Raw genomic sequence first — 56,892 nt, forward strand, 5'->3', positions numbered from 1 at the left:
AAATTAGCTTTGCTGAAAGCCAAGAATGGACTGAGTTCTATCTTGAAATTCTAGCCGCACCAGCCCAACGCACAAAACGTGATGCGACTGATGAGCAAGATGAAGATCTAGAAAACCTAGAAACCGACGAAGAGCTCTAAGCTCAGCAACTAGGTTACAGGTATTAAAAAAACGCCAGATCAAGCTCGCTTGATCTGGCGTTTTTGTTTGTTGTTCTTTAGATAATCCAATTAAGTAAAAATCTCAACCTTCATCCAAGCCTTGTTTCCTTTTTCCTGACTCTTTAATCACTTGTTCGCGCATTCCCTAGCCTTATCATTAAGGGATCGCAGGCCCCTTTTTTTTCATTTGCCTGCTGACTATTTTTAGAGATCTTTGTGCAAAGGTAATATTTAGGTTGGAGATAAAGTAATGAGTAACGACGCGAGCGGTTTAATTGATAGTTTGTTTGAGCGTATTAATACTGCAGAGAAAAACACTGGTGAGCGGGATAAAGAAGCAGAAGTACAGATTAATAAACATCTCGTGGCGAATCCTGCTGCACCTTACTACATGGCACAAACGATTATCATGCAAGAAGCTGCGTTAAAGCAGTTAAATGCTCGTGTTGAAGAACTAGAGCGTAACGTATCTACAAAGCCTAGTTCTGGCGGTTTCTTATCTGGGTTATTTGGTGGCGAGCAGACTTCTTCCCAAGAGTACGTTCAGCAAGGTTCAGGTTGGGGGAGAGGTAATGGCTCTCAGCAAGGCTTTGGTCAATCAAGCAACCAACAGGCAAGGAATAAAACTGACAATCAATTGCAAAGTGTTGGTCGAGGTCGTTCTGGTGCTGGTAGCTTTTTAGGTGGTGCCTTGCAAACCGCCGCTAGTGTGGCTGGTGGTATGGTTGTTGGGAATATGTTGATGAACATGTTTAGCCATCACTCCGAAGCAGACATGGCCAATGTTATTAACGAGCCCCCTGCGGCTTCTGATATTGGACCTGCATCAGATTCTGGGCAGGACAGCTTTGCCGATAGCGGTAGCGCTGACCAAAGTGGATTCGGTCAGGCAGGTTTTGATCAATCAGATGATGGTTTAGATCCTAACCGAGGCTTTGGACAGGCCGGGTTCGACCAAGCCAATATGGATCAAAGCGATATTGATTCTGGGGGTGTTGATCAAGGCGGCTTTGACGACATGGGCGGTTTTGATGACTTTGGTGACGATGATTTTATTTAGTTATGACGGCTAATTAATAAAAACCAGATCAATTTTTGTTTAATTGATTTGGTTTTTATTGTCTTTTTTACGTCACTTCAACAAAGCTCATAAAGCCTGTTTTCAAGTGTTCGATGATATGGCAGTGATACATCCAACGCCCTGGATTATCGGCTACTAGGGCAGCAAGTACGGTTTCATTCTGTCCCAGTAAGACGGTATCCGAATGGAATGGTGTAATGGTTTTTTTGTTCGATTTTAAAACCGTGAAAGTATGACCGTGGATATGAATCGGATGGTGATACTGGGTCAAATTCGATAGCTCGAAAATATAGGTTTTACCACGCTCTAATGTGGCAAGAGGGTCTGGAATGTGGCCTTTTGACATGCCTTCCCAAGAGCGGCGATTCATTGTCCAGAAGTTGTAGCTCACCTTGCCATCTTTTTCTATCGGCGTGATGTTGGCGTTCCATTCAAATGCAAACTTAATGGTTTGTGCGTTCTCTAAATCTAGCGCAGGGATGGGATTGAGCGGCAGCTTAGGTAAACGGCGGTCTTTAAGTTGGCTCGCCACGGCTTTGATGGTCACCATGGGTTTCCCCTTGTGTTTAAAGGTGACAGTTTCTCCGACCTTACTCGGTGCTATCACACCAAGATCAAGGCGCATTCCTGGTGCGGCCATGTGATTGGTTAACGCAACAGGTTCTGCAATTGGATTGCCATCAATAGCAAGAATCTGAGCAGCTGGATCGGTTGAGTTTATCTGGTACATCACTGTGTTATCCACATTCAACAAACGTACTCGAATCGCTCCGCCAGCGGGCACATCATAGGTTGGGTGGATTTCACCATTGATCGTCATGACGCGGCCGGGCGTGCCCATACGAAAAGCATTCTGTGGCGTCGTCAAAGCGGTAAAAGAACCATCGTCTTTGATGTGCCAGCTCTTCATGCACAGAACGAGATCTTCATCAAAGTCTGGCTTTTCAGCTTCCTCTACAATCAGTGCGCCGACCAAGCCTTTGCCAAGTTGCTCGACGCTGTTCATGTGTGGGTGATACCAGAAAGAGCCCGCATCGGGTGGCGTAAATTCGTAGTCGAAGGTTTCGCCGGGCATGATGGGCGGTTGGCTTAAAAACGGCACGCCGTCCATGGCAATCGGGATTCTCATGCCATGCCAATGAATGGTCGTCGGCTCGTTTAACTTGTTGATCACACGAATACGAACGGGCTGATGCTGCTTAGCGCGAATTACAGGTGCCGGGTAACCGCCATTAAAGCAAAGTGCTGGTGTGCTGCCGCCAGATACAATGTTCACATCGGCCGCTTCGACGATTAATTCATAGTCGAAACCAGCAGTCGGGGTAGCGGCAAGAACGACTCTCGGCAGTGAGCTGGTCATGGCGACTAAAAGGCTAGATTTTATAAAATCACGTCGGTTCAAAACGGTTTTTCCTGTGAGTTATTCTCGTAAGCTTCGCCAAAGAGCGAGTTTGATGAGGCAAAGCATAACAAAAAAGCCGACTTCATAGGTTGGCCTTGATCAGACTTTTAGCGATATCCCTGCGCCTGCAAGGTAAATAAATGGGCGTATTGACCTTGTTGCGCTAATAATGAATCGTGGGTGCCGCGTTCTTTAATTTGCCCATGTTCCATGACAATGATCTCGTGCGCGAGACGCACAGTGGAGAAACGATGTGAAATCAGAATCGCCATTTTGTCCTTAGTGTGTTCTTGGAAATGCTGGAAAATATTGGCTTCGGCTTGGGCGTCCATGGCTGCTGTCGGCTCGTCTAACACCAAGATATCGGCGTCTTCGCGCATAAAAGCGCGGGCCAAGGCGATTTTTTGCCATTGCCCACCAGACAGCTCTTGTCCGCCACGGAACCAGCGGCCAAGTTGGGTTTGGTAGCCTTGTTCCAACTCATCAATAAAGTCGGTGGCTTTGCCAAGTTCGGCGGCTTTTTTCCAACCTGTTTGATCGTTAAATCTGTCGTTATCGCCAGCGCCGATGTTTTCACCCACAATAAATTGATAGCGCACAAAGTCTTGGAATATCACGCCAACGCGTTTTAGTAGTGCGCTTTCTTCCCATTCCAGCAAATCCAAGCCGTCTAGCAAAATGCGCCCTTGTGTTGGGTTATAAAGACGAGTCAGCAGTTTGATGAGCGTGGTTTTGCCAGAACCGTTTTCACCAACAATCGCGAGACTGTGGCCGGGGCGAATGTGTAAGTTGATGTTGGCAAGCGCGGGACGTTCGCTGCCTGGATATTGGAAAGAGACGTTTTCGAAACGAATGCCATCATTGGGTGTTGGTCCAACCAAGAGTCCAGATGTAGAAAGCGGCGTTTCTTGTTCTAAATATTCGTATAGGTTGGATAGGTATAAATTATCTTCGTACATGCCACTAATAGAAGTGAGTGAAGCAGAAACCGAACTTTGGCCTTGTTTGAATAACAGCAAATACATGGTCATTTGCCCCAAAGTAATCGCACCAATAATGGTGTCGCTGACGATCCAACCATAGGCGCCATAAAATACCAAAGTACTTATCACGCCAAGGGCGAAGCCCCAGCTTTCGCGACGTAAAATCAGTCGCTTACTTTCTTTGAATAGTTTGATGAATATTTCTGTGTAGCGTTGCAAAAAACGGTCGCCCAGCTGGTACAGACGAACTTCTTTGATGTTGTCTTCTCGAGCCAGCAAGGTTTCTAAATAGTTTTGCTGGCGCACTTCGGGGGAGCGCCAGCGAAACATCAAAAAAGCATCTCCTGAAAATTTAGCCTCGGCGATAAAGGAAGGTAAAGCGCCGCAAATTAATAACGCCAGAGCCCACGGTGAAAAATGCCACAGCAAGACTGCAAAGCTGGATAACGTGATGGCATTTTGCAGTAGTGCAAAGGTTTTATTCACCAGAGCAAGCGGGCGGCTAGATGCTTCGCGGCGAGCGCGAACTAATTTGTCGTAAAATTCAGAATCTTCAAAATGCGAGAGGGTTAAGCTTTGGGCTTTTTCTAATATTAGCAGGTTGACTTTTTGACCTAATAAACCTTGTAAAATGGCCTGCTGAGCGCTTAATGCGCGTTGCGCGGCGGCAATCACTAACACCAAAATTCCCTCTAACACCACATAGTTGAGCGCGGTTTGATAGTGCAGAACTTGGTCTTGTTTATAGCTTTCCATGGCGGCAACAACCGCATCCACGATCAACTGTCCCACATATGCCATGGCGGCTGGCGTGACGCCGGCAACTAAAGTTGCCAACGCCAAACCTATAGTTAACGTTGGGGAAGTTTTCCACACCAAATCAATGGCGCGGCGACTATAACGAAAGACGCCAAGCATGTTTTTATCGACAGTATTTTTGGGTGAAGCCGTAGGTTTCATTAAAGGCCTTAAAACGTTAGGAAATACATGCAGAGGAACGAATAGTATAAGTGATTCTGCCGATGTTTTATCTATTTAAAAAACGATCCTTAGTGCTTGATAAGATGATTTCTCGTGTAGGAGTTTGATTTGGCTGTTTAGTTGTTGAACGTGAAATATGCGTAATGAGTAATAAATTGGCGAAGCCTACCTTTGATAAGGCAGGAAGTGAAACACGTTCGGTATGGCGCTGCTATGGTGTTCTTCGATTACTGTTAAGGGAAGCTCATTTTACTAAAAATAGTTGATCCGTTGAATTCATCCTTTCGTATAACTCTCGTCATGGTTGCTACTTAAGGAATAATTTTGAATCCAGATACGTCACGAATTATCGAAATGGCTTGGGAAGATCGTACACCATTTGAAGCTATTCAATTGCTTTATGGGCTTTCTGAACCTGGTGTGATTTTATTAATGCGAAGTAATCTTAAATCTAAAGCCTTTAGAAACTGGCGTGCTAGGGTTTCTGGGCGTACGAGTAAGCATTTGGCGTTCCGCAATCCTGAAATTTCTCGCGGCTACTGTAAAACACAGTATAAAATGCGTGCTAACAAAGGGCGCTAATAACGACTGGAAGGCTTGTCGCTCCCAATCGTTATAGCTATATGTGATTTGGTGTAAGAAGGGGGGAGCCTATTTCACTTCATTCTCATCTATAAAACCAACCAAGAGATGAATTGAATAAAGCCAACTAAAACGCCTATTAGCACTAAAAGCAGTAAGCTATTGACCGTATATTTTAGGCGTTTATAGGCTTTTCTATTTGTCTGTTTCAATTCTTTACTTTGCTGTAGTAATGGTGTGACATTTTTGAAGATCCTATTCGCCAAACCACCTTTATCCTCATCTGTGTTGGGAACGACAGATGCTCTCATTAATATTTTGTAGCAGAAGTTGATAGCTTTACCGAAAATATTGACGGGTCGATTAAAGTCACACATTAAAATCAGGCGACTCTCATCTGTGTTGTTTTTCACAAAGTGTAGGTATGTTTCATCAAATAGTAAGTCTTTACCGTCTTGCCAAGCGTATGCTTCACCATCGACATTAATAAAGCAATCTTTAGAGTTAGGGGTTTCTAATCCTAAATGATAGCGCAATGAGCATGCTACTGGATCAAGATGGCGGGTAAGTTCTGAATTCCCCGGCATATAAGCAAACATGGCACCATTAATGTTTTTAATTTTGCTGAGAATTTCGGTTGTCTTTGGGCACTGTTGCTGGGCTGATGTATGGGTGTACCCATACCATTTCAAATAATATTTTCTCCAGCCATATTTATGAAATGTTCTAAACCCTAAATCATAAGAAGCATCAGAGCCGGGTTTATTGATATTTTCTAATTCACCGCCATGCTGTAGAGCAAGTGCTTCATCTCTGATCACTTCCCAGTTTTTTCTGAGTTCGTCTAATTCTTTATATTGAAGGGTGTCAATAATTGGTTGACGGACTTTTTTGCAGGAGAACAAATAGAGTAGGCAGTTTAGTGGCGCAAAAATCGGCCAACCTTTACGGAAATACTCAGACCAACTGCTGTATCGAGTGTTTCCTCTATACGTATAAATGTAGTACATGGAGCACATACTAAAAGTAGCAATGACGAGTATGATTGCGGCAGCCTGCATTTTTATTTCCTATTTCTTGACGATTGGTCTTTTTAATTGCTAATTATTTACCAATCGTCATGAAATGTGAATACCTCAAATGAGGTATGCATTTATCTGCTCCTTAATTTCGTATTGATGCATTTATTTGAGCGTTTATGGTGTAAAAGGTGAATTTTATGAAGCTTTATGCCGCATTACTTTCGGGAAAATCGCTGTTTTCATCAAGATCAAATGTTAGCGAGCTATCGTCTTCGCTATAAATTATCTCTTCATCGGTTTCTATAACAAGATCTTCAAGAGTCTTTTTTGCAGAGGTCGCTGCCGAGAGCTGTGTTTTCTCATTAGATTCTTTGGTTGGTGATTTTTTGTTTTTCGGGGGAGTTTTCTTTTTATTGCCTAATATATCTAATAAAGAGTCTTTGTTCTCTGCTAGGTACATAGATAAGGCTTCTTTTTGATTATGATCTCCAGCTAAATTGCTTTGATCTAATACTTCATAAAGCGCTTCAGCGGTATCTAGAAGTTTGTCGTATGCATCGGCTTCGGCTTTTGAAGTAAACGTCATTTTTTCGATTCCATCGCGTTCTACAACATATTTGATAATTACAGGCATGATCCACCTCATGAAAAATAATACTGTATAAATGTACAGTATTATTTTCCCTTTTGTCTAGTTCTTTTATTTGTTGATATGAGCAATGGTTGTTAAAGTTACGCCCTTGCTAAAGGAAACACTTTTTATGTCGATCGATTTCTCTCAGTTAGACTTTTCTATTGTAATGGATCATGTTGAGATCGCTTTAACACTCGCTTGGGTTTTGTTGTCTTACATAGTGCGACGTTATACGAAGCGTGTCATCCGTCTGCACCAAAACATTGAGCACGATAAAAAACGTCAGAGAATCAACACTGTTGATAACATCTTTAACCTTTTTTTAGTGGTTGGCCTGGTGTTGATTTGGTCGTCTGAGCTACAAAACATAGCTATTTCAATCGCCGCATTTATGGTGGCTTTGGTTATTGCTACTAAGGAGTTTATTGCTTGTATTATTGGTGCATTTTACCGAGCGAGTACCCGCCCTTACCAGGTTGGTGATTGGATTCGAATCGCAAACTATGAGGGTGAGGTAACGGATAGTGACTGGCTATCAACTACTTTATTTGAAGTGGATCTGAAAGGCGGAACTTACTCTTACACTGGCCGAACTACAGTGGTGCCCAACAGTGTGCTGTTATTACAAACCGTTCAAAACTTAAACTATATGCGTCGTTATGTTACTCATACATTTTCTATTTCACGAGCCACTGACGATGTAAATTTATTTACCATAAAAGAGCAAATACTGGAAAAAATTCGTGGATACAGCGAGCATTTTCATGAAGTTGCTATTCGTTATAACAGCCTGATTGAAAAGCGTTTGGATATTAAAATTTCCGGTCCTGAGCCGCGAGTGCGTATTACGACCACGGTAGAAGGCTTTAATATTTTTAGTATTTCACTTTTTTGTCCGACAGAAGAAGCTGTTGAAATTGAACAAAAAGTAACCGAAGACTTTATGGCATTTTGGTATGAAAGTCGTGATGCTAGATTAGATGCTGTGGGGAAAGAGCAATGATTCAAGCTCGTACACTAACGCTATGTTTTATACTTTGTGTCACCTTATTAACAACAGGATGTAATAGTTTTCGTGTCACTGAAAGTAAGGTTAACGAAGAAGTAGCAAAGGAACTTGCTAAACCACAACAGAACCAAATTGCGCTGACATTAGATGGCAATACTCTAAACTTAGATTTCCTGGTTAGCTCCGCAAAAATTGATTTTACTGAGCGTGATGGTGGTTTAGTGTTAGTTGATCTTGTTGGCAAAATGACAGGGACATTAACAGCATTCGGTCAGAACTTTTCGCTTACGACAAGAGTAAACCCTTCTTTTGAGTCTGGTGTTCGGATTGAAGAGGACCGACTGTATTTGGTGGCGCCAAAAATTACTAAGATTGAAGTCGAAGGTTCAAGCTTTAACGATAAAATGCTGCGCTCTACTTTAGGGTCACTGCACGATGATTTCGAAAAGGCACTGGTACAGTATTTTGACAAGCATCCAGTGTATGTCTTGAACCACTCGCCGTTTGAAAAAGCAGCTGCGGCTATGGTGAAAGACATTATTATCAAAGAAGACTCGTTAGAGTTGTCTATCTTTTAGATAAGACTTTGGTTAAGGGTCTAGGTAAGTTACTACATAGCCACTATAATGCCCGAATATTATATAACCAGATATTAAGGAAACATCATGTCGATTGCAGACAACCAAGTTGTTCAATTTCATTACACTTTGCGCCATGGCGAAGAACTTATTGAAACCTCTGCAGGTAAAGATCCTGCTGCGTATTTACATGGCCACGGTAATGTTATTCCAGGGCTTGAAAAAGCTATGGAAGGCAAAGAGGTTGGCGAAGAATTTGAAGTAACCGTTGCATGTGCTGATGCCTATGGTGAACGCCATGAAGACCGCCAGCAACAAGTGCCTGTAAAACATTTACAAGGTGCGAAACGCTGGAAAGCTGGCATGGTTGCTATGGTGCAAACTGATAAGGGTATGCGTCAGGTGACTGTGGTTAAAGTTGGCCTGAAGCATGCAACTGTTGATTTGAACCACCCACTGTCTGGTAAAGATCTGACTTTCAACATTCAGATCGTAGATTCTCGTGAAGCGACGAACGATGAGATTGCTCATGGTCATGCTCACGGCGTTGGCGGTCACCACCACTAAGAGTAAAGTGCTTTAACTACAAATAAAGCAATTTTCTATAAAGCCCCTGTTGCGGATGACGCAGCGGGGGCTTTTGCATTTATAAGTTTGTGTTTTTTAGATGAGTAGAGAAAGACTGATTTTAATCAAGTGATTGCAGCAAATATTAAAATTTAATAAGAATCGTTATCAACTGCTTGACAGATCTCGTCGAGGTGCACATTATTGATAATAGTTATCATTTATATTTTGTGTGTTCTATATCTAGAGGACGAAGCGATGAGTCATTATTTAGTGCCATTTTCAGTGCTCGAGCAGACTATTCAGGGAGGGCAGTGTGCAGACTCCCCAGAAGTGCTCTATCATTATCTGAAACTAACGGAAGAGTATGCTGAACGCTTGAATATTACTGATGCGACGTTATTGCATCAAAGAGTGTTTAATGTGTTGCTGGATACAGTGTGCGATACCAATGTTGTGCCTCATTGGCGACAAACGTGTTTGGACAAGGTGTATTTGCCCTTGTCACATCTAAAGCATTTAATTGTGACCTATCAAGATGCTAAGAATTACTTCAAGATGGAGCACAGTTTACGAATTCTAAGCCATTACTTTATTTCTTCTTTCGAGCAATAAGGACATCATTTACCAATGAAAATGCGTATTGAAAAAGACAGTATGGGCGAATTAGAAGTCCCTGAAAACGCCCTTTATGGTGCTCAAACACAAAGAGCGATTAATAACTTTCCAATTAGCGATGAGCCATTACCAGAAGCCTTCATTCGTTCACTTATCTTGATCAAAGCCGCAGCAGCACGCGCCAATGAATCTCTTGAATGTCTAACGTCAGAAATGTCGACAGCGATTCAAAGCGCCTGTGACGAGCTGTTAGACAGCGATAATCTTATGCAGCACTTTCCTGTGGATGTTTTTCAAACAGGCTCAGGTACTAGCTCGAACATGAACGCCAATGAAGTAATTGCTTCATTAGCGAGTGCACATCTCGGTTCAGCAGTGAATCCCAATGACCATGTGAATTATGGTCAGAGCAGTAATGATGTCATTCCTAGTGCGATTCATGTGAGCGCAACCTTAGAATTAACAGGTCACCTGTTACCCGTCTTGACTCATTTGAAAGAAACGATTCTTGAGAAAGGTACTGCGCTGGCTGAGTACACTAAAACAGGCCGTACGCATTTGATGGACGCTATGCCAGTGCGCTTGGATCAAACCTTTCATGCGTGGGCCTCACAGCTACAAGACAATATTGATAATTTAACCTATCTTGAAGCTAAGACAACCAAACTTGCCCAAGGCGGAACGGCTGTAGGGACGGGGATTAATGCCCATCCAGAATTTGCAGAACTGTTTGCTAAAGAGTTGTCTTATTTAACAAATGTGACTTTTAGTAAAGGCGATAACTTTTTTGCTTTGATTGGCTCACAAGATACAGCAGTTGCCTTATCGGGTCAGTTAAAGGCGGTGGCTGTGACTTACATGAAAATTGCTAATGACCTGCGCTGGATGAATTCTGGCCCATTAGCAGGGTTAGGTGAAATTTCCCTACAAGCCTTGCAACCAGGTTCGTCTATTATGCCAGGTAAAGTGAATCCAGTGATTCCAGAAGCAACGGCGATGGTGGCGGCACAAGTTATTGGTAATGACGCTGCGATTACCATTGGTGGTCAGTCGGGTAATTTTGAATTGAACGTTATGTTGCCAATGATTGCTAAGAACTTGCTAAACAGCATTAAGTTATTGGCGAACAGTGGACAGCTTTTGGCAGACAATGCCATTGCAACGCTAACGGTCAACGAAGATAAATTGAATGAAGCATTGCATCGTAATCCTATTTTGGTGACGGCGCTAAACCCAATTATAGGTTATGGTAAAGCTGCAGAAATCGCGAAGAAAGCCTATAAAGAGGGGCGGCCAGTGGTGGATGTTGCAGAAGAAGAAACAGAGTTAAACCGAGACGAATTGCTCTCCTTACTCGACCCTGCTAAGTTAACTCATGGTGGGTTATAGTTTCTTTATTTGGTTGTTCCCTTTCCAAATATAGAAAACCCGAGCCAGCGTTCGCGCTGGCTTTTTTTATGCTTAATTATTCATGCTAATGCCTTCTCCACAGCGGCTTTAGCATGAATATATGTGGTGTCAAACAAAGGCACGGCGACGTGTTCTTGCTTTAGTAATAAGGTGATTTCCGTGCACCCTTCGATGACGGCTTCTGCCCCGCTGGCTTGGAGTCGATTGACTATATCTATATAAATTTCCCTAGATTCTGGACGAATGTTTCCAAGACATAATTCATCGTAAATAATTCTATGTATCTCGTCCCTGTCTTGCTTCGATGGTGTAATAACCTCTAAGCCATATTGATCCTCTAGACGCTTAATATAGAAGTCTTCTTCCATCGAATAGCGTGTACCAATAAAGCCTACTTTTTGATGCTTCTGCTTCAAAAGCTCCTTGGCTGTGGCATCGGCAATATGTAACAACGGAATGTGCATCGCACTTTGAACAACGTCCGCTACCTTGTGCATGGTGTTGGTTGCGATAAGGATAAAATCAGCTTTAGCTTGTTCTAAACGTTTGGCTTCTGCAGCGAGGATTTCCCCTAATTGAGTCCAATCGCCTTGATGTTGCAACCGCTCAATTTCCGCAAAATCGACACTGGATAAAATAATCTTGGCGGAATGCAATCCGCCAAGGCGCTGTTTGGTTAACTCGTTGATGGTTTTGTAATATAAGGCGGAAGATTCCCAACTCATGCCACCAATAATGCCGATCGTTTTCATGCTTGCGTCCTTTGGAATTTATAACAAGTCTATGAAGTCTAACGCGCCAATGAATAAGCAGTAATGCACAGTTTGAAAAAATAAATGGCGGAACTGTGATGGCTTATTGGTTTAAATCTTTCTAGTCATAAATACGCTGTGAGGATCTAGTTTGTAATCAGAAAAAGGTCCACATTCAATAAATCCATGCTTCGCGTAGAGTTTTCTAGCTGGCTTGAAAAAGTCTTGTGATCCAGTTTCTAGGCTGATTATATTTAGGCCTTTTTGTTTGGCTGTATCGAGAATATGGTGAAGTAGGGTAGAGGCAACACCCTTGTTGCGAGCAGCAAGGGTGGTGCGCATAGATTTAATTTCACCATGGGTATCGTCATGAGATTTAAGTGCCCCACAGCCGAGTAATTGGCTATCTTCCCACACTGTCCAGAAGGTAATGTTTGGTTTTTTTAAGCCATCTAAATCTAATGCAAAAACACATTCTGGTGGTGAGGTTGCAAACATGTCCTCGAGGTGTTCAGTGAGTATTTGTTTGACTTCTGGGCCAGATAAATCGTCGATTCTGATGTCCATTTAGTGTTCTTTCCTTACTGAAAATGATGGGCTATTTAATACGCCAAAGTAAGCAATTTTTGTACCTTAATTTAGTATCTTTTAGTCGTTAAACAAAAGTGTATACTGTTTTTCAAAGCAGGTTTTAGATTAGGGAAAGGCATAAGGTGCGATATGACAGATCGAGTGAGTTTACGACCTGCCGAAATGAAAGACGCAGAAACACTTTTTATCTGGCGCAATGATCTAGAGACGCGCAAAGCGTCTCATAATAGCGATGAAGTTATTTTCGAATCGCATCTCATATGGCTTGATGCATCATTAAGTAATCCGTCAAAAAGACTTTTATGGATAGCGGAAGTAGGTGGTGAAGCGATTGGGACTTGTCGAGCGGACCTAGCGGAAAACGTATGGGAATTATCTTGGACCATTGCACCAGAAGCTCGCGGAAAAGGCTTTGCTCATCAAATGCTGTCCAAACTGGTGCATAGTTTTGATGAACCATTAGTGGCGCAGGTTAAGGGTGATAATATTGTGTCTATGAAAGTGGCTGAGCGAGCTGGTTTTGTCTTAGATAAACAAGAAAACGGTGTGCTGTTTTATGTTTATCCTGACACCCCTTCTATTGCCGATTAATCATCAAAGCGAATGCGAACCTTAGGTTCGTCTGGCTTTTTCTCGGTCGGTTTACGCAATGGATCGACCAACTTTTCAAGGCCATTGATTTTTATTTCCAGCGCCAGCTGCAACCACTGCCCTAAATTGCCATTCGGCCAACCTTCGTGGGCAAACCATAGCAAATAGGCTTCTGGCAGGTCGATCAATACACGGCCTTGGTATTTACCAAATGGCATAGTTTGACGGGCAACTTGGACGAGATCTTCTTGTGAAAACATGGGCTTCGCTTAATGATGCTTAAGAGTGGGTATGTGGAGCGTATTTAATCATACGTGAGTTATTTGGCAAATGGTGGATCTTGTTTAAAACGTTGAATGAGATAATCACATATACTTTGAAGCTTCGGCGACGGCTGACGTACCTTGGGGTAAACCAGCCAAACACCGCTGTAGGGATACTGGTATTGCGTTAACAAAGGGATGAGCTTGCCACTGGCAAGGTCATCGGCGACGTAATAGTCTGGTAGCTGAGCAATTCCCAAGCCTTTTCGAACCGCATCTAGTAAAGCGGGGCCAGAATTACTGCGCCAGTTACTGCTCACTTTTACTTCTTTACGTTGCCCATCTTGCTGAAACAACCAGTGGGTTTTTGAACCAATTAGGCAGCTATGTTTGCTTAATTCCGCCAGCGTGTGCGGCATGCCGTGTTGGTCTATGTATTCCCGCGATGCACAAAGGTATTCCTCACGGTCACATAAACGGCGTGACAAATGGCTTGAGTCCTTCATGGCGCCCATACGAATAGCAAGGTCGTAACCTTCCTCTATCAAATCTACCGAGCGGTTCGTCAGATGAAAATCCAGTTCTATCTTTGGATGATTCAGCAGAAAGTCATTCATTAATGGTGCAATGTAACGTTCGCCAAAGGTCGTGGCACAGGTCATTTTAAATGAGCCTATTGGCGCTTGATTGAGCGTGGAAATGACTTCTTCGGCGCTACTTAAGGCTTCTGGTAAACCGCGACAATGCTGATAGTACAGCTCACCCGCGTCGCTTAAACGAATACGGCGTGTGGTTCGAAACAGCAGGGTAGTTTCAAGCTCTGCCTCTAGTTGGGTGATCAATCGACTAATGTGCGAAGCGGATACGCTCAGTTTTATCGCTGCGGCTGAAAAGCTGCCTTGTCTGACAACTTCGACGAACGCTTCCATGGCTTCCCAGTTTTTCATAATCTTTTTGTACCGATAGATGGACGTTTAGCTTGATGATTTAATTGTTACATTATAACTGAATTTAATGTTTTTAAAATGATTGTTGCTGTATGGCAATAATCATTTTCCAAATTGGGCATTATCCTTGTAATCATTTGCGTCTACACTGATTGCATCGAAAATGAATCAAAACATACTTTGGAGTACGCAATGAAATGTAAAGCAGCTGTTGCTTGGGGCCCAGGCCAACCTCTTAAAATCGAAGAAGTTGACGTTCAAGATCCGCAAAAAGGCGAAGTGCTAGTTCGCATGGTTGCTACGGGTGTTTGTCACACTGATGCATTCACTTTGTCTGGTGAAGATCCAGAAGGTATTTTCCCTGCAATCCTAGGCCATGAAGGCGCGGGTGTTGTTGAAGCTGTAGGCGAAGGTGTTACGACTCTAAAAGTGGGCGATCATGTTATCCCACTTTACACAGCTGAATGTGGCGTGTGTAAATTCTGTAAGTCTGGCAAAACTAACCTTTGCCAAGCGGTTCGTGAAACACAAGGTAAAGGCCTTATGCCAGATGGCACAAGCCGTTTCAGCATCAATGGCGAGCCTATTTTCCATTACATGGGGACGTCTACTTTTTCTGAATACAGCGTTGTACCAGAAATCTCTTTGGCAAAAATCCACGTTGATGCGCCACTAGAGAAAGTCTGCTTGCTAGGTTGTGGTATCACAACAGGTATCGGTGCGGTACTAAACACAGCGAAAGTTGAAAAAGGCGATACTGTTGCTATCTTCGGTCTTGGCGGTATTGGTCTGTCTTGTATCCAAGGTGCTCGCATGGCGGGGGCTTCTCGCATTATCGCGATCGACATTAACGAATCTAAATTCGAGATGGCGAAACAATTCGGCGCAACTGACTGCGTTAACCCGAAAAACTTTGATGCGCCAATTCAACAAGTGATTGTTGATATGACGGATGGCGGTGTGGATTACTCTTTCGAGTGTATCGGTAACGTACAAGTGATGCGTTCTGCACTTGAGTGCTGCCATAAAGGTTGGGGTGAATCCATCATCATCGGTGTTGCTGGTGCTGGCCAAGAAATCTCTACTCGTCCGTTCCAATTGGTAACTGGTCGAGTCTGGAAAGGTTCTGCTTTCGGTGGTGTAAAAGGTCGCAGCCAATTACCAGGTTACGTAGAAGACTACATGAATGGCAAGATCGAAATCGATCCATTCGTAACGCACACTATGCCACTTGAGCAAATCAACGACGCGTTTGATTTGATGCACAAAGGCGAGAGTATTCGTACTGTTATCCTTTTTGACCAAAAGTAATCGCTCAGATCAGTCGAACTAATCCCGTTAGCCATTTTGCTGTCACTCTTTAATCAGAAACAAGCAAATGGCTAGCGTCTAGGAGAAGAGTATGGAACTTTTATCTAGCACCAAAAGCTTCGGCGGTTGGTTGAAGCGTTATAAGCATGAAAGCTTGTCAGTAAAAAGCGAAATGACCTTTGCTATTTACCTGCCACCACAAGCAGAAACGCAAAAAGTGCCTGTTTTGTATTGGTTGTCAGGTCTGACCTGTAACGATGAAAACTTTACGCAAAAAGCAGGTGCCTTTCGTAAAGCGGCAGAGCTAGGTCTAGCCATTGTTTGTCCAGATACCAGCCCTCGCGGCATGGATTATCCAAACGAGCATGAAAGCTACGACTTTGGTTCTGCGGCAGGGTTTTATATCAATGCGACGGTTGAACCTTATTCGAATACTTACCACATGTATGATTACGTGGTTCAAGAATTGCCGCATTTGGTAGAAGCCAACTTCCCTGTGACCGACAAGCGTTCGATCTCTGGTCACTCAATGGGTGGTCACGGCGCTTTGATTTGCGCGTTGAAGAACCCAGGCAAGTATCAATCTGTTTCAGCGTTCGCACCGATCGTTAATCCAACTAACTGTCCTTGGGGCGAAAAAGCCTTTACTGGATACTTGGGTGAAGACATAGCCACTTGGAATGAATGGGATGCGACTTTGCTGATCGAGAACGCAAGTGAACGCTTACCTTTGTTCATTGACCAAGGCGAAGCCGATAACTTCTTGGTAGAACAACTTAAACCAGAAGCCCTAGAAGCAGCCTGTGAAAAAGCCGGACACCCGATTACGCTACGTCGTCAACCGGGCTACGACCACAGCTACTTCTTCATCGCCAGCTTTATCGACGATCATTTAGAGCATCATTCCAGAGCCTTGGGTTAGCATTTAGTTTTCTCTTCTTTGGAATCGAAAAAGCGAGCTGCGGCTCGCTTTTTTATTGCCTGAAAACTTTTTAAAACAACGCTTGGTTTAATCTTGTCCTATATCTATGTGTGAGGGAATATTTTTACCAGAACTATTCTGTATGATAGAAATATAGCGCAAATATTGTTTGGAGCTTTTGAGCTAGCTAGCAGTTAACAAGGAAATTATTCTATGAATCTCACTATCCGAGCAGCAAAAATAGAAGAGCTAGAGTCGATTGAAGCATTAATCAATCGCTCCACGCGTGAGCTTCAGCGTGGGTTTTATGAGGAATCAGAGATTGAAGCGGCGTTGGAGTTGATTAGTGGTTTAGATACTCTCATCCACTCTGGACAGTATTTTGTTGCCGAAATAGATAGGCGAATTGCTGGCTGTGGCGGTGTATCTTTGTCATTGGATGAAGAAACGAGTGCCGAGATTCGAGGCTTCTTTGTTGCACCTGAATATGCCAGAAAAGGTGTCGCTTCAAGCGTGTTTGATTATTGTGAAAAGTATTGCTCTGAAAGAGGTGTTAAGTCGTTGTTTTTAGCTTCCACTTTGTCGGGTGAGTCTTTTTACCGAAAACGAGGTTTTACCGAGATTGGGCGTGTTCAAGAGCCGCTTTCTAATGGCCAATTTTTTCAGTTGGTAAATATGAAAAAGCAGCTTTAATTTTTAATGACTAAAATACGTTTGTCCTATGCTTTCTCTTTGATGTGTACAATTCCCTTATAAGTTTGACAATCTTGATATGTGTGATGACTGGAATGACGGCAACAAAAGTCACTCGTAATATCTTAATTAACAGGCCCAACTATGCAATCTTTTGATGAGTTAATCGCGTTACGTAAAACCCTTCATCAGAACCCTGAGTTGTCTAATCAAGAGCAAGCGACGGCGGCTCGAATTCTCGAAGAGTTTCAGGCTTTCTCTGCGGATGAAGTTATCACCGATCTTGGCGGAACGGGTCTGGCGTTTGTATTCAATGGAGCTGAAAGTGGTCCAACTACTTTAATTCGTAGTGAGTTAGATGCCTTACCGATTGAAGAAACCAATAGCTTTGCACATCGCTCACAGGTTAAAGGCGTTTCTCACAAATGCGGTCACGATGGGCACATGAGTATAGTGACTGCATTGGGTGCAGAATTGGCGAAACATCGCCCGCAAAAAGGCCGTGTTGTGCTGTGTTTTCAACCAGCAGAAGAAACTGGTATGGGTGCGATTCAAGTCGTAAACGATGCGCGTTTTGCGGCTCTTCTTCCGGATTATGCTTTTGCATTGCACAATTATCCTGGCTTAGAGTTGGGCAAGGTAGCGGTACGAGCGGGTACGTTTAATTGTGCGTCTCGGGGGATGATTATCCATTTAAAAGGCAAAACTTCCCACGCAGCGCATCCCGAAAATGGCGTCAGTCCTGCCAATGCCATGTGCCAAATTATCCAAGAGCTAAACTCACTGCCAGCAAAGATTCCGCAACAAGAGACCACAGGGCGAAATTGGGTAACGGTTATTCACGCCAAGCTAGGTGAAATTGCCTTTGGTACAGCGCCGGGCGATGCGGTGGTTATGGTGACGTTGCGCAGTGAAAGTAATGAAGGTATGCAAACCTTGGTAGAGGAAGCTGAACGTTTTTCTCAAACTGTGGCAAAGAGTGAAAACCTAAGTATTTCGTTTGAATACGATGATGTGTTTCAAGCTAGCGTGAACTCTCAACAAGGCTGTGATTTGGTCGTCTGTGCTTGTGATAACACTCAAACGCCTTTTGTATTATTAGATGAACCAATGCGTTGGTCGGAGGACTTTGGACAGTTTACCGCGACAGCCAAGGAAGGTGCTATGTTCGCCTTGGGCGCAGGGCAAGCTAGCCCGCAATTACACAACCCTGATTACGACTTTCCCGATGGGTTACTTCCTGTCGGTCGTGATTTGTTTCTGGATATCATTCGTCAGTTAAATGGTCTGGATGGTGGCCGTTAGTAAAAAATGCCAGCAGACAGAAACGACTATTTGCTGGCATTTATTGAGATACGTTTGTTAACGACTACTTTGAAGAGCGATTTAAGCGAATACGAAGTATTTACGAACGGTTTCTACTACTTCCCAAGTGCCTTTCATACCTGGTTCAATAACGAATACATCACCTGCTTTTAGGTGTTTTGGTTCTTCGCCTTCAGGGGTGATAATGCAGTAGCCTTCTAGGAAGTGACAGAATTCCCATTTATCGTAGTTCACTTCAAATTTGCCTGGAGTGCAAATCCAAGTACCCATGATTTTGCTGCCATCTTCTGAAAGGTAAGCGTTTAGGTTTACTGTATGCGGATCGCCACCAATACGAGTCCATTTTGTTGCGTTTACCACAGGAGTAGGGCAGGTTTCACGCATGACGGTGATAAAGTCAGACATAGTAGCTCCAGATTATAGATTGAGTTAAAGGAGAACCATTGTAGGGTTGTGATGAGTTAGAGATTTGTCTGTTTACGTCATAAATGCCTCTAAACAGTAGTGGATAGCAGTCATGGCTCTTCGTACTGTTTAACGCTAAAATTAAACCGTTTTTAAAATATGATTTTAAATATCATTTAATGCATTTTGAAGGATTCACAATGAAAGGAACGTTTTTTAAATCGGCAGCTGTTGTGGCTTGTCTGTCTTCCGCTGCGGCATTTGGCTTTAACTTGGATGTGTTGGGCTGGTTCCAAAAAGACAATTCGATCGACAGTATGATTGAATATGTCCCTGCTGACACGGCGCTTTTCTTAGGCGGTGTCTCGAATGAAGAACTTGTCACCAGTTCTGATGAGATGATGGCGCAGTTGAAAGGCAACGGCGATGCCGAAGTTGTAATGGAGTTGCTCGAATCTTTGCCTCCCAGTAAGGGCTTGGATTTTGTTAATTGGCTGGTGAAAGACTACTACGACGTAGCGCATAATGGCGGTTTAGAAACATTCCAACATTATGGTCTTGATATTGAAGGCGCGAGTGTTATTTATCTGGATGGGGTTTTTCCTGTTGCGCGCATAGCGTTAGAAAATGAGGACACGTTTTTAACGCTGATAAAACAAGCAGCGCAAGAAACGGATGTCACTCTTGGTTCGGAGACGATTGGTGGTCAGACGTTAACGACGGTTGAGTTAGTAAATAAAGATGACGTCGTGTTGAAACTTGGTTTTATGATCAAGGATCAAGTGCTTACTACAGCGGTTATATCGCAAAAAGAAGATAAAGTAGCGCAAGAGCAGCGCTTTGCCTTAGCGAAACCTGCGCAGCCTATGCCTGCTGATAGTTGGAAGAACGATGGTGAGGCTTATAACTTCTTAGCTGCTTCCCATGGTTATATGAATTTGCAGAACATCGCAAATGCGATCTTAGATAAAGATTCTCGCACTCATAAACAAGTAAGAGCATTGATTGGTGATGACTTACCAGAGTTGAGTGCTGCACAAATGCAATGTAAAGCCGACATCGTCAATATTGTGTCTGGGGCGCCTCGTATTGTCTTTGGTGTTAATCACTATGACGTTCAGGGTGATGACATGGCGTTGGATTTTTCTTATGCATTAGAAATTAAAAATGCCAATATTCTTGGTGAGTTGAATAAATTACGTGGTTTTATCCCAAGCTATTTGAATGGCAGTAGCGACTTGGCTCTTGGGTTAGGTGTGGGTGTGTCATCTGATATGGTTTCGCCTGTGCTAACGAGCTTGTGGCGCCAATTCACAACAGCTGACTTTAGCTGTGAACCATTACTTACGGCGCAAGCAAAGTTTCGTGAACAGAACCCTGCAGCACTTTCTGTATTTACTAGCATGGCGCAGAACTTATCTGGTGTGAGTTTCGGTATTTTTGATGTAGAAAAGAATGAAAGTAGCCAAATTGGTGCCAATTACGATGCCATTGCAACTATTACCAGTGAGAAGCCAGACGTATTGGCAGCACTTGCTGCTCAGTATATTCCTATACTTCGTGGTATTCAGATTCCAACCGACGGAAGCGCGGTGAATTTAGCTGACAGCGGCTTACCGATGGATACATTTGTGGCGATTAAAGGGAAACATTTAGTCGCTTATACTGGAGAGAAAAGTAAGCAAGTAGCTGAGCAGTTAACTACGGAGGAGGTGACCAAGAACGGAATGGTTGCCATTGCCATGGACAGTACCAAGTTAGGTGATTTGACCATGAACCTAGGGCAACTAGGTGCCAATATGGGTCAAGACTGTACCGATCTATATACTGTTTCAGCTGCGCTTACTAGTGTGCCCTTTAATTTAAATATTCGTGAAGGATTTAATGACAAAGGCTACGAAAGTTCTTGGTCTATGTATTTTAAAGACTTGGCAAAATTCAAAAATATTAGTCGTAAAGATCTGCTCAGTAGCTTCAATATTGAGTATCTAAATGAGCAGTGTAAGTGGGTTGCGGCAGGTGTTGAAACATTCAATGAAGATGGTGCCGGTACATTTATTGATACAGATGAAGCGAACAGCTGTAATGTTTACGAAAGTCGTTTCGAATGGCAGTATGCTTTCGGTATGATCGAAGAAACAGGTAGCGAGAGCCAGTACCGTAGTAGCTGCGATAGTGAGTGGGAACAACAGGAAGATGTCGACTTTACTTGTCAGATTCTGGGTGCGAAAGAGGATAGCTTTTATTGCCTACAAGATGATGAGTATAAGACGCTGTATCGCTACACTCGAAAATAATCTCTATAAAACCCTAATGATCGTAGGTGGCACTGAGTGAGTCACCTACGATTTAGTGCGCTTATGGAGTTACTTATTCAGTTTTATTTGAACGCATTCAGTGGGATTTTTAGATAAGACAACCCATTGTTTTCTGGCTTCGGCAAATGTCCTGCTCGCATATTGATTTGCAGCGCAGGTAAGATTAGGCGAGGCATAGCCAATGTTTTATCGCGCGTCTCACGTAATTCAACAAAGGCTTTTTTGCTGATACTTTCTTTGACGTGGATATTTAACTCGCGCTGCTCTTTTACTGTTGTTTGGTATTTCAACTCACGACCATTCGGGCAGTAGTCATGGCACATAAAGATTCTGTGTTCTTCAGGTAAGGCTAGTATCTTTTGTACGGAATCATACAGCACGCCAGCGTCGCCTCCAGGGAAGTCAGCACGTGCAGTACCAGCATCTGGCATGAATAAGGTATCGCCTACAAAGACAGCATCTCCTATAACATGAGTAAAGCACGCGGGCGTATGGCCAGGTGTGTGAATAGCATTGCATTGCATTTCACCAATGTAGAAAGTTTCCCCATCTTGAAACAAGTAATCAAACTGAGAACCATCGTGTAAAAAGTCTGCGCCTTCATTAAATACTTGGGAGAAGGTTTTTTGTACCTTGGTGATCTGGGCGCCAATGCCTATTTTTCCACCTAACTTTTTCTGGATATAAGGTGCAGCAGATAAGTGGTCAGCATGGACATGAGTTTCGATTAGCCATTCCACTTTTAGTTTGTGCGTGGTGACGTACGCAATAATTTCGTCAGCGCCTTTGTGGTATGTACCGCCAGAGGCGTAGTCAAAATCCAATACACTGTCGACAATGGCGCAGCTAGAAGAGGTCGGGTCCTGAACCACATAAGAAAAGGTATTGGAGTCTTTATCGAAAAATGCTTTTACCTTGGTCTTGTCATGAAGATTCGTTGTCATTATTCACCTCAGTATTCGTTATTTACTCATTCCTTGTAATAAGTATATTATATTTATCTAATATAACGTATGTTGCCTATATATGCGTGATTTTTTTGTAAAAACACTATCTCATTATGCGATAAGTATGAATTGAAATAATCCAGTGCCGATTGGAATCAAGATGAAAGCTCTTTGCAGGGCATTTTGGTACCATCGAAAGCACAACGATTATTCTTCTAAGGAATCGCAATGCAATATTCTATTCTTATCACAGGTTGTTCCACAGGGATTGGCCTAGAAGCCGCCAGAATGCTTCAAGAGCGTGATTTTCTTGTGGTAGCAAGTTGTCGTAAACAAGACGATGTGTATGCATTACAAGCTCAAGGCATCAAACACGTCGTTCAGTTGGATTTAGCCGATTCGGCTTCAATAGAAAAGGGCTTGCAAGAAACACTGGCGATTACTAATGGTCAGCTGTTTGCCTTATTTAATAATGGTGCTTACGGACAACCTGGCGCAGTGGAAGATTTGCCAGTGAAAGCCTTGCGAGCACAGTTTGAGTGTAATTTCTTTGGTACTCATGAACTCACAACCAAAGTGCTGAAAATCATGTTAGCTCAAGGCTACGGTCGTATTGTCAATAATAGCTCTGTACTCGGCTTGGTTGCGGCGCCGTTCCGTGGTGCTTATAACGCCAGTAAGTTTGCTTTAGAGGGCTTGACCGATACCTTGCGTTTGGAGTTGTCGGATACGCCGATAAAAGTGAGTTTGATTGAGCCTGGCCCCATTGAAAGTCGATTTCGTGCCAATGCTTTGCTTGCTCTGCAAGACAATATTGATATGGAGAACAGCCGTCACCAAAAAGGTTATGCGGAAGCGATTGCGCGTTTGAGCAAAGAGGGCGTGACCTCATCGCAAACCTTGCCAGCCAGTGCGGTGGTTGAAAAATTGATTCATGCCTTGGAATCGACTCGCCCCAAAGCGCGTTATTACGTAACTTTACCAACGTATGGGGCTGTTATTATGAGGCGTTTGCTGCCAACCTGTTTATTAGACTGGGTGATGCGACGTCAAGGTGCTTAGCCTTCTAGGTGTTATCTTGTGCTTCTAGCCAGCTTGTTATTGCTGATAAATAGGCAGTTCGAGCTGGTGGATGAGACAAATAAAGGTCGTGAAAGCCTTTCGGTATGATGGCTGTCGATAGGTTGTCGAAGGCTTTGTTTGCGGCAGCTTGCATGCTGTCAATGTCTAACACAGCATCACCTTGCTGAGTTTCTTCAATCGTCTTTTTGCCAATTGTACTGTTATCTGAACGACATAGTAAGGTTGGAATCGTTATGCGCTGATTTGCTAAATTACGCTGCGCAATAATAATCTCCCTAAGCCAATGGAAGGATAAATCAAAACCTTGTGCAGGCTTCCAATCTAATCGGTAATCCCATTCACCACCGAATGTACTGTGTATTGTTTTGGCATACAGCGTAAATTTCTTGGCGCGCAAATAAGAAAAGGGCAGCAGTGATACTAAGATTCGAATGGGCCAGCTAATGCGCTTAAGAACGGCTGGTGGGAATGGTAATGCCAAAAATGGACTGTTTAAAATCAAGCCGCTGATAGTGGGAAAGGCTATTTGATAGTAGCTTTCTCGTTCTGGTAAAGCATAGGGCTGGGATAAGTAAGTTGATACGACAAGGCCACCAGTTGAGTGTCCTAAAATGACAATATCGTCAACGCCATCTGCTTTCATCGTAGCCAAGGTAATGTCTAAATCTTGACCGTATTGTTCAAGGGACTCGCACCAGTTTGGCGGTGTCGAAGGGCGAATGGAGCGTCCATAGCCTTGGAGGTCAATTGCATAGAAACGGTAGCCAAGCTGAATAAAATGTTCGGCCAATCCTGTTTGAAAGAAATAATCCGTGTAGCCATGTACGTATAATATGGCTTTGGTTGCCGATGGGTTACCAAGGTGATTAATTAGAGTTGTGTGTACTTGTGTTTTTGGCCCAGCAAAGGCAAAGGTGCGTGCTCTAAAGTCGGCACCTAATAGGTCTTCAAAGTCATTAACCTGTTTCCAGTGTTGTCCTATAGGTGCACTCATAATCGCCTTATTTATCAACTATTTAAAAATACTATCGCCAAGTTGATCAATCGTAAGCTTGGCTTTGCGTAATGTGATCTCGATACATTCGTCACGGCTTGGCATTAAATCCGAGCGAATGAAGTTATGTATTTTTTGCTCTTCGCCTTCACCTTTGGTAATGGTTGCAGCTACTCTGTATTGGCCACCATCTTTCATCGGTGCTGGTACAATTGAAAAGCCTTTGTGTTCTACGACGTCTTCTGTTTTTTCTGGTGCGCTTTCGCCGCCAGCAAATAGCCCTTTAAGGCTAGATAAGATACCCATTAATACATTCTCCTATACTTTTCTCTATTTTTCGGGGATTTATTGTAATAGTCAAATACCGTCGTATTATTTAATTAAACCGATTACAGAATTACCACAGGATAATCCTTCTGTCGAAGTATAATAACTTTTTGGCATTTTCTTTTTCCTAGGATATTAGCTTGAAAAAAACGATGAGTACGATTAACCAAGTTGCAACCCTCGCGGGGGTGTCAAAAGCTACTGTTTCCCGAGTGTTAAGTGGCGTGGTTCCAGTTAAAGAAGAGACGAAATCTCGTGTGTTAGAAGCGATTAAGACACTATCTTATAGCCCTAATCAGGCGGCTAGATCTCTTGCCAGTAATAAAACTTACACCATTGGTTTGGTGGCGTCTCGTATCGATACTGCCTACTACGGACCAGCGGCAAGTGGTGTTGAAAAGGCCCTACGTGGTGGCGATCGTCATGTCATTATCGCTAGTGGCAATGGCTCGTTGGAGGGAGAGCGTGATGCGGTTGAATTTTTGATTAAGCGTCAAGTTGATGCATTAGTAATTATTACTAATTTTTTATCAGAAGAGGAAATATCACAAATTAATTTACGCTGTCCTGCCTTTGTTTTGAACCAGACTTTTCCCGGTGGTGAAGGTCATCATATTACTTTCGATAACTTTGCGGGTGGTGAAATGGCGGTCCAATATCTTATTGATAAAGGTCATCGAAAAATCGCGACGGTTACTGGTCCACTATGGAAGCATGATGCCTATCAGAGATATTTAGGTTGCCAAAAAGCGTTGCAAAACGCGGATATGGATCTGCATTTTCAACTGGAAGGCAACTTTAGTGCAAATTCCGGTATGACTCATATGCAATCTATTTTAGAGCGTGAAGATAGGCCAACGGCAATCTTTTTTGCCAATGATATTATGGCGATGGGAGCGCTGCATGTATGCGCTGAGCAAGGTATTAAGGTCCCTGAAGATATCGCAATCATAGGTTTTGATGACCTTGACATGTCTAAGTATTATTCCCCAAGTATTACCACCATAAAATTGCCGCTATACGATATGGCTGAAGCCACAGCATATCTGCTTTTAAACCGTGTTTATGATACTCAATTTCCTGTAAAAACCAGCTTTTCTCCAGAGCTAATCGTTCGCCAATCAGCTTAGGTCAAACATCCATACTATAAAAAACAAATAAGTAAAAAGTATTGACGGGGTCATATTATTGTCTAATATTTGTTCATGTAAGCGGTTTCATTTCAAGTTTTACCGTTTTCAACTCAAGTCTTTCGTAAGGAAGTTTTGAGGACAAAAACCCAATAGAGGATAAAAATAATATGATGGGTAAAAAACTGTTTGCTGCCACAATAGGGGCAGGATTTATGAGTGCGTCGGTCCAAGCTGCCAATGTTGAAGTGATTCATTGGTGGACATCTGGCGGAGAACAAAAAGCCGTTACTGTGTTGGCCGAGGAATTTAATAAACTGGGTAACGACAAGTGGGTGGACACCGCTGTCGCATTAGGCGAAAACGCGCGAGCACTTACTATGCAGCGCATTCTAGGCGGTGATGCACCGGGCGCCGCACAATTCAATACCTCTCGTCAGTTCGAAGAATTGATTGAAGAAGGTCTTCTCCTAGATCTCACTCCGGTTGCTGAAAAAGAAGGTTGGACAAACTTTATTCGTCCTTCCAGTATCTTAAATCCTTGTATGAAAGATGGCGGTATTTATTGTGTACCCGTCAATATTCACTCTAATCAATGGCTTTGGACGAATAAGAAAGTCTTTGCCGATGTTGGAGTGAAAGAACCTCATACATGGGAAGAGTTTTTGACTGTCGCGCCTAAAATTCGTGATGCAGGGTATATTCCTTTGGCCTTTGGCGGGCAAGGTTGGCAGGAGCGCCATGTTTTTGATGTAGTGATGATTGGCGTGACAGGTGAAAAATTCTGGAACAGGGTATGGAAAGATAAGGACCCAAAGGCTGCTAGTAGCGATAAAATGCGTAAGGTGTTTGAAACTTTTGGTGCATTACGACAATTTACCGATGAGGGGGCGCCTGGTCGAAATTGGAATGATGCCACTAACATGGTTATCACTGGCAAAGCGGCTGCACAAGTAATGGGTGACTGGGCTCGTGGTGAGTTTGCCGCGGCAGGAAAAGTCGCCGAAGTCGATTACGGCTGTATTCCGGGACCCGCTAAACGACCTTCTCTTACCCTTGGGGGCGATGCATTCATCTTTCCTAAATCCTCAGATAAAGATCTTGAAGCGGCACAAATGAAGTTAGCTTCTATGATGTTGAGTCCAACTATTCAAGCAAAATTTAACAATACTAAAGGCTCTTTGCCAGTACGTGCCGATGTTGACTTAAAAGTGGCTGATGCGTGTATGAAAAAAGGTCTTGCTTTGTTGGATGACCCCAAAGCGACTATTACACCTGCAAATAATTACATTACGGAAGATACGAATGGGCAGGTTCAAGATTTAGTCTCTACTTTCTGGAACGAGCCAAGTATGTCTGTCGACAATGCACTTAGCATTTTCAAAGGCATCATCGAAGACGCTGAGTAACCTTCGATAATCAGAATAACCACCAGTTTTCTCTAGTATTTAGTGCTGAAGATGCAGTACTGGCGGTCAATTCTTGCGTTTCAAAAGGAGTTTAAGATGGAAGAGACTATGGCTAATACAGCAAAAGTATCGACCCCGCGACGTACGAAACGAATTCAAATTTCTTCGTTATTAGCAAGTGCCCCCATGGCGATTGTTGCAATTGGCGTATTTGTGGTTTGTGTCGGTTATTCGGTGATGCTTTCGTTCACGAAATCACGCTTGTTTCCAAACTTTAATTGGGTCGGACTAGACCAATATGAACGCCTCTGGGGAACGTCTCGGTGGGTGGTATCTGTCGAAAACTTATTTCTGTACGGAGTGCTATTTATTGCCTTGTGTTTAATCTCGGGCTTTTTTATGGCGGTGTTTCTTGATCAGAAAGTACGCTTTGAAAGTGGTTTTCGTACTTTGTTTCTTTATCCCTATGCCATGTCTTTGGTAGTAACGGGTCTGGTTTGGCAATGGATGATGGAACCTTCTTTGGGGATTCAAAATGTCGTGCAGCGTATGGGTTGGGAGTCTTTTGAGTTCGCCCCATTAGTCAGCTCAGAGTACGCAATTTATGGTGTATTAATCGCCGCCGTTTGGCAGTCGTCTGGGCTAGTTATGGCTTTGATGTTGGCAGGTTTACGAGGCATTGATGGCGAAATCTGGAAAGCGGCTCGTGTGGATGGTATTCCAACGTGGAGAACCTACCTCTTTATCGTTTTGCCAATGATGCGACCAGTGATGATTACCTCCGTCGTATTGCTAGCCGTTGGTGTCGTGCGAGTGTATGACCTGATTGTCGCGCAAACCGGTGGCGGCCCTGGTATGTCGACGGAAATGCCTGCGAAGTTCGTTATTGATCACATTACAGCCCGTGGCAATGTGGGCTTGGGGATGGCGGCGGCAACCATGATGTTGCTCCCTGTGCTCTTGGTGATTGGTCCCTGGATTTATCGCGAATATGTTCGTCCAGCCAAACATTAGGAGTCGATCATGGAACAGATTCAATTAACTGGTCCACATGGGCCAAAACCGAAAAAAACCACAGTCTCACGGCTTGGCGTTTATGCATTTTTATTCAGTGCTGCCGTTTTCTTTTGTATTCCTTTGTACGTGATGTTGATTACATCGCTAAAAGGCATGCCTGAGATTCGCTTAGGGGAGCTTTTTTCGTTACCTGGCGACCCAAGTTTTGCAGCCTGGGTAAAAGCCTGGAGTGAGGCGTGTTCTGGTGTGGAGTGTAATGGGATTCAAACAGGTTTTTGGAATTCAGTGAAGATCACCATTCCAAGCGTGGCCATATCTATCATCATAGGTTCGATCAATGGTTATGCTTTGTCATTCTGGCGTTTCAAGGGTTCTAATTTGTTGTTTGGTCTACTGCTGTTCGGGGCTTTTGTGCCTTTTCAAGTAGTGATCTTTCCGCTGATTATTTTCCTTCGCGAGATGGGGCTTTATGGTTCTTTAACTGGGATTATTTTGATTCACACCATCTTTGGTATGCCGATCATGACCTTGTTATTTCGCAATTATTTTTCATCGTTACCCGATGAATTATTTAAAGCTGCGCGAGTAGATGGCGCAAATTTTTGGCAGATCTTCTTTCAAATTATGATGCCGCTATCCATTCCAGTGACTGTGGTCGCGGTGATCTTACAAACTACGGGAATTTGGAATGACTACTTATTGGGTTTGATTTTTGCTGGTCGAGAGAACTTACCAATGACCGTGCAGTTGAACAATATAGTGGCAACCACATTTGGTGTACGTGAATACAACGTGAATATGGCCGCAACAATTCTTACGGCGTTAGTTCCGTTGGCTATTTACTTGTTGTCTGGCAAATATTTTGTGCGTGGCATAGCGGCTGGCGCGGTGAAGGGGTAAGACTATGAACAGTATATCTATTAAAGAATTGGATCTTAAGTATCAAGATGCCCATGTTTTAAAACAGCTTAATCTTGATATTAAAAAAGGGGAGTTTTTGGTTCTGCTGGGCTCTTCAGGTTGTGGTAAATCGACTTTGCTTAATTGCATCGCTGGCTTATTGGATATCTCTGCTGGGCAGATTTGGATCAATGATCGCAATGTGACTTGGGAAGAGCCTAAAGATCGCGGAATCGGTATGGTTTTTCAGTCTTATGCTTTGTATCCGCAGATGACAGTGGAAAAGAATTTGTCTTTCGGTTTGAAGGTAAAAGGCATGCCAAAAGATGAGATCCGCGAGAGAGTCGACCGTGCTTCTAAAATTTTGCAAATAGAGCCGCTTCTGCATCGAAAACCGTCTGAATTGTCTGGCGGGCAGCGTCAGAGGGTGGCGATAGGTCGAGCATTAGTTCGAGATGTGGATGTCTTTTTATTCGATGAACCCTTGTCGAATTTGGATGCCAAGTTACGAGCAGACTTAAGAGTAGAGATAAAACGCCTTCATCAGCAGTTAAAAAATACCATGGTGTATGTGACTCATGACCAGGTAGAAGCGCTCACCTTAGCTGATCGCATTGCCATCATGAAGGACGGCGAAATCCAGCAATTAAGTACGCCAGCGGATATTTATCATAAACCCTGTAACCTGTTTGTCGCGCAATTTATTGGCTCGCCGAGCATGAATTTATTGGAAGGTCGTGTCGTTGGCGAAAACTTTGTTTATCAAGATTACCGCGTCAACTTAATAGGTTATGAGTTTATTAATCAAGGCGATCATGACGAGAACGCTTTTTTGGGAATTCGCCCTGAGCATTTGGCGCTTGAGCCTCGCGAGGGTTATGTGAAGTTGACTTGCGCCAAGATTGATATCTTAGAACCAATGGGGGATGAAACCATTGTTTGGTTTGATTTTATGGGTCGTAAATGGTCGGTAAAAGTTCATGGAGATCATCAGCTTAAATGGGATGAAGACGTCGATATTTATCTTGATCCGAAAAAAGCTCATCTCTTTTCGAAGCAAAGTGAAGTGCGGCTTTAAGCCAACAGTCATTGCAATAAAAATAAAAAGGAAACGATATGAACGAATTTTCATTTCAGCTTTATAGCGCCCGTAATACTAAATCTCTCGATGAAGTTTTTGCTCTTTTACACCAAGCTGGCTATCAGCAAGTGGAAGGTTATGGTGGTTTGTATGGTCAATTGGATGAGTTGAAAAGCTTATTAGAAAAACATCAATTGACTATGCCAACCGGGCATTTTGATTTAACCATGTTGGAAAACAATATTCAGCAGGCTTTGTATATTGCTAAGACGCTACATATGCACACCATTATTTGTCCCTTTATTATGCCTGACCAGCGCCCAAATAGTGCACAAGGTTGGTTTGAATTCGGGCAGCGCTTAGAAGCTATTAGAGAAAAAACCATCAATGCTGGCTTTGAATTTGGTTGGCACAATCATAATTTTGAGTTTGAACCGTTAGCCGATGGCTCTTTGCCAATGTCGTTGATTCTAGAAGGCGGCCCGAATATTAAATGGGAAATGGATGTGTCTTGGGTGGTCAGAGGAGGGCAGGATCCTGCTAAGTGGCTAACTATGTATCGTGACCGAATTTGTGCTGTGCATTTAAAAGACATTGCACCCGAAGGTGAATGCCAAGATGAAGATGGCTGGGCAGATTTTACCCACGGAACTTTACCTTGGCGAGACTGGTGGCCAGTAGTGCGTTCAACACCAGCCAATGCGTTTGTGATGGAGCATGATAACCCTAATGATTTATCGCGCTTTGCCAATCGAGCCCTAAGAGGGGCGCAAGCCTTAGTAAAAGGAGCAACAGTATGAAAACTATTTTGAATGTTGGGTTGATTGGCTGCGGAAATATTTCCGACAGCTATTTGTCTTTAGCGCCGCAGTTTTGTGGTTTCAAAATTTTAGCCTGCGCGGATTTAAATACTGAATTAGCGGTAACTAAAGCGCAGAAATATGGCATTGAATCGCGCACTGTAGATGAATTATTAGCCTCTCAAGATATTGATATTATTGTCAATTTAACGATTCCTGCTGCGCATTATGAAGTGAGTATGCAGGCCCTAGAAGCTGGCAAGCATGTTTATTCAGAAAAGCCTTTGGTTTTGAGCCTTGAAGAAGGTCAAAGAATGAAAGCGCTTTCACTAAAAAATGGCCTCAAAGTCGGTAGTGCCCCAGATACCTTTATGGGTGGCTCCCATCAGTTTGCACGACACCTGTTAGATAAGGGCGAAGTTGGTGAGGTGTATTCTGGTACTTGTCACGTGATGAGTGCCGGCATGGAAAGCTGGCATCCAAATCCGGACTTTTTCTTTAAAGCTGGCGGAGGCCCTATTCTTGATTTGGGCCCTTATTACATTGCTAATTTAATTCAATTATTAGGCCCTGTGGAGTCGGTGATTGCCAAAACAGTAATTCCGAGTAAACAACGCAAGATCACCAGCCAACCAAGATCTGGCGAGATGATAAACGTAGAAACACCGACGACCATTCACGCTATTTTAACGTTTGAAAATGGTGCAGTTATTACCTTGGGGGCTAGTTGGGACGTGCAAGCCCATCAACATTCCCATATGGAGTTATACGGTAGTAAAGGTTCTATGTATTTGCCTGATCCCAACTTTTTTGGCGGAAAAGTATCGCTGATTCAAGAGGGTCGTGAAACGCCTTTGCAAGTATGGGATCACCCATTTGGCGTGCCAAATCAAATTCATGGCGAGCTAGCAAAGGCTAATTATCGCACCGCAGGTTTGGCAGAAATGGTAATGGCGATCCATATGGGACGAGATCATATGTGTTCGCTGGACAGAGCTTTACATGGTGTGGAAGTAATGACGGCGATTTTGGCGTCTGGTGAGAGTGGACAATCCATCAAGATGACCACCCATTGTGATCGTCCCCGCGCGCTTGACCCTGAGGCAGCTAAAGCTTTGCTTGCTGCTTGTTTCTAGGAGGAAATTATGAAGACGATACAAGGCCCCGCTATTTTTTTAGCGCAGTTTGTTGGTGATGAAGCCCCCTTTAATAGCTTTGATGCTATTTGTGGCTGGGTGGCTTCTTTGGGTTATAAAGGTGTGCAAGTACCTACTTGGGATAAGCGTTTAATGGATCTTGAGCAAGCTGCAAACAGTCAAGAATACTGTGACGAGCTAACTGCGACAGCAGCGAAACACGGCTTAGTAATTTCGGAATTGTCTACGCATTTACAAGGTCAGCTGGTGGCAGTGCATCCGGCCTATGACGAAGCGTTTGATGGCTTTGCAGATCCGAGCGTAAGAGGCAACCCCACCGCACGCCAAGCGTGGGCGGTGGAGCAACTTAAAATGGCCGCCAAGGCGTCCAAACGTCTTGGTCTGACGGCTCATGCAACTTTTTCTGGTGCTTTGGCGTGGCCTTATTTTTACCCATGGCCACAAAGACCAGCAGGCTTAGTAGAAGAGGCGTTTGCTGAACTGGGGCGGCGCTGGAAGCCAATTCTTGATGTGTTTGATGAGGCTGGTGTGGATCTTTGTTATGAAATTCATCCCGGTGAAGATCTTCATGATGGTGTGACTTTCGAGCGTTTTCTCGATGAAGTGGATCATCATCCTCGGGCCAATATTCTTTATGACCCTAGTCATTTTGTGTTGCAGCATTTGGATTATTTGGCCTTTATTGATCATTACCATAATCGAATTAAGATGTTCCATGTGAAAGATGCGGAGCTGAATTTGAGTGGCAAATGTGGCGTTTACGGTGGTTTCCAAAACTGGGTAGATCGTCCTGGACGTTTTCGTTCTATCGGTGATGGCCAGGTGGATTTCAAAGGTATTTTTTCTAAGCTCACCGCTTATGATTTTGCAGGCTGGGCGGTCTTGGAGTGGGAGTGTTGTTTAAAGCATCCTGAAGAGGGTGCCCGAGAAGGTGCGCAACACATTCAAGACTTTATTATCCGAGTAACCGATAAAGCCTTTGACGATTTTGCTGACAGTGGCATCGACGCGCAAGCGAACCGAAAAATGTTGGGGCTGGAGTGATTTTATGACTGAAGCAAGCAAACGTCGTTTACGTCTTGGTATGGTGGGTGGTGGAGAAGGCGCGTTTATCGGTGAAGTGCATCGTTTTGCTGCGCGTCTTGATGACCATTATGAGCTGGTAGCGGGGGCATTATCGAGCCAATCAGATAAAGCAGAGCGATCAGCGCAGGTACTTGGTCTTGCTCGATCTTATGTGGATTTCGAGCAAATGGCGCAGCAAGAAAGTGAGCGTAGCGATGGTATTGAAGTGGTGTCTATCGTGACACCTAACCATCTACATGCACCGATGGCGATGGCGTTTCTTAAAAGAGGTATTCATGTCATTTGCGATAAGCCACTGACGGCGACTCTTGAAGAGGCGGAAGCGCTATATCAAGCCGCTGAAACAAGCCAAGCGCAGTTTTTATTAACCCATAATTATTCAGCTTATCCCATGGTGCGCGAGGCGCGAGCCATGGTGAAAACAGGTAAGTTGGGCAATATACGTTCTATTCAAGTGGAATACGTACAAGACTGGCTGACGGAACCGTTAGAGAAAACCGGCAACAAACAAGCCACTTGGCGATCCGATCCCGCTCAATCCGGTATTGCTGGTTGTATGGGAGATATCGGCAGCCATGCTTATCAATTAGCGTGCTTTGTTGGTAATACTCAGGCGAAAGAAATCTTGGCGGATTTATCCAGCTGGGGGAAAGGGCGTCAGTTGGACGATGAAGCCAATATCTTGATGCGTTTTTGTAATGGAGCCAAAGGTCATTTGTGGGCGAGCCAAGTGGCGCCGGGCAACGAGAATGCCTTATCATTGCGGATTTATGGAGATAAAGCTGGTATTGAGTGGCATCAGGAATCGCCTAATGAGCTGACATATTCCGTGTTAGGAGAACCAAGCCAACGCCTCCGACGTGGTAATGGTTATCTAAGCGAAGCAGCCACATCGGTTTCTCGTATTCCTTCTGGTCATCCTGAGGGCTATTTAGAGGCGTTTGCGAATTTATACAGTGAGTTTGCTGAGCAGCTACTTACATCAACTCAGAGCCCTAATTTACCAACATTGGCAACGGGGTTACATGGAATGCGGTTTATTGCCGCGAGTGTGTATTCCAGTCAAAATAATTGTCTTTGGGTTCCATTGGACGATTAGTTGCTTTAAGAAGGCAAAGCGTAATATTGGAATCAGCCGCAATATCTATAAGCGGCTTTTTCTTGCTTGCTGTATACTCTCGGCTAAATTGCTAATTGAGTCACAGGAATAAATAGATATGGTCGGAATACAAGCTAATAACCCTTTGCATGGCGTTAAACTAGAGAAGGTTGTCACGGATCTGGTGGAGCATTACGGTTGGGAAGAGTTGGCTATTCGCATCAATATTAATTGTTTTAAAAGCGATCCATCGGTTAAGTCTAGTCTTAAGTTTTTGCGCAAAACGCCTTGGGCGAGAGACAAGGTTGAAGCGCTTTTTTTGGAAACCTTCAGTGAATAATACCCTGACTCACTGGAGAAGGCGGAGTTGCGATTAATGCTAAAGTTGCTCTGCTATTGTGAGCATCTCATGATGGACCAAGTTGCGGCCTTTGTTCTTCGCTGAATATAAATTTTTATCTGCAACTTTAAAAAACTCTTTGAAGGTTTGGCCTTTTTTCAGTTGGGCAATACCAATACTTACGGTGATTTTGATATCTTGTTCGTGGTATAGGAAAACAGAATTCTCAATGTTTCTACGAATTCTCTCTGCAAAGCTGAACGCTTCCGAAGAAGAGTAATCTTGCAACACGATCAAAAACTCTTCGCCACCAATCCGATAAACCTGCTGCTTGTCCGCGTAGTAATGTAATAGTTCAGTAATTTCTACTAAGACTGAATCCCCCACATCATGACCAAACTCGTCATTAACGCTTTTGAAGAAGTCTATATCAATAATCAGTAAATGTGGCTCTTGCGCCTTTTCTTTGAATGGGTCTATTGCTTGCTTGTTGAAGTATTCAAAAAAAAGCTCTAGTGCATGGCGGTTTTTTGCACCAGTTAATGGGTCTTGAAAGGCCATTTTTTGTAAAGCTTTGTCTCTTGTTGTGTATTGGTTTTCGTAGAAATAACAAACCATGTATGCCAGAAAATACGCTAGGACAAAGTTAAGCACGGATCGGTAAGGAATAAATTCTTGCGTGTCTGATTTGCTGAATAACATCCAAATAGCAGGAAAAGATAAGAGAATTGTACAGAATAGCCCTCGTTTGGCTCCGAGTAGTAGACAAAACAAAGGTGGCAAAACCAAAAGCCAGTATACTGCCCCAGCCCTTATATCTGCAAAGTAGAAGGCATACAAAACAGCCGAAGCAAGAGAAAGGATTAGCATATTATTGTGCCAACGCTTCATTCTTCCTTGGTTGGCCTTATAAAAAAAGTACAAATTTAGTACGCCAAATACGCCATCCACTAAGGCAATAGCATTTTGATACAGCAATACAAAATTGAGGAAGCAGAAAAATAAGAGAACAATCCCCGTGCTAAGGCTTAGCCACTTATGAAGCGTGACTCTTGTTTCGATTAGGTGTGGATTTTTGGTGTTCGTCATTTGGGTTTCGTGTGTCTATAATGTAAGCATGCAAAATTTTGAGTTCAACATTCTCCCTTATAAATATAGCTATGTTGTATTTATTTTAGTAACAATTTGTTATCAATAGGGGAGAAGCTATCTGCAGCATTAATGAGCGACTGTGCTGTTAAGGATTCAACGCCATAAACTTCCACTCTGGTTTGGTATTTTTCTCTGAGCGTTTTAGCCAGAATATCGAAGTCTCCATCGCCAGAAAGCAGCACCAGCACATCGCTGTCTTTACCATGTTCTATGCCATCGATAGCAATGCCCACATCCCAATCACCTTTGGCGGAACCATCCGAGCGTTGAATAAAAGGCTTTAATTTCACCTCAAAGCCAATCGCACGTAAAATGTTTTGAAATTGACGCTGTTTCTCATCGCCTCGGTCTATAGCGTAAGCGATAGCCTTTACTACATTGCGACCTTCTGTGGCCTGTTGCCAAAAAGTGTTGTAGTCGAAAGAACGCCCAAATGCTTGTCTCGAGGTGTAATAGACATTTTGAACATCGACTAAAATCGTCACGTTTGTCATGGTATTCCTTGGCAGTATGGGTGAAAACAGAACGGAAAAAGACCACGTTACAAGTATTCGTAGTGAAAAGAAATCATAAAGCTGATAAGAAGAGGGCGATAATTTTCAAACTATCCCCATTATGCTTATTAGACAAAATTTTATTGAATAACGGAGTGTTTGAATATGTCCGGATTTGAGCCTGATAATCGCTTTAAACCGCTAACACCAAGAGAGGAAAATGCTAAAAGTAATGTAGTGATTGCTTATATTTTTATGCTGCTGGGCATATTTACTGGTGTGTTTTGGTTTATTGGTGCGATTTGGGCCATGGTGAAAGCGGACGAAGCTCGCGGCACGTTTTTTGAAGACCACTACGCTAATATCATTGGTACTTTTTGGTGGGGAATTTTCTGGAGTGTCGTGGGTGTGATATTAGCGTTCTTTTTTATTGGTTATATTGTGTTGCTTGGTGTCTGGATTTGGTCAATTTTCAGAATGGTGAAAGGCATCGCCAGAGCGACTTCTAACCAATCTTATCGCGAAATTTTTAATCCTTTTTAGACGTTTTTTACAGCCCATTTGTCCACGCACTTGGGCTGTAAATAAGCGTTCTACTTGGTTGATAGTTCCATCTTACTGTCTTTATAAAGCGTACCTTCGTTTGCCAGTAGTGCGAGCTCTTTTAGGCTAATCGCTGATGAAGGCGACAGCGTCAGGGTTAGCTTTTCTGGTTGCTTTAAAAACCTCAATAACGCCTCGGCAATCAGCTCTGCTTCTTTTGAGTTGGCTGGTGCCAGCCCCAAAGCCTGACTTGCGTATTTCAATCCGTTTAGTTGGTTTTCAGTTGACTCGCTTGAGATCGCTGATTTAGGAACCAAGTGAGCAATTAACCCTGACTCTTCGTACTCTACTTTCAAAGAACGCACTTCAATGGCATCGCCATAGATGATGGGGAGCGCTTCTGGCTGGCCTAATGCAAAAGAGGCAAGAACATCGGAACGCAGATTATCCATCGCAATGTTTTGATCTAATATGCTTATATCTGACGCCCAAGCAAGCTTTCCAATATCTTTAATGTCCAGCGCGAAGCTTGATGAAACCTTGTTGCCTTCAATCTTGGAAGTAAAAGAGCCTTTACCCAGTAAGGTTTCGATTCCAGCAGCGCGCATTAGGTTTCTTGTATCACGGGATAGGCTGTCTATTGGACTTTCTTGAATCCAAAAATCCACGTCTAGATCTGGGTAATTGATCGGATAACTGTTCAAAGATATTCTGGCAAACCTTAGCCATGGGGAAAACTCATTGCCAAAGCTAACATTTTCTAGTGAAGGCGTCAGAGTGAATGGATCCAGATGAACACTTTCATAATGAACAAAAGGAGCGAGGCCAGATAGTTCTAGTTGTTCTTGAATCTTTTGCTCAGCGTAATCCCCACCAAAGCGCTGTACTGCGTAGATGACTAAAACAGCGAAACAAGAGAGTAAAATAAAGTAGGTTACTGCTTTGCCAAGGCCGTTCTTAAATTTGCTTCCGATATTATTCAATTTCTCATCCTAGATTTTCAGCTTGTGTCTGTGTTGGAATAAAACATGCAGGTATTATTGAGCAATGTTGTCGCTATTAAAGGACGACTAACTTGGAACATTATCTAATAAAGGACAATCGAATGCAGTTTAAAAAAAGTGTCTTATTGGCAGTATTAGCAACAACGACGTTATCTGTGCCATCTTGGGGTGCAGAATCTGTCGACTTGCTAATCAAAGACGCTACCGTTTTGACCATGGATAAAAGCAAAACACTCTATCAAAATGGTGTTATCGCAATTAAAGGCAATAAAATATTAGCAGTGGGTGATGCATCATTAGCGGATCAGTTTGACGCAGAAAAAGTGTTGGATGTGGATGGGGATATCGTCATGCCAGGTTTAATCAACACCCATACACATGTATCTATGAGCGTTTTACGTTCTTTGGCAGATGATGTGCCAGATCGTTTACATCGTTATATTTTCCCTCTTGAAAACAAGCTTATCACCCGCGATATGGTGCGTATCGGTGCTAATCTCGGCAACGTTGAAATGCTACGTGGTGGTGTGACGACTTACGCTGATATGTATTACTTTGAAGATGAAGTGGCGAAAACAGTCGATCAAATTGGTATGCGTGCTGTGCTTGGTGAAACTGTCATTAAGTTTCCCGTCGCCGATGCAAAAAATGCCGAAGAAGGCATTAACTATGCTTTGAACTTTATTGAAGAATACAAAGATCACCCACGTATTACGCCAGCGTTTGCACCTCATGCGCCTTATACCAACACGACAGAAGTATTGCAGCGAGTGTCGGATTTATCCAAAGAGAAAAGTGTTCCTGTTTTGATTCATTTGGCTGAATCTCACACAGAGCAGGAAAAAATTGCAGCGCGTGCAGATGGTAAAAGCCCAGTGCAGTACATGCATGATATTGGTGCTTTGAATGAGCATTTAGTTGGCGCTCATATGATCCTAGTAGACGACCATGATATTGAGCTTGTTAAAAAAAGTGGTATGGGCGTGGTGCATAACATGAGCGCGAATATTAAATCGGCGAAAGGTGTTTCTCCAGCCTTGAAAATGTATGACGAAGGTGTACGCATTGGTTTAGGTACAGATGGCCCAATGTCCGGTAATAACCTAAGTACGATTGCGGAGTTTGGTCAGGTCGCTAAAGTTCATAAGTTAGTAAACCAAGATCGTGCTGCTATGCCGCCGATTAAAGTCATTGATATGGCAACAATGGGCTCTGCAAAAGCATTGCATATGGAAGATCGCGTTGGTTCATTGGAAGTTGGAAAACTAGCGGACATTATTGTTGTCGACACCAAAGCACCACATATGGTGCCAATGTATAACCCATATTCTGCCTTGGTTTACTCGGCCTATCCTAGCGATGTTCGACACAGCATAGTCGATGGAAAAATCCTCATGGAAGACAAAAAAATTCTCACCGTAGATGAAGCGGCTATCTTGAAAGAGGCTCAAGACTATACTCAAACCGTACGAGATACAGTGATAGCGAATGGTGAAGAAGTTCTATAAGCCATTTTTGAGATTTTTCTGATTTGATAAAAACCTCTTTTTACCTCAAAAGTAGAAAGAGGTTTTTTATTTTGGTTTCTTTTATCCAATCGCTACGAGTGTGCTGGGATATTGATGAAAAATGCGTACCATAGAGAGGATTGACTAGTATTCACAAGGAGTGCGTTATTTCATCTTTGATTCCCTCGCAAGAGGACTTATGGTTTTTGCCTTTAGGTGGCACCGGCGAGATTGGCATGAACATGAACCTTTATGGTCACGATGGCCAATGGTTGATGGTCGATTGCGGTGTTTCCTTCAATGAGCCATTAACGCCTGATGATTTGCGTACGTCCGAAATAGTATGTGCCGATCCACGGTTTATCAGCGAGCAAAAAGAGCGTTTAGCAGGCATCGTTATTACACATGCCCATGAAGACCATGTGGGCGCTTTGCCTTTTTTGTGGCGGCGTTTCAAATGCCCTGTTTACACCACGGCATTTACCGCCGAAGTGCTGCGCCGTAAGTTGGTTCAAGTGGGCTTAACTGATCAAGTACCGATTATCGAAGTGAAAGAAAATGAAACCAAAAAAATTGGCGTGTTTAATGTCAAATGGTTGGCATTAACACATTCTGTGCCTGAACCTTATGCCATGACCATCGACACACCTGCAGGAAAAATCTTTCATACAGGTGATTGGAAAATTGATAAGACTCCGATTCTTGGTGACGGTTTTTCTCCCTCCGGCTTTAAAGCCCTAGCCAAAGAAAATATTCTTGCCATGGTATGTGATTCCACGAATGCGCTGAAGGATGGTTTTTCGCCGTCAGAAAGCGATTGCTATCATGGCTTATTAAAAACCATCGAGGCAGAAAAGAACCGTGTCGTGGTGGGGTGTTTCAGCAGTAATGTCGCGCGCTTAGTCGCATTAGGGCAAGTGGCAAAAGAGACGGGTCGATACCTTGCCTTGATTGGAAGGTCGCTGATAAATATGGTCAGTGCTGCTCGAGTAACTGGACATTGGCCAGATGATTTACCGATTATCGATGCCGCGCATCTTGGTTATTTGCCAAGAGAAGAAGTACTGGCGGTAGTGACTGGAAGCCAAGGGGAGCCAAGAGCGACCTTGAATCGACTCGCTGCCGATAATTGTTTTGATCTAAGTCTTGAAGCCGACGATCTAGTGATTTTCAGTTCCATGCGTATTCCGGGCAATGAGCTAGCCATAGACAGATTAGCCGAACAATTTAAAGGTCGGAAAATTCGCACTTTGCAAGCTCATGAAACTGACTTAACCATTCATGTGAGTGGTCATCCTTGCCGTGAAGAGCTCAAACAGCTTTATACTTGGGTACAACCACAATTGGCTATTCCGGTTCATGGCGAGCCGCAACATTTGGATGCTCACGCTGAAGTGGCGAAACTCAGTCATGTGCCAGATCAATTAATTGGTCGAAATGGCGACTTATACCAGCTAGCGCCGAACGTGAGCATTCGACGTCAGCAAGTAAAAGTGGGGCGGATTGCGCTGCTTAGGTAAAGACGGTTAATAAAGTTTATTCGTTCTAAAAAGTTGGAGCGAAGACACTTTTCGCTGGCTTGCCTGGGATTTCTTTGGTAAGTCTAGGTACTAAATAGCCGGGAAGCTCTGCGGCGACTTGTCCCATCAAGCGTTGTGCGTCTTCGATAGCAATATCAAAATGCGCTGCGCCTTCTACAGGGTCTAAGGTAAACATGTAGTACGGTAAAATGCCGGCATCGAACACAGCCTCGCTCAAGTTGACTTGAGCTTCGACTGAGTCGTTGACGCCTTTTAGTAAAACACCTTGGTTGAGCAGGGTGACTCCGGCTCTTTTTAGCTTATAAGCCGCCTGTGCAAGCTCTTCGTCCATTTCATTGGCATGATTAATGTGCCACACCATGACAATATCGAGACGACTCGATTTGATCCACGCCAACATGTCGTCGCAAACACGGTTTGGAATCACCACGGGCAAACGTGAATGAATGCGCAGGCGCTTTATTTGCGGTAAAGCATCAAGTTTACGGACTTTATCAGCGAGCAAGCTGTCTTTCATTATCAAAGGGTCACCGCCACTCAAGATCACTTCGTTAACTTCTGGATGATCTTGCAAATACTCAATCACCGACTGCCATTCAGCTTGCGCCAGTTGATTGTCTCCGTAGGGAAAATGGCGACGGAAGCAGTAACGACAATTTACTGCGCAGGTACCAGTGGTAATGACGAGCAAACGTCGTTTGTATTTATGCACGATGGCTTTTTGTGGATTGTGGTCGGCTTCTTCTAGCGGGTCTTTTGTGTAGCCTGCGACTTTTTGCATCTCTAAGGTGCTGGGTAAGACTTGCAATAGCAATGGATCATTTGGATTACCATATTCAATACGAGACAAATAAGGTCGAGGCACCAGTAATTTGAAACTTTCATGTGCTTCTATTCCTTGTTGACTGAGGCTTTTCGGTAGACCTAAATGCTCAATCAATTCAGGTAATGAGGTTAGAGCCTGTGACAGGTGCTGGGACCAGCTTAAATTGTTCTTAGTTTGAATAGGGATCACGTCAAATATCTGCAAAATTGTCTTCATTTAGGTTATGATTGCGCCAACTTATTTGGGCCAATTCGGCCAGTGGCTCTCCGAGACCTTTGCAAACGCTCTTTTATTTGCTTATTTAACCATTCTAAATGGCATCAAAAGAAGTTCGCAGAGATCTTGAGACTGACATGATACGCCAGTCTGAGCCTTTTCTCTAAAAATATACTGTGAGGATGTATGGCTAATATTTCTACCAGCGATATGCGCAGCGGCGCGAAAGTAATGGTTGACGGTGATCCATGTGCGATTATCGATAACGAACACGTTAAACCTGGTAAAGGCCAAGCCTTTAACCGCTTGAAGCTGCGTAATCTACGTTCTGGTCGAGTTTGGGAACGTACCTTTAAATCAGGTGATACGCTTGAATCTGCTGATGTTATGGACACCGATATGGAGTACTTGTACACCGACGGCGAGTTTTGGCACTTCATGGCGGTAGACGGTTCTTTTGAACAACATGCAGCTGATGAAACCGCAGTTGGCGACACAGTAAAATGGTTAAAAGAGCAAGAGAAATACGTTGTTACTCTTTATAACGGTGCTCCATTGGCTGTTGCTGCACCTAACTTCATTGAACTTGAAGTGAAAGACACAGATCCAGGTGTAAAGGGCGATACGGCTAACGGTGGTTCTAAACCAGCGTACTTGGTAACAGGTGCTATGGTTCGTGTTCCTCTGTTCATCAACATTGGCGAAGTTCTACGTGTTGATACTCGTACTGGTGAATACGTTTCTCGTGCAACAGGCAAGTAATTCCTAGCTTAGCGTGATGAATGAAAAAAAGCCCCGATAGGAAACTATCGGGGCTTTTTTATACGATTTTGAGCTGTTAAATAGCTAGCTTGGTAATCAATTAGTTTGTTTCCAAGATTTTACAAAATCTACCATGGCCCTTAATTTCGGAGCCATGTTTTCTCGGTTTGGGTAAAAGAAATAAAAACCAGAAAAGGTTGGCAGAAACTCTTCGAGTAAAGGCACGAGTTTGCCAGCCTTAATAAAGGGGCGGAAGGCTTCTTCTGTCGCGAAAGTGATTCCACCACCAGCTAGTGCAACACGCAACATTAGTCGGAAGTCATTAGTGGTGACTTGAGGCTCTACCGATACCTCAAAGTCTTTTTCGTTTTCACTAAACTCCCAATAATAGGGGCGATTGTTTAGCTTTGGTCGCCAACCAATGCAGCGATGATTGAGTAAGTCTTTAGGGTGTTTTGGAATACCTTGCTGCGCTATGTAGTCTGGCGAAGCAACAGCCATATCTCTTTGTAAGCCGCAGAAAGGCAGGGCGATCATATCTTGTTCTAAGCTATCGCCAAGACGAACTCCTGCATCAAAGCCTGCTTTTACAATATCAAACTCATCATCGGTGACTGTAATATCCAACTCAATGTCTGGGTACTTTTTTGAAAACTCGACAATAAATTTTCCTGATAAAAAAGGTTCTGCAATAGAGGTCGAAGCTATTCTTAGTAATCCTTGTGGGGAGTTGTGACTGGTAATATTTTCTAAAGAAGAATTCACATTCTCTAAGTGGGGGTGCACTTGTCTATAAAGACGCTCTCCAGCTTCCGTTAGTTTCACGCTTCTTGTGGTTCGGGTAAATAAAGCGATGCCTAGTTGATCCTCAAGCTTTCTAATCATCTGACTGACTGCTGAGCGTGTTATTCCTAGTCTGTCGGCAGCCTCTCGGAAATTGTGCTCTTCCGCGATGGCTATAAAGACTGGCAGGATGTTCAAGTCGATTTTCATTGTCATAATTTGCTTACCAATATGTCAAGTAATGGCTATCTACTCTAATCAATATGACGTTTTTATAATGTTAAAGCAAGTTGAGACATAGCAATGTCTCGATTCTACTCTGACAATATAAAAGGTGATCTATGACACATCTCAAATCGACTCTTTCTCTAGTACTTTTTTTTAGTTTAGGTTCTGTGCAGCTGCAAGCTGCGGAGCAAACTTGTGCACAAACTGGTGCAGACTCTCCATTGGAACTTCACAAGCATTGGATTATGAAGGGATGGGAAAAAAAGACAGATTCTCCTGAGTTTATTTTCGCCACGAAAATGAGCCGTTATTATAACTTGCAAGATCCATCTGGTATTTATTGGGATAACTTTGCTCCTGGTGACAATCAGTTATTTGATAATGCCGCGATTTATGGTGCTAATTGGGAGGGGCTACAAGCTAACGCTGAATCTGTGACACATGCTCTGACAGAGGGGCATAGTGAACTTGTTGGCGATAAGGTGTCTTCAACAACCATTGGGTTTGTTGGAACAATAACGCAAAAAAGTGGTGGAGTTATTCCATTTAATGGACGCTCTCAATTAGGCTGGAGATGTGATTCTGGCGAATGGAAGATCCATCAAGAATTGAACTATGCGTGGGTTGTTGAAGCTAAAGATATTGCACACTACTACGATGCGATGAAAAAGGAACATTGAAAGAGTATGGCTAAAAAAGAGCCAGAGGTTCCGCATCCTTATGTCGGTATGTGGATGACAGAGGATAGCTACATACGACATCAACTATTACCTAATAACCGTTATATTGAAGCAAGAGGGAATAAAGAAGTGGCTTATCAAGGGCGCTACCGGATCTCTGGCGATTATATCGAGTATTGGGATGACACAGGCTTTACCGCAGATGGAACTTTCATAAATGGTGTGCTGTATCATGCTGGAATGATTTTATATCGCCAGTAGCTTCGCCAAATAAAAGCCTCGATTCTAGTAAAAAGGGATCGAGGCTTTTTATAATAATTACAGTTTAGTAAAGCGAATAGTTATTTAGCCGAAATGACTTTGTCTACAGAGTAAGAGCCCGCGCCGCTGAATACCAAAGAAACTGCAACGATTAATAGCGTTAGAGCGTATTCGTAGCCGTTGTTCGACATGAACAAGCCGTTAGAAATATGCACAGTTACGATTGCAATTAGCATAGTGAAGGCAATAACTACAGAAGCTGGACGAACTAGCAAACCGATTACTAGCGCAGCACCGCCAAAGAATTCTGCACTGCCAGCCAAAAGAGCCATCAAATAACCAGGTTCAAGACCAAGAGACGCCATGAACTGACCTGTCCCTTCAAGACCGTAACCGCCAAACATAGCGAACAATTTTTGTGCGCCGTGTGCCATTAGGATTAGACCGACTGGAATGCGCAAAATTGTGCTAGCAATACCAGATGTCGTGCTTGTGATTTTTTGGATGAATGATGTAGACATTTTTATTTACCTTAATGTTAGGGGGTTAAGTGATACGTACTATATATAAAAAAAAGAAATAGAATAACGGAGTTTTTTGAGGTAAATGATCAATAAAATTGAACATTGCCTAAAACACTCATTTGAAAGCGGTTTTATTGGAAAATATTCCTATTTGGTTCAGTTATAAGCAAAAAAGTAGCAGAATTTTTTATCATGAGAGTGGTAGCGTGTTGTTATTACTATTAATAACAACAAGTAGAATAAACATGTCTAAAGCATTAATCGGAAAAGTCGCCGTTGTCACCGGTGGCGCATCAGGAATTGGGTTAGCAAGTGTTGAAGGCATGATAGCCGAAGGAGCTAGAGTCGTCATCGTTGACCGCGACGAAAAGGCACTTCAAGTATTGCAAGATAAGCATGGCGACTCAGTCATGACTCTTTCTGTCGATTTGTTAGATCCAGCTGCTTGCTCGGCGATGGTTCCGCGAATTTTAGAAAAAGCCAATGTGATTGATATTTTTCACGCCAATGCGGGTTTGTATGTGGGCGGTGATTTAGTTGATGCCGATAATGACGCCATAGACCGAATGTTGAATCTGAATATTAACGTAGTTATCAAGAACGTGCGTGATGTCTTGCCGCATATGATTGAACGAGGTGTTGGGGATATTTTAATAACCAGTTCGTTAGCGGGTCATTTTCCGACACCTTGGGAACCTGTTTATGCTTCGTCAAAATGGGCGATGAATTGTTTTGTGCAAACGGTACGTAGACAAGTCAGTAAACATGGCATTCGTGTTGGCTCTGTGTCGCCAGGTCCAGTGATTACCTCTTTATTATCTGATTGGCCAGCAGAAAAGCTTGCAGAAGCCAAAGCAACAGGCAGCTTGATGGAGGCCAGCGATGTGGCGGAAGCTCTCATCTTTATGCTTACGCGTCCTCGTCATGTGACGATTCGAGATGTGGTGATGTTGCCGTCGCAGTTTGACCTATAGCTAGAAGCCTTTGCACGACGACTAGGTTCGTGCAAAGGTGTTTCTATGTGATAGCCGTTATAGCTTAACGATCAACTTGCCGGTATTTTTACCTTCAAAGAGTAGGTTAATGCCGCTTGTCGCGCTTTCAATGCCTTCAATTACGTGTGCACGATATTTTAATTCGCCTTTGCCTAGCATGGCACCCAGCGCCTGACCGTATTCAGGAATACGATGGAAATGATCTGGCATGGTGAAGCCTTGGATAGTTAAGCGACGCTTGATGATACCAACCCAGCTTGGCCCTGGTGCAGGCTCGGCTTTTTGGTAGTCAGCAATCAAACCACATACTGCGATACGACCATGGGGATTCATACGTTCAAAGATCGGGCCTTGCGCCACGCCGCCGGTATTTTCAAAGAACAAATCGATGCCGTTTGGCGTCGCTTGCGTCAGTTGCTCAACAAAGTCTGCGTCTTTGTAATTTATCGCATGGTCGAAGCCCAGCTCTTTGGTAAGCCATTGGCATTTTTCATCCGAACCTGCGACACCAATAACCGTTAAACCAAGATTTTTCGCCATTTGCCCAACAAGAGAGCCAACTGAACCCGCTGCCGCAGTGACAATAAGTGTTTGACCTGCTTCTGGTTTGAGTACTTCAAACACACCGTGATAAGCGGTAATGCCGGGCAGAGCGATGACGGATAAAATTGCTTCAGCGGGTAGCTCTTTTGGAATGACGTTTAAGCCATTGCCATCGCTGATTGCGTACTCAGTTAACCCCATAAGACCCATAACACGGGAACCAACAGGAAATTTCTCATTATTAGACTCGACAACTTCACCAATGCCGCTGGCGCGCATGGTGTCACCTAATTTTACGGGTGGAATGTAGCTATTTTCATCAGGGCTCATCCAACCACGCATGGCCGGATCTAAAGAAAGGTGAGAGAGTTTTACCAGTACCTCACCTTCTGCTGGCGTGGGGATATCTTGAGTAACAATATTAAAGACATCTTCGGTAATTTCTAATTCAGGACGTTCTATTAGTTTTACGGAACGGTAAGCCATATCAAATATTCCTTTTAATGTTTCTCTTAATAGTTACATAGAGAGTTTGGGGCGCTTTTATTGATCTAAAGGTTAGGATTAAAGGAGTAAAGGTGCAAACGCTCAAATCTAGTTACGCCTCTGCTTTCATCAAATCATTGATTATGTTGCACAAGCTGATCAATTGTTGATAAGTACTGTATTTATCCCCAGTATTTTCTAGCGGCCAACCACAGTTGATGCGCAAGCAATCGTGATAAAAGTCGTGGGTGCTGAAACAAGCACCGCTGCGTATGTCGACGCCTTGTTTATTGGCTTCTTTTTCAAGCTGCACCGCATTTAAACTGGGGATTTGCACCCAAAGCACAATGCCGCCTTTTGGTGCACTGATTTTCGCCGTGGCGGGCAAATGTTCGAGTAAAAATTGTTGGTAGCTGTGGATCTGTTGATTCAATACCGTACGTATTTTATTCACATGAGAGCGATATTCACCGGTGTTGATAAACTCCGCCATGCAAGATTGTATAAGTCCGTTCACGCCAAAGCTGGTTAAGGCATGTTGATTGAGATAAGGCGTTAAATATTGACCCGGAACACACCAACCAAGTCGCAGTCCTGCGGCTAAGGTTTTTGAAAAAGATCCGCACCAAATCACATATCCCTCTTTATCCCAATATTTTGCTGGCAGAGTTAGTTGTTTCTGGTGGCTTAATTCGAAATAGACGTCGTCTTCTATCATCGGTGTTTTGTATTGCGTGGCGAGTTTGGCGAGAGCTTGTTTTTGCTCAATTGGCAATGTCATTCCTGTTGGGTTCATATTTGATGTGCTAAACAGTGACGCTTTAATTAGGCTTTGTTGCAATAAGGTCTCCAGATGGCCTAAATCCAATCCTTGCTCGCTAATAGGGATTTCAATCACTTTACGAGATAGGGCGCTGAGCAAATCGAGCAAACCGCTAAAGCAGGGCGAGCTAATAGCAATAGTGTCGCCTTCCTTGGTCACGCTTTCTATCGCCAGTTTGACTGCATCGATACAGCCATTGGTGATGACAAAGTCGGCTGCGGTAAAAGCAAGGTTGTAGTGACGAAAGTGCTCGGCTAGAGCGCTTCTTAAGCCTTTATCACCTTGCGTCTCTGGATATTGGAATAGATGGTTTCCCGCTTTTTGAGTGACGCGCTTTATGCTGCGTTGTAGGGCGATACTTGGTTGTAATTCTGGCGCAATCATTGAGGTGCCAAGAGGACTAAAAAGTGCCGAGGCAGGATTATAGCCATTTAACGGCGCAAAGCGTTTTGGGTCGCGTTGTTCAATACTTTTGATGTCGAGACTTGGAAAGGTCGTACTTTCGAGTTGATTAGCTACAAAATAACCGGATTGCGGTTGGGCATAAATCCAACCTGTTTGCTGCAGGTAATCGTAGGTTTTGGTTGCCGTTGTCATGCTGACTTGATGTTGCTTCGCCATGGTCCGTAACGCTGGCAAGCGGCTTCCCGCAGGCAGTCTTTGCGCTTGTATGTCGTCGATATAATGCTGAGCAAGTGTCTCGTAAAGCGCCATAACCTCTCCAAAAATATTTCTCTTTCCTGAATTGTACTCTTATTTTTATTGAAAATTGAATCTGTGTTCTTTTTTGTTTTCTAGTGATACTAGGGGTCAATGTTGAGTCAGTGTGGTGCTTCTTTTCGAAACTATCGCCTACCTCAGGAACCACCACACTGACTCAACACGCGAGTTCGTTGTGATACTGGAAAGCTATGTTTTTTTCGAAACTAGCGCCTAGCTCATCGAAATACGGCGTTTATTGGAATGTTGTGGCGCTCACCAACTATTAGAAAATTTAGGAACGAATAATGAAACTACGAGACTTTGGCTTGCTGTTTGCATTGATGGCGTTATGGGGATTGAACTTTAGTGTGATCAAGCTTGGGGTGAACAGCGTTCATCCTTTAGTGCTTACCGCGTTGCGTTTTAGTTTTGCGGTGTTTCCTTTGATTTTTTTCATTAAGAAGCCGGACGTGCCATGGCGTTATTTGATCGCTTACGGTTTGTCTTTTGGTGTCGGCGTGTGGGGATTAACGACATTATCGATTGGCGCAGGAGTCTCGGCGGGAATGGCATCTTTGTTGTTGGATATGAGTATTGTCAGTAGCTTGCTGGTGGGGTGGTTATGTTTAAACGAAACCATCACTCGCAATAAGTTGCTTGGTGCAGGATTGGCATTACTGGGGCTTGCTCTGATCATGTACTCCGAAGGAGGCGCGGTGACGGGCAAAGGCTTAGTACTGGTATTAATAGCGTCGATGTTTTGGAGTATTAATGGATTAATTGTAAAACGCGTGAATACCAAAGCTATTTTCGCTTTTAATATCTGGGGAATGCTGTTTGCACCTTTGCCATTGTTGTTACTAGCGGTTACTTTTGAAGGGACGCAAGTTATCACTGAGTTGCCGAATCAATTTACTCAATGGACGTTATTTTCGGTTCTTTTTCAAGCTTACCCGACGACATTATTGGGTTACTGGTTTTGGAATAAGATGATCATGAAATACTCAGTTTCGAGCGTGGCTCCAATGACCTTGTTGGTGCCAGTGTTTGGTATTTTAGGCGGCTATTGGTTTTACCATGAGCCAATAGAAACGACTCAGATCATCGCCGCCGTATTGATTTTGTTGGGTCTGTTTGTTGGGCAAATGTCATTACCGAAAATTTTGTCTGTTAAGCAATATAAGGGAGTTTAATGATGCAAGAAATTCACTATGTCCTAATATTAATCGGTGCTTTTGTTGTTATGGCAAGCCCTGGGCCTGCGACCTTAGCTATTGCATCGACGTCAATGAATCAGGGGCGCGTGCAAGGTTTGGCGTTGGCATCTGGAATATCAACAGGTTCACTATTTTGGTCTTGTTCGGCGGCCTTTGGTTTAGGTGCTGTGCTGTATGCCAATGTCTGGCTATTCGAAAGCTTACGTTATGTTGGCGCAGTCTATTTATTATTTTTAGCGTACAAATCTTGTCGTTCAGCAATGACGAATAAATCGGATACGAGCAAAATGTTGACCACGCTAGAGACTCAACAAACATCTTTACGCTCAGCTTATCTTCGTGGTTTGGCTATCCATTTAACCAATCCTAAAGCGATTTTGTTTATAGGATCGTTATTTGCCATGGGGATGCCGAGTTCGGTTTCCACACAAGGTTTGTTGTCTGTGATTGCCTTATTAACGGTTCAAAGCGCCTGCATAAATTTGGGCTACGCTGTTCTGTTTTCCAACCCACGGATTCGCCAAGGCTATTTCAAAATGAAACGCGGCTTTGACGCTGCCTTCGCGCTGATGTTTGGCGCAGCAGGTGTTAAAATACTGTTTAGTAAATTGGCCCCATAGATGTTCTATTATTGATCTAATGTCGAGCCAATACGTTGGATTAATTTTCTTACCTCTGGCAAATAGCGGTCTTCGTGATGGGTCACTAGCCATTGGTCGTGGCCTAATTCCTCCACTATATTTCCAATACGCTGTAGGGACGGCTGAGTATCACCAATAAAGGTAGGAAGCAGCGCGATGCCTTTGCTTTCAACAGCCAAGTCAAGACTGTTCCTTGGGGTGTTTACTTTGTAAGCAATATCATTGCTACTGATATTGTTATGAGTTCAGCGCGTTGATGGGGGGTCAGCCATTACCTTAAAGCTAACTACTCAGGCATTGAAAGGAAAGTTATTTTCAACTTTATATTTTTCTATATACGACGTTTTTTTAGTGCTTAAGTTAGTAGGTTTTGAAAAGGCCAAAACCTTCAGTTGGTGTTGGCCTTTAGCTGGTTTATAAAATCTTATTGCTACTCCATAAAGGAATATCGATTAAGTTGAAGGTGATGTGTTTTCTGCTTCAATATCTTTATAGTGTTTTAGAATTGAGTTTCGATCACCTTCAGAGAAAGCTTTAATTGGTATTTTTCGAATGATTATCTGCCCCTCTTCACGGATTTCTAAAGTCAAAATATTTTTTTCGAAATAGGTTTTTCTTATGTCCGTATCTTTTATTAGCCAGCGGGAGCTTGCTGGAGCAAGCTTTATTTCTGAGTGGTTCTTAAAGATACGAATTGCTTCTAGTTTGTTTTTAAATATATATAGAGCGATCATTAAGACGCCCATTGCGGCACTGAAAGGCGTGATAAATACCCCAAGTACTATAAAAACAAAACCTATTACTAAGATTCCAGCTTGATTAGCTAGATGATAAACTTTCTCTGGTGTTTCAATTTCTAATTGTTTACTCATCGTTTAATCTTTCCTTGAATTTACGTTTTGATTCTTTATCCATTGTATTTCTAACGGCTATAACGCCTAAGATACCTATGGGGATAAACGCTAAGAAACCAGCCATAGAAATATAAGCAAATATATTCTTTTGGGTTTTAGCGTAAATTAAACCAAAGGTAGCTAGGAAAAATGCAGGTATAAATAAGAAATTTACAGGGCTGTATTCTGGGTCAGACTGAATGATTAATATCAACAGTAGCTGTATACACAATGATACATAGTAGAGCCGTTCCATCTTTTAATATCTCCTTTTTGTCCTTAATCGAAGGATTATAATGGATATACTTTAGAATTCAAAGGAGAAAAGGAGGTGTTAAGGTAAGTGTATTTGTTATGATACTGTTTATTTTTCAGAGTGTTTGCTATGTACGATGCTTCTTTGTGGCAACCCAGTGCTGATCTTTCTATTTTGCAAAAGCGCGCACAGTTACTGAAAGCCACTCGTGCTTTTTTTGATGCCCGTGAAGTGATGGAAGTGGACACACAGTGTTTATCTTTAGGTAGTATTACGGATCCGCATATTGAAGTCTTAACCAGTCATACTCACTCCCAAGGGAACGATCTCACTTACTATCTACAAACCTCGCCAGAATTCGCTATGAAGCGTTTATTGTGCGCAGGTTCTGGCTCTATTTATCAATTGGGTAAAGTATTCCGCGCTGAGGAAATCGGCCGTCGTCATAGCATCGAATTTACCATGTTAGAGTGGTATCGAGTGGGGTTTGATCATTGGCAATTGATGGATGAGATTCAACAGTTGCTGTCGGTACTGTTAAATGACGAGACGTTGACGTGTGAGCGACTCAGTTATCAAATGGCGTTTTTACGCCATACTGGATTGGATCCTTTCACAGCAACAATGTTCCAGCTACAAGAATGTGCTCATGAACACACAGAATACGGCTTGCAGGAAAATGACCGTGATACCTTACTTGAGTTGCTTTTTTCTAGCGTGATAGAACCTGCTATTGGTAAAGACTCGCCTTGCTTTATTCATAGTTATCCCGCCTCGCAAGCGGCACTTGCCAAGACTCATCTTGATGAAAAAGGCCAATTAGTCGCCGCGCGTTTTGAATTATATTGGCAAGGTATGGAACTGGCCAATGGCTATCATGAATTGACTGATCCTAAGGAACAAGCAAGACGCTTTGCCGAAGACAAAGAAACACGTGTACAAATGCGCTTAGCTGATCGTCAGTTTGATGAGCGATTAATCACCGCATTAGAAAATGGCTTGCCAGATTGTGCCGGTGTGGCGTTAGGTGTGGATCGCTTGTTGATGTTACTGTGTCATAAATCCCATATTGCAGAGGTGTTGCCTTTTGCTCACAATCGAGCGTGACCAAAAGGCTCGCTAGTCTAAATCTTCTGTTTTTTATGTTTATTAAGCCAGTCTGATTCACTGAGTGGCTCTGATAAATGGTAGCCCTGTAAGTAATCGATATTAAGGTCAACCAGGTGTTGTTTAACGGCTTCATTATGGACAAACTCAGCTTGTGTTTTAATGCCTAACGAATGAGCTAAGTTATTAGTGTGCTGTACTAGTTTTTGCAGTTTTTCGTCTTTATCGATGGTTTTAATAATACAACCATCTAGCTTGAGAATGTCTGGGTTTAGTGCAATTAGTTTTTCTAGATTTGAGTAGCCTGCGCCAAAATCATCTATGGCCAACAATGCGCCAGCATTTCTAAATTCATTAATAATGGGACTGATCCACTCATAGTCTTGAATGGACTCTGATTCAGTAATTTCTAGAGTTAAACGACTTTCGACATTGTTGCGTTGGAAAAAATGTCGTAATGCCTTTAGGGTCGCATAGTGTTTAAAATCCAGAACAGACAAGTTTAATGCGACTTTGACATTGGGATAAGTATTTAGAATATGCTCACACTTAGCCAACATGAATAGCGTGATTTTAGCATAAAGCTGGGTTTGTTTTATGAGGTCTAAAAATAAAGCCGGACTTACAATTTTTCCATCGATACGCGCTCTAAGTAGAGCCTCGGCTCCCACTTCTTCACCCGTTTTACTATCATAATAGGGTTGAAAGTAAGCTAAAATATCGGCGTTCTCTAAAGCTTTACGAATTTTAAGAATCCAATCTAAATTTTCTTCGGTCGATGTACTTTCAGGTAGGTCACCATTCCAATAAATGGGCTGGTTGTTCATTTGAGCGTACCGTCTTGCCTCACTTGCTTTGATAAGTAGGTGTGATTGCTCACACAACGCACGACCATTTTGATCCAGCGCAGAAGCCATGCCAACAGAAAGGCTTAAGGTTAGTAGTTGTTCCACTTTTTTCATGGTGGAAAATTCTTCGTTTTCAATCTCTTCTGCTAGGTTACGAAACAACCTAAATATCTTATGCGGGGCAATACGATTATGAATCGAGACGGCAATTTCATTGGCGGATAAGCGGTAGCAAGTGAACTCAATGCCTACCGAGTTTGTTCCTAAACGGCGTTTTAAATAATGGGCAAGTTGGGCAAACAAATCATCTGCTGCGTGGTAACCATATTGCTGATTAATTAAACGAAAGTTACGTATCCTAAAGACGGCAAGATGGGCTATATCCTGTGAGTTATTTAAGCGGCCAATCAATGAGAAGCGATTAAGTAGACCTGTTTGTAAATCATGTAGCCAGTCACTATTTGCACTGTCTGTTTTTGTGCTCCTACCAAAAGAGGCGTGCTTTTGTTCTAGTTCTTCAAATGTATTGCTAATCAAGTTAAACATGGGCGCCAGTGAATCACGTTCATCTGGCAGTTGTAATGACGCCGGTTTGCGTTTTGGTTCGCACCCAGATTCGCTGATGGCTAAATATGTCAGCGTGTGCTGCATACTTTTGGTGCCAAACTGAGATGAAAAAAACTCGCCAAAACAGTAAGCACCATGAAGCGGAAGAATTTGGTTTAGCATGTTTAGTTGGTCGTTCGGTACTTCACCGACATAATCTTCACGGCTGATGCAGTTAAAAACAAAGATACTATCGGGACTTTGTTCGCTCAGACTTTGTATTTTGGGTGCGATAGAAAGTAGAGATTGAACGGGGTGAAAGTAAAGAAACTTCACATAAGCACCTTCAGGGAGTGCCTCGCTCATTAGTATGCTGCCATCACTTTCCCAACTTAATGGCACAGCATTGATTTCAATATTGTTATGCACTGTCTTGAGCGCAAAATTATTCGCTAAGGACAGGCTAATACGTTCACCATTAGATAAATAACGCTGATAGATTTGCTGGGCAGGCAAATGATCAATCTGTTTGAGAACTTTACCTTCACTCTCTGTAATGAGCATACGCCGACCAATAGCTATGTTGTCGACAAAGAGGTCATTCTGATGCGTTAGGCATTGGCCTGTAATACCAACGGCAACGGCCTGCTTTTGAGATACCTCGTTCTGACAAAGCACCCAGCTATTTGTGTTGCCAGAAAGCCCAGCACGGCCACCGCTTATGACAAGGTCATTTTCTAGCGATACTTGGAAGAACTCGTCTTGAAGTGCGTCTTTGGAATCGACAAGGACGATATAAACACTGGTTCGGTTTTTTTCTTCGTCGGCAAGAAAAGGAGCGAAAAGACGTTGTCCCGATTGCTCTACTTTAGTGTTGTCATAAGGGGCGGAGTTATAAGTCAGGTGGCTACGTTCAAAATAGGATAAAATAAGCGTGGCACCGCTGCTTTTGACTAGGCCATTTGAAATGTGTTTCTGGCTGGCCATACCGATACGGCAAGCATTCGGAAAGCGTTGAGAAAGATAGTTGGCCCATGGTTTTGCTTCATCGATCGGAAAAGTGCCGTACAGTTGGATAAGGTCTGGAGGCTGTATTCCTTTCAGTTTTTGATCAAGATCCTTAAACGCTAGACTATGAACACTGATGGAATACATTTTGATCCTATTTAATAAAGTTCACAAAAGGTGCACAATTTCACCTGTTATCCAAAGATGCCTGAAAGGTCTGATGAATTCAATCGAAGATACATATTAGTTAGCACATATATTAGGATAAACACTTGAATCAAAGTAATCGTTTTTTTGCAAAATTGTTCGATGCTAACCGCATGAAAAAGCATGTTTTTTGGCTATATATCGTTATTTTTATTGTCTCTTCATTATCTATTTGGAAGGGCGGGGAAGCGTTACGAAATCAACAAATTAAAGAGTTGCGGATTGATTCTTTTGAACAGCTAAATCAGCTTGCCAGTGTGTTAGAAAGTGCGATTGCTAAATATCAACACATGCCGACATTATTGGCGTCCAACGATCGTGTCAGCAAAGCGCTCCGAGATGGTTTTGAGTCGGATATTAATCAGCTTAACCGTGAATTGGAGCAAATCAACCGCATTACAGAAGCGTCTGATAGCTATATTTTGGATACTGATGGCTTGACTATTGCCGCTTCTAACTACCGTGAAGACGCTAGTTTTGTCGGGCGTAATTTTGCTTTTCGCCCTTATTTTAAAGATGCTATTCAAGGTAAACCGGGGCGTTATTATGCACTTGGTACAACGTCCAACCGCCGTGGTTATTATTTCTCATACCCTGTTTATGAGGGCGATTCTGTTATTGGTGTCGCGGTTGTAAAAGTCGATTTAACGCAGTTTGAAAAGCGTTTCGCGAATCAACATTATGAATTCTTATTATTAGATCCAGACGGTATTGTGTTTAGTAGTTCTCGGTCTAATTGGCTGTACCGAGTATTAGGAGAGTTGTCTCATACTGAACTCCAGCGTATTGCCGACTCGCAACGCTATTTTGGTAAATCCATTGAAAAACTAGCGATTGTCTATCAGAAGCCGTTTGACGAGAAATCTCAAGAAATTGATATGTTAGAAAATACTCTCATCAACGGAGTTGAGGTATTACAAAGGCAGTCTTTTTTACGCATGAGTCGTCCCATTCGATTGTTGGACTTTAAAATATCTATATTGGCGCCGTTGAAAACCATCAACGAAGAAATTTCTTTGTGGCGCGCGATTTTTGCAGGTGGTGTGACCATCACAGGTTTGTTATTTGGGCTTGCTCTGCTGCGCAGCCGTATGTTGCGTGAGCGCTCAGATGCCAATGAAATGACGCGCCACAATCAGGCCTATATTCGCGAAGTGATACAAAATACTCAGGCGGGTTTGGTGACCTTAGATGAACATCATAAAATAGAGTCCTTCAACCCAGCGGTTGAAAAGTTGGTAGGACAACCATTGGCGCCTTTAGTTGGACAGCCTTTGGATATGCTATTTCAACCCTATGATAAAGGCACACCTGTGGCGTCCTCTCAGGATGATCTTTTAACTGTAGCTAATGACCTAGGGATTAAAGTACTTACCTGTGAAGGGTATCTGTGCTATTCAGATCAAGCTGTAGCTGTAGAGATGACCCTGTGTCAGATGCAATTACCGAATCGTCTAAGTTATTTGGTTACTTTCCATGACATGACAGAGCGTAAGCGCTTTGAACAAGATATTACTCAGGCTAGAATCGAACTTGAAGAGCGAGTAAAGGAGCGTACCTTTGAATTGCAAGATGCTAACA

The 56,892-nt window shown here is 43.1% G+C and carries 60 protein-coding genes (2 of these 60 cut by a window edge); 36 read left to right on the forward strand and 24 right to left on the reverse strand.

From position 1 onward, the window contains the following. Both JSY38_RS12695 and JSY38_RS12700 read left to right on the forward strand, forming a co-directional pair. Window positions 1-140 carry the 3' end of a DUF6172 family protein gene (locus JSY38_RS12695; protein WP_205113499.1) on the forward strand. 202 nt of this gene lie to the left of the window's left edge, so the window shows 140 of its 342 coding nt (coding positions 203-342); its start codon lies off the left edge, out of view; its stop codon occupies window positions 138-140. A 271-nt stretch (window positions 141-411) separates the two neighbouring features. Continuing rightward, window positions 412-1,221, forward strand: coding sequence for a DUF2076 domain-containing protein (locus JSY38_RS12700; protein ID WP_205113500.1), 810 nt, complete (start codon window positions 412-414; stop codon window positions 1,219-1,221). A gap of 67 nt (window positions 1,222-1,288) precedes the next feature. Here JSY38_RS12700 and JSY38_RS12705 read toward each other — a convergent pair whose 3' ends face one another. Beyond that, entirely contained in the window at window positions 1,289-2,644 is a 1,356-nt protein-coding gene (locus JSY38_RS12705) for a multicopper oxidase family protein (protein WP_239543967.1), read from the reverse strand. 107 nt (window positions 2,645-2,751) lie between these two features. Further along, window positions 2,752-4,587, reverse strand: coding sequence for an ABC transporter ATP-binding protein (locus tag JSY38_RS12710; RefSeq protein ID WP_205113501.1), 1,836 nt, complete (start codon window positions 4,585-4,587; stop codon window positions 2,752-2,754). A 342-nt stretch (window positions 4,588-4,929) separates the two neighbouring features. On the opposite strand from JSY38_RS12710, the gene JSY38_RS12715 reads away from it, so the two are divergent. After that, window positions 4,930-5,190, forward strand: coding sequence for a TIGR03643 family protein (locus JSY38_RS12715; RefSeq protein ID WP_205116813.1), 261 nt, complete (start codon window positions 4,930-4,932; stop codon window positions 5,188-5,190). 89 nt (window positions 5,191-5,279) lie between these two features. On the opposite strand, the gene JSY38_RS12720 is transcribed toward JSY38_RS12715, so the two are convergent. After that, window positions 5,280-6,251, reverse strand: coding sequence for an aspartyl/asparaginyl beta-hydroxylase domain-containing protein (locus tag JSY38_RS12720; RefSeq protein WP_205113502.1), 972 nt, complete (start codon window positions 6,249-6,251; stop codon window positions 5,280-5,282). 166 nt (window positions 6,252-6,417) lie between these two features. Further along, complete coding sequence (locus JSY38_RS18660; RefSeq protein WP_205113503.1) at window positions 6,418-6,846, reverse strand: YebG family protein; 429 nt, start codon at window positions 6,844-6,846, stop codon at window positions 6,418-6,420. Window positions 6,847-6,973: 127 nt separating this feature from the next. Between JSY38_RS18660 and JSY38_RS12730 the strand changes: the two genes are divergently transcribed. From JSY38_RS12730 to JSY38_RS12750, 5 genes are all read left to right on the forward strand, one after another. Next, complete coding sequence (locus JSY38_RS12730) at window positions 6,974-7,849, forward strand: mechanosensitive ion channel family protein (protein ID WP_114412437.1); 876 nt, start codon at window positions 6,974-6,976, stop codon at window positions 7,847-7,849. Next, window positions 7,846-8,433, forward strand: a complete 588-nt coding sequence (locus JSY38_RS12735; protein ID WP_114412436.1) for a DUF1439 domain-containing protein — start codon at window positions 7,846-7,848, stop codon at window positions 8,431-8,433. The genes JSY38_RS12730 and JSY38_RS12735 overlap by 4 nt, the downstream gene beginning before the upstream one ends. Window positions 8,434-8,520: 87 nt before the next feature. Next, complete coding sequence (locus JSY38_RS12740) at window positions 8,521-9,000, forward strand: FKBP-type peptidyl-prolyl cis-trans isomerase (protein WP_114412435.1); 480 nt, start codon at window positions 8,521-8,523, stop codon at window positions 8,998-9,000. A gap of 258 nt (window positions 9,001-9,258) precedes the next feature. Beyond that, the gene (locus tag JSY38_RS12745) at window positions 9,259-9,615 is read left to right on the forward strand and encodes a hypothetical protein (protein ID WP_205113504.1); all 357 of its coding nucleotides are present in this window, start codon (window positions 9,259-9,261) and stop codon (window positions 9,613-9,615) included. Window positions 9,616-9,630: 15 nt separating this feature from the next. Further along, on the forward strand, window positions 9,631-11,007 hold the full coding sequence (locus tag JSY38_RS12750) for a class II fumarate hydratase (RefSeq protein WP_205113505.1): 1,377 nt from the start codon (window positions 9,631-9,633) through the stop codon (window positions 11,005-11,007). Between the two features lie 80 nt (window positions 11,008-11,087). Here the strand turns inward: JSY38_RS12750 and JSY38_RS12755 are convergent, their stop codons facing one another. Beyond that, window positions 11,088-11,780: an aspartate/glutamate racemase family protein gene (locus JSY38_RS12755; RefSeq protein ID WP_205113506.1), complete on the reverse strand. Its 693-nt coding sequence runs from the start codon at window positions 11,778-11,780 to the stop codon at window positions 11,088-11,090. A 111-nt stretch (window positions 11,781-11,891) separates the two neighbouring features. Then, the gene (locus JSY38_RS12760) at window positions 11,892-12,347 is read right to left on the reverse strand and encodes a GNAT family N-acetyltransferase (protein WP_114412431.1); all 456 of its coding nucleotides are present in this window, start codon (window positions 12,345-12,347) and stop codon (window positions 11,892-11,894) included. Between the two features lie 153 nt (window positions 12,348-12,500). Between JSY38_RS12760 and JSY38_RS12765 the strand changes: the two genes are divergently transcribed. After that, window positions 12,501-12,962 (forward strand): GNAT family N-acetyltransferase, encoded by a 462-nt coding sequence (locus tag JSY38_RS12765; RefSeq protein WP_205113507.1) that lies wholly within the window; start codon window positions 12,501-12,503, stop codon window positions 12,960-12,962. On the opposite strand, the gene JSY38_RS12770 is transcribed toward JSY38_RS12765, so the two are convergent. Together JSY38_RS12770 and JSY38_RS12775 are read right to left on the reverse strand one after the other, a co-directional pair. Then, window positions 12,959-13,222 carry a DUF3820 family protein gene (locus tag JSY38_RS12770; protein ID WP_100188303.1) on the reverse strand — a complete coding sequence of 88 codons (264 nt, stop codon included), beginning with the start codon at window positions 13,220-13,222 and terminating at the stop codon, window positions 12,959-12,961. The genes JSY38_RS12765 and JSY38_RS12770 overlap by 4 nt on opposite strands. Window positions 13,223-13,281: 59 nt before the next feature. Beyond that, window positions 13,282-14,172, reverse strand: a complete 891-nt coding sequence (locus JSY38_RS12775) for a LysR family transcriptional regulator (RefSeq protein WP_205113508.1) — start codon at window positions 14,170-14,172, stop codon at window positions 13,282-13,284. Window positions 14,173-14,364: 192 nt separating this feature from the next. On the opposite strand from JSY38_RS12775, the gene JSY38_RS12780 reads away from it, so the two are divergent. The 4 genes from JSY38_RS12780 (at window position 14,365) to JSY38_RS12795 (ending at window position 18,403) form a co-directional block, all read left to right on the forward strand. Further along, the gene (locus tag JSY38_RS12780; protein ID WP_205113509.1) at window positions 14,365-15,483 is read left to right on the forward strand and encodes an S-(hydroxymethyl)glutathione dehydrogenase/class III alcohol dehydrogenase; all 1,119 of its coding nucleotides are present in this window, start codon (window positions 14,365-14,367) and stop codon (window positions 15,481-15,483) included. 91 nt (window positions 15,484-15,574) lie between these two features. Further along, window positions 15,575-16,405 (forward strand): S-formylglutathione hydrolase, encoded by an 831-nt coding sequence (fghA, locus tag JSY38_RS12785; protein ID WP_205113510.1) that lies wholly within the window; start codon window positions 15,575-15,577, stop codon window positions 16,403-16,405. Window positions 16,406-16,618: 213 nt separating this feature from the next. Beyond that, on the forward strand, window positions 16,619-17,098 hold the full coding sequence (locus tag JSY38_RS12790; protein WP_205113511.1) for a GNAT family N-acetyltransferase: 480 nt from the start codon (window positions 16,619-16,621) through the stop codon (window positions 17,096-17,098). 144 nt (window positions 17,099-17,242) lie between these two features. Next, entirely contained in the window at window positions 17,243-18,403 is a 1,161-nt protein-coding gene (locus tag JSY38_RS12795) for an amidohydrolase (RefSeq protein ID WP_205113512.1), read from the forward strand. Between the two features lie 81 nt (window positions 18,404-18,484). On the opposite strand, the gene JSY38_RS12800 is transcribed toward JSY38_RS12795, so the two are convergent. Then, entirely contained in the window at window positions 18,485-18,829 is a 345-nt protein-coding gene (locus JSY38_RS12800; protein ID WP_114412424.1) for a cupin domain-containing protein, read from the reverse strand. Window positions 18,830-19,029: 200 nt separating this feature from the next. On the opposite strand from JSY38_RS12800, the gene JSY38_RS12805 reads away from it, so the two are divergent. Continuing rightward, on the forward strand, window positions 19,030-21,126 hold the full coding sequence (locus JSY38_RS12805; protein ID WP_205113513.1) for a hypothetical protein: 2,097 nt from the start codon (window positions 19,030-19,032) through the stop codon (window positions 21,124-21,126). Window positions 21,127-21,209: 83 nt separating this feature from the next. On the opposite strand, the gene JSY38_RS12810 is transcribed toward JSY38_RS12805, so the two are convergent. Next, entirely contained in the window at window positions 21,210-22,091 is an 882-nt protein-coding gene (locus tag JSY38_RS12810) for an MBL fold metallo-hydrolase (protein WP_205113514.1), read from the reverse strand. 231 nt (window positions 22,092-22,322) lie between these two features. Here JSY38_RS12810 and JSY38_RS12815 point away from each other — a divergent pair, with 231 nt between their 5' ends. Next, complete coding sequence (locus tag JSY38_RS12815) at window positions 22,323-23,156, forward strand: SDR family NAD(P)-dependent oxidoreductase (protein WP_205113515.1); 834 nt, start codon at window positions 22,323-22,325, stop codon at window positions 23,154-23,156. 4 nt (window positions 23,157-23,160) lie between these two features. Here JSY38_RS12815 and JSY38_RS12820 read toward each other — a convergent pair whose 3' ends face one another. Beyond that, complete coding sequence (locus JSY38_RS12820; protein ID WP_205113516.1) at window positions 23,161-24,171, reverse strand: alpha/beta hydrolase; 1,011 nt, start codon at window positions 24,169-24,171, stop codon at window positions 23,161-23,163. Window positions 24,172-24,189: 18 nt separating this feature from the next. Next, window positions 24,190-24,477 (reverse strand): HlyU family transcriptional regulator, encoded by a 288-nt coding sequence (locus JSY38_RS12825; protein ID WP_114412419.1) that lies wholly within the window; start codon window positions 24,475-24,477, stop codon window positions 24,190-24,192. Window positions 24,478-24,638: 161 nt separating this feature from the next. Here JSY38_RS12825 and JSY38_RS12830 point away from each other — a divergent pair, with 161 nt between their 5' ends. The 10 genes from JSY38_RS12830 to JSY38_RS12875 all read left to right on the forward strand — a co-directional run bounded on the left by JSY38_RS12830 (window position 24,639) and on the right by JSY38_RS12875 (window position 34,517). Further along, a complete protein-coding gene (locus JSY38_RS12830) occupies window positions 24,639-25,628 on the forward strand; it encodes a LacI family DNA-binding transcriptional regulator (protein ID WP_205113517.1) in 990 nt (329 codons plus the stop codon). A gap of 170 nt (window positions 25,629-25,798) precedes the next feature. Further along, a complete protein-coding gene (locus tag JSY38_RS12835; protein WP_205113518.1) occupies window positions 25,799-27,037 on the forward strand; it encodes an ABC transporter substrate-binding protein in 1,239 nt (412 codons plus the stop codon). Between the two features lie 96 nt (window positions 27,038-27,133). Continuing rightward, complete coding sequence (locus tag JSY38_RS12840; protein WP_205113519.1) at window positions 27,134-28,051, forward strand: carbohydrate ABC transporter permease; 918 nt, start codon at window positions 27,134-27,136, stop codon at window positions 28,049-28,051. Window positions 28,052-28,060: 9 nt separating this feature from the next. Beyond that, a complete protein-coding gene (locus JSY38_RS12845; RefSeq protein WP_205113520.1) occupies window positions 28,061-28,954 on the forward strand; it encodes a carbohydrate ABC transporter permease in 894 nt (297 codons plus the stop codon). A 4-nt stretch (window positions 28,955-28,958) separates the two neighbouring features. Then, entirely contained in the window at window positions 28,959-30,032 is a 1,074-nt protein-coding gene (locus JSY38_RS12850; RefSeq protein WP_205113521.1) for an ABC transporter ATP-binding protein, read from the forward strand. Window positions 30,033-30,070: 38 nt separating this feature from the next. Next, window positions 30,071-30,835 carry a sugar phosphate isomerase/epimerase family protein gene (locus JSY38_RS12855; protein ID WP_205113522.1) on the forward strand — a complete coding sequence of 255 codons (765 nt, stop codon included), beginning with the start codon at window positions 30,071-30,073 and terminating at the stop codon, window positions 30,833-30,835. After that, window positions 30,832-31,971, forward strand: a complete 1,140-nt coding sequence (locus JSY38_RS12860; RefSeq protein ID WP_205113523.1) for a Gfo/Idh/MocA family protein — start codon at window positions 30,832-30,834, stop codon at window positions 31,969-31,971. Before JSY38_RS12855 ends, JSY38_RS12860 begins: the two co-directional genes overlap by 4 nt. Window positions 31,972-31,980: 9 nt before the next feature. Further along, the gene (locus tag JSY38_RS12865; protein ID WP_205113524.1) at window positions 31,981-33,036 is read left to right on the forward strand and encodes a sugar phosphate isomerase/epimerase family protein; all 1,056 of its coding nucleotides are present in this window, start codon (window positions 31,981-31,983) and stop codon (window positions 33,034-33,036) included. A gap of 4 nt (window positions 33,037-33,040) precedes the next feature. Continuing rightward, window positions 33,041-34,177 (forward strand): Gfo/Idh/MocA family protein, encoded by a 1,137-nt coding sequence (locus tag JSY38_RS12870; protein ID WP_205113525.1) that lies wholly within the window; start codon window positions 33,041-33,043, stop codon window positions 34,175-34,177. Between the two features lie 118 nt (window positions 34,178-34,295). Then, window positions 34,296-34,517, forward strand: a complete 222-nt coding sequence (locus JSY38_RS12875; RefSeq protein WP_205113526.1) for a VF530 family protein — start codon at window positions 34,296-34,298, stop codon at window positions 34,515-34,517. Window positions 34,518-34,556: 39 nt separating this feature from the next. Here JSY38_RS12875 and JSY38_RS12880 read toward each other — a convergent pair whose 3' ends face one another. Both JSY38_RS12880 and JSY38_RS12885 read right to left on the reverse strand, forming a co-directional pair. Then, entirely contained in the window at window positions 34,557-35,606 is a 1,050-nt protein-coding gene (locus JSY38_RS12880; protein ID WP_205113527.1) for a GGDEF domain-containing protein, read from the reverse strand. An 80-nt stretch (window positions 35,607-35,686) separates the two neighbouring features. Continuing rightward, entirely contained in the window at window positions 35,687-36,163 is a 477-nt protein-coding gene (locus tag JSY38_RS12885; RefSeq protein ID WP_114412416.1) for a LabA-like NYN domain-containing protein, read from the reverse strand. A gap of 165 nt (window positions 36,164-36,328) precedes the next feature. Here JSY38_RS12885 and JSY38_RS12890 point away from each other — a divergent pair, with 165 nt between their 5' ends. Further along, window positions 36,329-36,706 (forward strand): DUF4870 family protein, encoded by a 378-nt coding sequence (locus JSY38_RS12890; RefSeq protein ID WP_205113528.1) that lies wholly within the window; start codon window positions 36,329-36,331, stop codon window positions 36,704-36,706. Window positions 36,707-36,756: 50 nt separating this feature from the next. On the opposite strand, the gene JSY38_RS12895 is transcribed toward JSY38_RS12890, so the two are convergent. Continuing rightward, window positions 36,757-37,689: a hypothetical protein gene (locus tag JSY38_RS12895; protein ID WP_205113529.1), complete on the reverse strand. Its 933-nt coding sequence runs from the start codon at window positions 37,687-37,689 to the stop codon at window positions 36,757-36,759. A 122-nt stretch (window positions 37,690-37,811) separates the two neighbouring features. Here JSY38_RS12895 and JSY38_RS12900 point away from each other — a divergent pair, with 122 nt between their 5' ends. After that, complete coding sequence (locus JSY38_RS12900) at window positions 37,812-39,218, forward strand: amidohydrolase (protein WP_205113530.1); 1,407 nt, start codon at window positions 37,812-37,814, stop codon at window positions 39,216-39,218. 176 nt (window positions 39,219-39,394) lie between these two features. Then, window positions 39,395-40,738, forward strand: a complete 1,344-nt coding sequence (locus tag JSY38_RS12905; RefSeq protein ID WP_205113531.1) for a ribonuclease J — start codon at window positions 39,395-39,397, stop codon at window positions 40,736-40,738. A gap of 25 nt (window positions 40,739-40,763) precedes the next feature. On the opposite strand, the gene epmB is transcribed toward JSY38_RS12905, so the two are convergent. Continuing rightward, window positions 40,764-41,774: an EF-P beta-lysylation protein EpmB gene (gene epmB / locus JSY38_RS12910; protein WP_205116815.1), complete on the reverse strand. Its 1,011-nt coding sequence runs from the start codon at window positions 41,772-41,774 to the stop codon at window positions 40,764-40,766. 213 nt (window positions 41,775-41,987) lie between these two features. On the opposite strand from epmB, the gene efp reads away from it, so the two are divergent. Further along, entirely contained in the window at window positions 41,988-42,563 is a 576-nt protein-coding gene (gene efp, locus JSY38_RS12915) for an elongation factor P (RefSeq protein WP_205113532.1), read from the forward strand. A gap of 96 nt (window positions 42,564-42,659) precedes the next feature. Here the strand turns inward: efp and JSY38_RS12920 are convergent, their stop codons facing one another. Then, complete coding sequence (locus JSY38_RS12920; protein ID WP_205113533.1) at window positions 42,660-43,562, reverse strand: LysR family transcriptional regulator; 903 nt, start codon at window positions 43,560-43,562, stop codon at window positions 42,660-42,662. Window positions 43,563-43,687: 125 nt separating this feature from the next. Between JSY38_RS12920 and JSY38_RS12925 the strand changes: the two genes are divergently transcribed. After that, window positions 43,688-44,254, forward strand: coding sequence for a hypothetical protein (locus JSY38_RS12925; RefSeq protein WP_205113534.1), 567 nt, complete (start codon window positions 43,688-43,690; stop codon window positions 44,252-44,254). Window positions 44,255-44,260: 6 nt separating this feature from the next. Then, window positions 44,261-44,515: an Atu4866 domain-containing protein gene (locus JSY38_RS12930; protein WP_205113535.1), complete on the forward strand. Its 255-nt coding sequence runs from the start codon at window positions 44,261-44,263 to the stop codon at window positions 44,513-44,515. Window positions 44,516-44,595: 80 nt separating this feature from the next. Here JSY38_RS12930 and JSY38_RS12935 read toward each other — a convergent pair whose 3' ends face one another. Then, entirely contained in the window at window positions 44,596-45,036 is a 441-nt protein-coding gene (locus JSY38_RS12935) for a DoxX family protein (RefSeq protein WP_205113536.1), read from the reverse strand. A gap of 248 nt (window positions 45,037-45,284) precedes the next feature. On the opposite strand from JSY38_RS12935, the gene JSY38_RS12940 reads away from it, so the two are divergent. Further along, on the forward strand, window positions 45,285-46,013 hold the full coding sequence (locus JSY38_RS12940; protein WP_205113537.1) for an SDR family oxidoreductase: 729 nt from the start codon (window positions 45,285-45,287) through the stop codon (window positions 46,011-46,013). A gap of 57 nt (window positions 46,014-46,070) precedes the next feature. Here the strand turns inward: JSY38_RS12940 and JSY38_RS12945 are convergent, their stop codons facing one another. Further along, complete coding sequence (locus JSY38_RS12945; protein ID WP_205113538.1) at window positions 46,071-47,063, reverse strand: NADP-dependent oxidoreductase; 993 nt, start codon at window positions 47,061-47,063, stop codon at window positions 46,071-46,073. A 112-nt stretch (window positions 47,064-47,175) separates the two neighbouring features. Continuing rightward, on the reverse strand, window positions 47,176-48,600 hold the full coding sequence (locus JSY38_RS12950; protein ID WP_205113539.1) for an aminotransferase-like domain-containing protein: 1,425 nt from the start codon (window positions 48,598-48,600) through the stop codon (window positions 47,176-47,178). 293 nt (window positions 48,601-48,893) lie between these two features. On the opposite strand from JSY38_RS12950, the gene JSY38_RS12955 reads away from it, so the two are divergent. Together JSY38_RS12955 and JSY38_RS12960 are read left to right on the forward strand one after the other, a co-directional pair. Next, window positions 48,894-49,781 (forward strand): EamA family transporter, encoded by an 888-nt coding sequence (locus JSY38_RS12955; RefSeq protein ID WP_205113540.1) that lies wholly within the window; start codon window positions 48,894-48,896, stop codon window positions 49,779-49,781. Then, window positions 49,781-50,425, forward strand: a complete 645-nt coding sequence (locus JSY38_RS12960; protein WP_239543968.1) for a LysE family translocator — start codon at window positions 49,781-49,783, stop codon at window positions 50,423-50,425. The genes JSY38_RS12955 and JSY38_RS12960 overlap by 1 nt, the downstream gene beginning before the upstream one ends. Before the next feature lie 8 nt (window positions 50,426-50,433). Here the strand turns inward: JSY38_RS12960 and JSY38_RS12965 are convergent, their stop codons facing one another. The 3 genes from JSY38_RS12965 to JSY38_RS12975 form a co-directional block, all read right to left on the reverse strand. After that, a complete protein-coding gene (locus tag JSY38_RS12965; RefSeq protein WP_205113541.1) occupies window positions 50,434-50,625 on the reverse strand; it encodes a hypothetical protein in 192 nt (63 codons plus the stop codon). A gap of 273 nt (window positions 50,626-50,898) precedes the next feature. Beyond that, window positions 50,899-51,318, reverse strand: a complete 420-nt coding sequence (locus JSY38_RS12970) for a hypothetical protein (protein WP_205113542.1) — start codon at window positions 51,316-51,318, stop codon at window positions 50,899-50,901. After that, window positions 51,311-51,595 carry a hypothetical protein gene (locus tag JSY38_RS12975; protein WP_205113543.1) on the reverse strand — a complete coding sequence of 95 codons (285 nt, stop codon included), beginning with the start codon at window positions 51,593-51,595 and terminating at the stop codon, window positions 51,311-51,313. The genes JSY38_RS12970 and JSY38_RS12975 overlap by 8 nt, the downstream gene beginning before the upstream one ends. Window positions 51,596-51,724: 129 nt before the next feature. Here JSY38_RS12975 and epmA point away from each other — a divergent pair, with 129 nt between their 5' ends. Then, window positions 51,725-52,702 carry an EF-P lysine aminoacylase EpmA gene (epmA, locus tag JSY38_RS12980; RefSeq protein ID WP_205113544.1) on the forward strand — a complete coding sequence of 326 codons (978 nt, stop codon included), beginning with the start codon at window positions 51,725-51,727 and terminating at the stop codon, window positions 52,700-52,702. Window positions 52,703-52,719: 17 nt separating this feature from the next. On the opposite strand, the gene JSY38_RS12985 is transcribed toward epmA, so the two are convergent. Beyond that, window positions 52,720-55,251, reverse strand: coding sequence for a bifunctional diguanylate cyclase/phosphodiesterase (locus JSY38_RS12985; protein WP_205113545.1), 2,532 nt, complete (start codon window positions 55,249-55,251; stop codon window positions 52,720-52,722). A gap of 125 nt (window positions 55,252-55,376) precedes the next feature. Here JSY38_RS12985 and JSY38_RS12990 point away from each other — a divergent pair, with 125 nt between their 5' ends. After that, window positions 55,377-56,892, forward strand: partial view of an ATP-binding protein gene (locus JSY38_RS12990; protein ID WP_239543969.1) — the 5' portion only. It continues 776 nt past the right edge of the window; the window shows 1,516 of its 2,292 coding nt (coding positions 1-1,516); the start codon lies at window positions 55,377-55,379; the stop codon falls past the right edge of the window.

This window comes from Marinomonas foliarum, from assembly GCF_016906065.1.
Classification (GTDB): domain Bacteria; phylum Pseudomonadota; class Gammaproteobacteria; order Pseudomonadales; family Marinomonadaceae; genus Marinomonas; species Marinomonas foliarum.

Coding starts and splice junctions, on each gene's coding strand:
- JSY38_RS12700 (WP_205113500.1), top strand. CDS start 412: ATGAGTAACGACGCGAGCGGTTTAATTGATAGTTTGTTTGAGCGTATT.
- JSY38_RS12710 (WP_205113501.1), bottom strand. CDS start 4,587: ATGAAACCTACGGCTTCACCCAAAAATACTGTCGATAAAAACATGCTT.
- JSY38_RS12720 (WP_205113502.1), bottom strand. CDS start 6,251: ATGCAGGCTGCCGCAATCATACTCGTCATTGCTACTTTTAGTATGTGC.
- JSY38_RS18660 (WP_205113503.1), bottom strand. CDS start 6,846: ATGCCTGTAATTATCAAATATGTTGTAGAACGCGATGGAATCGAAAAA.
- JSY38_RS12730 (WP_114412437.1), top strand. CDS start 6,974: ATGTCGATCGATTTCTCTCAGTTAGACTTTTCTATTGTAATGGATCAT.
- JSY38_RS12735 (WP_114412436.1), top strand. CDS start 7,846: ATGATTCAAGCTCGTACACTAACGCTATGTTTTATACTTTGTGTCACC.
- JSY38_RS12740 (WP_114412435.1), top strand. CDS start 8,521: ATGTCGATTGCAGACAACCAAGTTGTTCAATTTCATTACACTTTGCGC.
- JSY38_RS12745 (WP_205113504.1), top strand. CDS start 9,259: ATGAGTCATTATTTAGTGCCATTTTCAGTGCTCGAGCAGACTATTCAG.
- JSY38_RS12750 (WP_205113505.1), top strand. CDS start 9,631: ATGAAAATGCGTATTGAAAAAGACAGTATGGGCGAATTAGAAGTCCCT.
- JSY38_RS12755 (WP_205113506.1), bottom strand. CDS start 11,780: ATGAAAACGATCGGCATTATTGGTGGCATGAGTTGGGAATCTTCCGCC.
- JSY38_RS12760 (WP_114412431.1), bottom strand. CDS start 12,347: ATGGACATCAGAATCGACGATTTATCTGGCCCAGAAGTCAAACAAATA.
- JSY38_RS12765 (WP_205113507.1), top strand. CDS start 12,501: ATGACAGATCGAGTGAGTTTACGACCTGCCGAAATGAAAGACGCAGAA.
- JSY38_RS12770 (WP_100188303.1), bottom strand. CDS start 13,222: ATGTTTTCACAAGAAGATCTCGTCCAAGTTGCCCGTCAAACTATGCCA.
- JSY38_RS12775 (WP_205113508.1), bottom strand. CDS start 14,172: ATGAAAAACTGGGAAGCCATGGAAGCGTTCGTCGAAGTTGTCAGACAA.
- JSY38_RS12780 (WP_205113509.1), top strand. CDS start 14,365: ATGAAATGTAAAGCAGCTGTTGCTTGGGGCCCAGGCCAACCTCTTAAA.
- fghA (WP_205113510.1), top strand. CDS start 15,575: ATGGAACTTTTATCTAGCACCAAAAGCTTCGGCGGTTGGTTGAAGCGT.
- JSY38_RS12790 (WP_205113511.1), top strand. CDS start 16,619: ATGAATCTCACTATCCGAGCAGCAAAAATAGAAGAGCTAGAGTCGATT.
- JSY38_RS12795 (WP_205113512.1), top strand. CDS start 17,243: ATGCAATCTTTTGATGAGTTAATCGCGTTACGTAAAACCCTTCATCAG.
- JSY38_RS12800 (WP_114412424.1), bottom strand. CDS start 18,829: ATGTCTGACTTTATCACCGTCATGCGTGAAACCTGCCCTACTCCTGTG.
- JSY38_RS12805 (WP_205113513.1), top strand. CDS start 19,030: ATGAAAGGAACGTTTTTTAAATCGGCAGCTGTTGTGGCTTGTCTGTCT.
- JSY38_RS12810 (WP_205113514.1), bottom strand. CDS start 22,091: ATGACAACGAATCTTCATGACAAGACCAAGGTAAAAGCATTTTTCGAT.
- JSY38_RS12815 (WP_205113515.1), top strand. CDS start 22,323: ATGCAATATTCTATTCTTATCACAGGTTGTTCCACAGGGATTGGCCTA.
- JSY38_RS12820 (WP_205113516.1), bottom strand. CDS start 24,171: ATGAGTGCACCTATAGGACAACACTGGAAACAGGTTAATGACTTTGAA.
- JSY38_RS12825 (WP_114412419.1), bottom strand. CDS start 24,477: ATGGGTATCTTATCTAGCCTTAAAGGGCTATTTGCTGGCGGCGAAAGC.
- JSY38_RS12835 (WP_205113518.1), top strand. CDS start 25,799: ATGATGGGTAAAAAACTGTTTGCTGCCACAATAGGGGCAGGATTTATG.
- JSY38_RS12840 (WP_205113519.1), top strand. CDS start 27,134: ATGGAAGAGACTATGGCTAATACAGCAAAAGTATCGACCCCGCGACGT.
- JSY38_RS12845 (WP_205113520.1), top strand. CDS start 28,061: ATGGAACAGATTCAATTAACTGGTCCACATGGGCCAAAACCGAAAAAA.
- JSY38_RS12850 (WP_205113521.1), top strand. CDS start 28,959: ATGAACAGTATATCTATTAAAGAATTGGATCTTAAGTATCAAGATGCC.
- JSY38_RS12855 (WP_205113522.1), top strand. CDS start 30,071: ATGAACGAATTTTCATTTCAGCTTTATAGCGCCCGTAATACTAAATCT.
- JSY38_RS12860 (WP_205113523.1), top strand. CDS start 30,832: ATGAAAACTATTTTGAATGTTGGGTTGATTGGCTGCGGAAATATTTCC.
- JSY38_RS12865 (WP_205113524.1), top strand. CDS start 31,981: ATGAAGACGATACAAGGCCCCGCTATTTTTTTAGCGCAGTTTGTTGGT.
- JSY38_RS12870 (WP_205113525.1), top strand. CDS start 33,041: ATGACTGAAGCAAGCAAACGTCGTTTACGTCTTGGTATGGTGGGTGGT.
- JSY38_RS12875 (WP_205113526.1), top strand. CDS start 34,296: ATGGTCGGAATACAAGCTAATAACCCTTTGCATGGCGTTAAACTAGAG.
- JSY38_RS12880 (WP_205113527.1), bottom strand. CDS start 35,606: ATGACGAACACCAAAAATCCACACCTAATCGAAACAAGAGTCACGCTT.
- JSY38_RS12885 (WP_114412416.1), bottom strand. CDS start 36,163: ATGACAAACGTGACGATTTTAGTCGATGTTCAAAATGTCTATTACACC.
- JSY38_RS12890 (WP_205113528.1), top strand. CDS start 36,329: ATGTCCGGATTTGAGCCTGATAATCGCTTTAAACCGCTAACACCAAGA.
- JSY38_RS12900 (WP_205113530.1), top strand. CDS start 37,812: ATGCAGTTTAAAAAAAGTGTCTTATTGGCAGTATTAGCAACAACGACG.
- efp (WP_205113532.1), top strand. CDS start 41,988: ATGGCTAATATTTCTACCAGCGATATGCGCAGCGGCGCGAAAGTAATG.
- JSY38_RS12920 (WP_205113533.1), bottom strand. CDS start 43,562: ATGACAATGAAAATCGACTTGAACATCCTGCCAGTCTTTATAGCCATC.
- JSY38_RS12925 (WP_205113534.1), top strand. CDS start 43,688: ATGACACATCTCAAATCGACTCTTTCTCTAGTACTTTTTTTTAGTTTA.
- JSY38_RS12930 (WP_205113535.1), top strand. CDS start 44,261: ATGGCTAAAAAAGAGCCAGAGGTTCCGCATCCTTATGTCGGTATGTGG.
- JSY38_RS12935 (WP_205113536.1), bottom strand. CDS start 45,036: ATGTCTACATCATTCATCCAAAAAATCACAAGCACGACATCTGGTATT.
- JSY38_RS12940 (WP_205113537.1), top strand. CDS start 45,285: ATGTCTAAAGCATTAATCGGAAAAGTCGCCGTTGTCACCGGTGGCGCA.
- JSY38_RS12945 (WP_205113538.1), bottom strand. CDS start 47,063: ATGGCTTACCGTTCCGTAAAACTAATAGAACGTCCTGAATTAGAAATT.
- JSY38_RS12950 (WP_205113539.1), bottom strand. CDS start 48,600: ATGGCGCTTTACGAGACACTTGCTCAGCATTATATCGACGACATACAA.
- JSY38_RS12955 (WP_205113540.1), top strand. CDS start 48,894: ATGAAACTACGAGACTTTGGCTTGCTGTTTGCATTGATGGCGTTATGG.
- JSY38_RS12960 (WP_239543968.1), top strand. CDS start 49,781: ATGATGCAAGAAATTCACTATGTCCTAATATTAATCGGTGCTTTTGTT.
- JSY38_RS12970 (WP_205113542.1), bottom strand. CDS start 51,318: ATGAGTAAACAATTAGAAATTGAAACACCAGAGAAAGTTTATCATCTA.
- JSY38_RS12975 (WP_205113543.1), bottom strand. CDS start 51,595: ATGGAACGGCTCTACTATGTATCATTGTGTATACAGCTACTGTTGATA.
- epmA (WP_205113544.1), top strand. CDS start 51,725: ATGTACGATGCTTCTTTGTGGCAACCCAGTGCTGATCTTTCTATTTTG.
- JSY38_RS12985 (WP_205113545.1), bottom strand. CDS start 55,251: ATGTATTCCATCAGTGTTCATAGTCTAGCGTTTAAGGATCTTGATCAA.